At 71.4% G+C, this 57671-nt stretch carries 41 protein-coding genes (2 of these 41 only partly in view); 20 read left to right on the top strand and 21 right to left on the bottom strand.

Annotated features, from left to right (window positions below; all coding sequences use genetic code 11):
• On the bottom strand, positions 1-444 hold the 5' end (the start) of the coding sequence (locus WMF27_RS07420; RefSeq protein ID WP_437769617.1) for an alpha/beta fold hydrolase. It extends 462 nt beyond the left edge of the window; 444 of the gene's 906 nt are visible here — the first part of the coding sequence; its start codon is at positions 442-444; its stop codon lies off the left edge, out of view.
• A 159-nt stretch (positions 445-603) separates the two neighbouring features.
• On the opposite strand from WMF27_RS07420, the gene WMF27_RS07415 reads away from it, so the two are divergent.
• A complete protein-coding gene (locus WMF27_RS07415) occupies positions 604-1095 on the top strand; it encodes an LEA type 2 family protein (protein WP_437769618.1) in 492 nt (163 codons plus the stop codon).
• Between the two features lie 84 nt (positions 1096-1179).
• Here WMF27_RS07415 and WMF27_RS07410 read toward each other — a convergent pair whose 3' ends face one another.
• Positions 1180-1905, bottom strand: coding sequence for a Uma2 family endonuclease (locus WMF27_RS07410; protein ID WP_437769619.1), 726 nt, complete (start codon positions 1903-1905; stop codon positions 1180-1182).
• A 421-nt stretch (positions 1906-2326) separates the two neighbouring features.
• Here WMF27_RS07410 and WMF27_RS07405 point away from each other — a divergent pair, with 421 nt between their 5' ends.
• From WMF27_RS07405 to WMF27_RS07385, 5 genes are all read left to right on the top strand, one after another.
• Entirely contained in the window at positions 2327-3208 is an 882-nt protein-coding gene (locus tag WMF27_RS07405) for a galactose mutarotase (RefSeq protein ID WP_437769620.1), read from the top strand.
• A 114-nt stretch (positions 3209-3322) separates the two neighbouring features.
• Positions 3323-4489, top strand: coding sequence for a polysaccharide lyase (locus tag WMF27_RS07400; protein WP_437944029.1), 1167 nt, complete (start codon positions 3323-3325; stop codon positions 4487-4489).
• Between the two features lie 157 nt (positions 4490-4646).
• On the top strand, positions 4647-5012 hold the full coding sequence (locus WMF27_RS07395) for a DUF2089 domain-containing protein (RefSeq protein ID WP_272101125.1): 366 nt from the start codon (positions 4647-4649) through the stop codon (positions 5010-5012).
• A complete protein-coding gene (locus WMF27_RS07390; protein ID WP_437944028.1) occupies positions 5009-5662 on the top strand; it encodes a YIP1 family protein in 654 nt (217 codons plus the stop codon). The genes WMF27_RS07395 and WMF27_RS07390 overlap by 4 nt, the downstream gene beginning before the upstream one ends.
• A 127-nt stretch (positions 5663-5789) precedes the next feature.
• Positions 5790-6893 carry an alpha/beta hydrolase gene (locus WMF27_RS07385; protein WP_437944027.1) on the top strand — a complete coding sequence of 368 codons (1104 nt, stop codon included), beginning with the start codon at positions 5790-5792 and terminating at the stop codon, positions 6891-6893.
• A gap of 19 nt (positions 6894-6912) precedes the next feature.
• Here WMF27_RS07385 and WMF27_RS07380 read toward each other — a convergent pair whose 3' ends face one another.
• From WMF27_RS07380 to WMF27_RS07370, 3 genes are read right to left on the bottom strand one after another with little or no spacing between them, the layout of a single operon-like run.
• Entirely contained in the window at positions 6913-7380 is a 468-nt protein-coding gene (locus WMF27_RS07380) for a hypothetical protein (protein ID WP_437944026.1), read from the bottom strand.
• Positions 7381-7387: 7 nt separating this feature from the next.
• Positions 7388-8188 carry a hypothetical protein gene (locus WMF27_RS07375; RefSeq protein WP_437944025.1) on the bottom strand — a complete coding sequence of 267 codons (801 nt, stop codon included), beginning with the start codon at positions 8186-8188 and terminating at the stop codon, positions 7388-7390.
• Between the two features lie 10 nt (positions 8189-8198).
• Positions 8199-8945 carry a hypothetical protein gene (locus WMF27_RS07370; protein ID WP_437944024.1) on the bottom strand — a complete coding sequence of 249 codons (747 nt, stop codon included), beginning with the start codon at positions 8943-8945 and terminating at the stop codon, positions 8199-8201.
• Positions 8946-9465: 520 nt separating this feature from the next.
• On the opposite strand from WMF27_RS07370, the gene WMF27_RS07365 reads away from it, so the two are divergent.
• On the top strand, positions 9466-9993 hold the full coding sequence (locus WMF27_RS07365) for a hypothetical protein (RefSeq protein ID WP_437769627.1): 528 nt from the start codon (positions 9466-9468) through the stop codon (positions 9991-9993).
• Between the two features lie 3 nt (positions 9994-9996).
• On the opposite strand, the gene WMF27_RS07360 is transcribed toward WMF27_RS07365, so the two are convergent.
• The 8 genes from WMF27_RS07360 to WMF27_RS07325 form a co-directional block, all read right to left on the bottom strand.
• Positions 9997-11229, bottom strand: coding sequence for a styrene monooxygenase/indole monooxygenase family protein (locus WMF27_RS07360; RefSeq protein WP_437769628.1), 1233 nt, complete (start codon positions 11227-11229; stop codon positions 9997-9999).
• Between the two features lie 335 nt (positions 11230-11564).
• Positions 11565-11900 carry a P1 family peptidase gene (locus tag WMF27_RS07355; protein WP_437944523.1) on the bottom strand — a complete coding sequence of 112 codons (336 nt, stop codon included), beginning with the start codon at positions 11898-11900 and terminating at the stop codon, positions 11565-11567.
• A 97-nt stretch (positions 11901-11997) separates the two neighbouring features.
• Positions 11998-13683: a mechanosensitive ion channel family protein gene (locus WMF27_RS07350; protein ID WP_437769629.1), complete on the bottom strand. Its 1686-nt coding sequence runs from the start codon at positions 13681-13683 to the stop codon at positions 11998-12000.
• Positions 13684-13697: 14 nt separating this feature from the next.
• Positions 13698-15098 carry a family 2B encapsulin nanocompartment shell protein gene (locus WMF27_RS07345; protein WP_437769630.1) on the bottom strand — a complete coding sequence of 467 codons (1401 nt, stop codon included), beginning with the start codon at positions 15096-15098 and terminating at the stop codon, positions 13698-13700.
• Between the two features lie 95 nt (positions 15099-15193).
• The gene (locus WMF27_RS07340) at positions 15194-16600 is read right to left on the bottom strand and encodes a family 2B encapsulin nanocompartment shell protein (protein WP_437769631.1); all 1407 of its coding nucleotides are present in this window, start codon (positions 16598-16600) and stop codon (positions 15194-15196) included.
• Positions 16601-16621: 21 nt separating this feature from the next.
• Positions 16622-18937 carry a family 2 encapsulin nanocompartment cargo protein terpene cyclase gene (locus tag WMF27_RS07335; RefSeq protein WP_437769632.1) on the bottom strand — a complete coding sequence of 772 codons (2316 nt, stop codon included), beginning with the start codon at positions 18935-18937 and terminating at the stop codon, positions 16622-16624.
• 380 nt (positions 18938-19317) lie between these two features.
• Positions 19318-21090, bottom strand: a complete 1773-nt coding sequence (locus WMF27_RS07330; protein ID WP_437769633.1) for a recombinase family protein — start codon at positions 21088-21090, stop codon at positions 19318-19320.
• 517 nt (positions 21091-21607) lie between these two features.
• Positions 21608-22852: an MFS transporter gene (locus WMF27_RS07325; RefSeq protein WP_437769634.1), complete on the bottom strand. Its 1245-nt coding sequence runs from the start codon at positions 22850-22852 to the stop codon at positions 21608-21610.
• Positions 22853-23314: 462 nt separating this feature from the next.
• Between WMF27_RS07325 and nrfH the strand changes: the two genes are divergently transcribed.
• The 3 genes from nrfH to WMF27_RS07310 all read left to right on the top strand — a co-directional run bounded on the left by nrfH (position 23315) and on the right by WMF27_RS07310 (position 26809).
• Positions 23315-23833, top strand: coding sequence for a cytochrome c nitrite reductase small subunit (nrfH, locus tag WMF27_RS07320; protein ID WP_437769635.1), 519 nt, complete (start codon positions 23315-23317; stop codon positions 23831-23833).
• A 30-nt stretch (positions 23834-23863) separates the two neighbouring features.
• Positions 23864-25291, top strand: coding sequence for an ammonia-forming cytochrome c nitrite reductase subunit c552 (locus WMF27_RS07315; protein ID WP_437769636.1), 1428 nt, complete (start codon positions 23864-23866; stop codon positions 25289-25291).
• 183 nt (positions 25292-25474) lie between these two features.
• Positions 25475-26809, top strand: a complete 1335-nt coding sequence (locus WMF27_RS07310) for a M28 family metallopeptidase (RefSeq protein ID WP_437769637.1) — start codon at positions 25475-25477, stop codon at positions 26807-26809.
• 28 nt (positions 26810-26837) lie between these two features.
• On the opposite strand, the gene WMF27_RS07305 is transcribed toward WMF27_RS07310, so the two are convergent.
• The 3 genes from WMF27_RS07305 to WMF27_RS07295 all read right to left on the bottom strand — a co-directional run bounded on the left by WMF27_RS07305 (position 26838) and on the right by WMF27_RS07295 (position 30567).
• Positions 26838-28988 carry a substrate-binding domain-containing protein gene (locus tag WMF27_RS07305; protein WP_437944023.1) on the bottom strand — a complete coding sequence of 717 codons (2151 nt, stop codon included), beginning with the start codon at positions 28986-28988 and terminating at the stop codon, positions 26838-26840.
• A 229-nt stretch (positions 28989-29217) separates the two neighbouring features.
• Positions 29218-29769 (bottom strand): hypothetical protein, encoded by a 552-nt coding sequence (locus tag WMF27_RS07300; RefSeq protein WP_437769639.1) that lies wholly within the window; start codon positions 29767-29769, stop codon positions 29218-29220.
• 96 nt (positions 29770-29865) lie between these two features.
• Positions 29866-30567, bottom strand: coding sequence for a hypothetical protein (locus tag WMF27_RS07295; protein WP_437769640.1), 702 nt, complete (start codon positions 30565-30567; stop codon positions 29866-29868).
• A gap of 98 nt (positions 30568-30665) precedes the next feature.
• On the opposite strand from WMF27_RS07295, the gene WMF27_RS07290 reads away from it, so the two are divergent.
• A complete protein-coding gene (locus WMF27_RS07290) occupies positions 30666-35684 on the top strand; it encodes a sigma 54-interacting transcriptional regulator (RefSeq protein WP_437769641.1) in 5019 nt (1672 codons plus the stop codon).
• 59 nt (positions 35685-35743) lie between these two features.
• Here the strand turns inward: WMF27_RS07290 and WMF27_RS07285 are convergent, their stop codons facing one another.
• On the bottom strand, positions 35744-37441 hold the full coding sequence (locus WMF27_RS07285) for a hypothetical protein (protein ID WP_437769642.1): 1698 nt from the start codon (positions 37439-37441) through the stop codon (positions 35744-35746).
• Positions 37442-37499: 58 nt separating this feature from the next.
• Entirely contained in the window at positions 37500-38978 is a 1479-nt protein-coding gene (locus tag WMF27_RS07280; protein WP_437769643.1) for a hypothetical protein, read from the bottom strand.
• Between the two features lie 149 nt (positions 38979-39127).
• Here WMF27_RS07280 and WMF27_RS07275 point away from each other — a divergent pair, with 149 nt between their 5' ends.
• From WMF27_RS07275 to WMF27_RS07260, 4 genes are all read left to right on the top strand, one after another.
• Positions 39128-39718, top strand: a complete 591-nt coding sequence (locus WMF27_RS07275; protein WP_437769644.1) for a hypothetical protein — start codon at positions 39128-39130, stop codon at positions 39716-39718.
• Between the two features lie 315 nt (positions 39719-40033).
• Complete coding sequence (locus WMF27_RS07270; protein ID WP_437769645.1) at positions 40034-41101, top strand: hypothetical protein; 1068 nt, start codon at positions 40034-40036, stop codon at positions 41099-41101.
• Positions 41098-42420 carry a hypothetical protein gene (locus WMF27_RS07265; protein ID WP_437769646.1) on the top strand — a complete coding sequence of 441 codons (1323 nt, stop codon included), beginning with the start codon at positions 41098-41100 and terminating at the stop codon, positions 42418-42420. The genes WMF27_RS07270 and WMF27_RS07265 overlap by 4 nt, the downstream gene beginning before the upstream one ends.
• A gap of 305 nt (positions 42421-42725) precedes the next feature.
• Entirely contained in the window at positions 42726-44894 is a 2169-nt protein-coding gene (locus WMF27_RS07260; protein WP_437769647.1) for a substrate-binding domain-containing protein, read from the top strand.
• A gap of 30 nt (positions 44895-44924) precedes the next feature.
• On the opposite strand, the gene WMF27_RS07255 is transcribed toward WMF27_RS07260, so the two are convergent.
• Entirely contained in the window at positions 44925-45908 is a 984-nt protein-coding gene (locus WMF27_RS07255; RefSeq protein ID WP_437769648.1) for a LysR substrate-binding domain-containing protein, read from the bottom strand.
• A gap of 126 nt (positions 45909-46034) precedes the next feature.
• On the opposite strand from WMF27_RS07255, the gene WMF27_RS07250 reads away from it, so the two are divergent.
• The 3 genes from WMF27_RS07250 to WMF27_RS07240 all read left to right on the top strand — a co-directional run bounded on the left by WMF27_RS07250 (position 46035) and on the right by WMF27_RS07240 (position 52513).
• A complete protein-coding gene (locus tag WMF27_RS07250; protein ID WP_437769649.1) occupies positions 46035-49202 on the top strand; it encodes an efflux RND transporter permease subunit in 3168 nt (1055 codons plus the stop codon).
• Entirely contained in the window at positions 49199-50506 is a 1308-nt protein-coding gene (locus WMF27_RS07245; protein WP_437769650.1) for an efflux RND transporter periplasmic adaptor subunit, read from the top strand. Before WMF27_RS07250 ends, WMF27_RS07245 begins: the two co-directional genes overlap by 4 nt.
• Positions 50507-51091: 585 nt before the next feature.
• Complete coding sequence (locus WMF27_RS07240; RefSeq protein WP_437769651.1) at positions 51092-52513, top strand: serine hydrolase domain-containing protein; 1422 nt, start codon at positions 51092-51094, stop codon at positions 52511-52513.
• 190 nt (positions 52514-52703) lie between these two features.
• Here WMF27_RS07240 and WMF27_RS07235 read toward each other — a convergent pair whose 3' ends face one another.
• Both WMF27_RS07235 and WMF27_RS07230 read right to left on the bottom strand, forming a co-directional pair.
• Entirely contained in the window at positions 52704-54743 is a 2040-nt protein-coding gene (locus WMF27_RS07235) for a membrane dipeptidase (RefSeq protein ID WP_437769652.1), read from the bottom strand.
• Positions 54744-54882: 139 nt separating this feature from the next.
• The gene (locus WMF27_RS07230; protein WP_437769653.1) at positions 54883-56250 is read right to left on the bottom strand and encodes a sensor histidine kinase; all 1368 of its coding nucleotides are present in this window, start codon (positions 56248-56250) and stop codon (positions 54883-54885) included.
• A gap of 21 nt (positions 56251-56271) precedes the next feature.
• On the opposite strand from WMF27_RS07230, the gene WMF27_RS07225 reads away from it, so the two are divergent.
• Positions 56272-56820 (top strand): response regulator, encoded by a 549-nt coding sequence (locus WMF27_RS07225; protein ID WP_437769654.1) that lies wholly within the window; start codon positions 56272-56274, stop codon positions 56818-56820.
• Between the two features lie 615 nt (positions 56821-57435).
• Positions 57436-57671, top strand: the 5' portion of a protein-coding gene (locus WMF27_RS07220; RefSeq protein ID WP_437769655.1) for a hypothetical protein. It continues 223 nt past the right edge of the window; only the first 236 of its 459 coding nucleotides appear in the window; the start codon lies at positions 57436-57438; its stop codon lies off the right edge, out of view.

The raw sequence follows: 57671 nt of genomic DNA, 5'->3' as shown, positions 1-57671 counted from the left end.
CATGCCGGCGCCGGCCGGCGACGCGAGCACCAGCGCGCGCACGCGGCCCGGCGAGCTCAGCGCGTAGCTCACCGCGACCGCGCCGCCGAGGGAGTTGCCGACGACGATCGCCGGCTCGTCGAGCTCGCGGTCGAGCAGCTCGTGCATGGCGGTGGCGAGGCACTCCGGCGTGAACGCCGACGCCGGCGCCGCGCTCCACCCGTGCCCCGGCGACTCCGCGGCGATGACGCGGCGGGCGCGCCGCCGGAGTCGCTGCAGCACCGGCGCGTACGGGAGCGCCGAGGAGCCGATGCCGTGGAGCAGGACCACCGTCGGGAGCGGGCCCGTGCCCGGAGCATCGTAGAGGTGCAGCCGGCAGACCGACGTGTCGACCCAGCGGCTCTGCACCCCGGACCTGTTCAGCGCCTTCCTGGCGAGGCGTTCGGCGAGCGGGAGGATGCCCATGCGCCGGGCATAGCAGATCGAAAGGGTCCCCGCGGGGGCGGAGGCGCTGGGGCGCGCGGGGCTGTCGAGCGATCGGCGGGCCTCGGACGAGGCGCGGCGGCGCGGTGGCGCGCCCGATTTCCGTTGAGCTCCATGGAGATCCGCGCCAGATCTCCCGCCGTGCGATCGCCTCTCCTCGCCGCCGCCGTCACCCTGGTCGCGTGCTCGCGCCCCGAGCCGCCGACGCTCAAGCCCGAGCTCGCGACGGTGACCGCCGTCACCGCCCAGGGCATCGATCTGCGGGTCCAGATCCAGGCGTACAACCCGAACAGCATCGATCTCTCGACGCGCTCGATGAAGGCGAGCGTGCTGCTCGACGGCAAGTACGACGTCGGCACGGTCACCGCGCTCACGCCGCTCGAGCTGCCCGCGAAGAAGTGGACGCGGATCGAGGCGCCGATCTCGGTGAAGTGGCAGGACCTCACGAGCATCGCCGCGCTGGCGACGCAGAGCCGCGGTATCCCGTACCAGGTGAGCGGCACCGTCGCGATCGGCGGAGAGACGCTCAACGTGGATGTGCCGTTCCGCCTCGCGGGGACGATCACGCACGAGCAGCTCGTCACGGCGATCGGCAACTCGCTCCCGGCCCTGCCCCTCCCCGGCCTGCGCTGAGGAGGGCCGCCGTGGCCTGCCCTGAGCGAGGCCCCGCGTGAGCCCCGAAGCCGCCTGATCGGACCGACCTCGCGTGAGCGGGCCTCACGTGAGCGGTCCGAAGCGCTTCTCGTACGCCGCAAGCTTCTCCGCGAGCGCCTGGGACCGCTCCTCCGCCGCTCGGGCCTGCTCCTCCGCCGCTCGGGCCTGCTCCTCCGCCGTCGGAAGCACGCGTCCCTCGGCGTCGAGCCACCGGAGCCATCTCCCTCTGCTGGCCAGGTACAAGCCATCCCGCACACCGAGGCGCAGACCGAGCTGCTGACTTGCCAGCTCACCCTCCGCGTTCAAGGCCATCGGCTCGTAGGCGCGAGAGGCCATGTCGAGCAGATATCCTTCCAGGGTGTTCTTCATCGGATCGAACAGAAAGTACTCCGGCACGCGCAGCACCTTCGCGTAGATGCGCATCTTCTCGCCGCGGTCGATCGCCTCCGTGCTCTCCGAGAGGAGCTCGATCACCACATCCGGCGTCCTGCCGTTCTCTTGCCACACGACCCAGGACTTCCTGTCTCGGCGTACCGTGTCGAGCACCACGAAGACGTCCGGCCCGCGGAAGTCGTTCTTCATGGTCTGGAGCTCGCTGAAATAGATCGCCATGTTGCCGCTGACGTAAACGTCGTCGCGATCCTTCCAGAAGAGGTCCAGCGACTCGATCAACAGCAGCATTTGTTTGCGGTGGCGATCGCTCTCCATGGGCTCACCGTCGTCGTGGGGGAGTTCGTCCTCTCCGGGCGGCGGGATCGGGACGAGCGAGGTCTCGCTGGCGTACGGCATGGGCTTCCTCGGCGCAATCTTACCAGGTTCCTGGGAGGCCGCAGCCGTGAAGGCGGACAGCGCGCGCGCGCGGCGGGCCGCAGCAGAGGAGCGCGCTCGGCTCGCGCGGCTCGCTCGGTTTACGCGGGTTACGCGGGACGACGCGCCGCCGTGCCGGGATCGTGACGAGGGCCCGGCCCGCCCTGCGGTCTCCAGCGTTGTCTCGAGCCCACAAAGCTTGCAGAATCGCGGCGGAGAAGACGCCCGTGCCCGTCCACGAGGAGCCCCCCGTTCGCGCGCGCCTGCGGTCATCGACGCGGCCGCTCCCTCCGCCGCGGCTGGGCGGTGGTCCTCGGGTGGATCGCGCTGCCCATCGCGGCGCTCGCGCTGGTCGTCGGGCTGCTCGCGTGGCTGCAAGGCAACTGAGGAGACCGGAGGAGTCATGTTCAGCGTGAAGGAAGTCGAAGGCGCGATTCCCACCATCGAGCTCGCCGACAGCGACGCCGCGAGCCGCGCGGTGCTGGCCCCGGCCCGCGGCGGCATCCTGACCGAGCTGACCGTCGGCGGCCGCGCGCTGCTCTACCTCGATCGCGGCACGCTCGACGATCGCACCGCCAACGTGCGCGGCGGCAACCCGGTGCTCTTCCCCTCGCCCGGCAAGCTCGCCGGCGACGCCTGGTCCGCCGCCGGCGCGGCGGGCCAGATGCGCCAGCACGGCTTCGCCCGCACCCTGCCGTGGTCGCTCGACGACCATGGCGCCCTCGAGTCGGGCGGCGCGTACGCGCGCCTCGTCCTCCGGTCGAGCGAGGCGACGCGCGCGCAGTACCCCTGGGATTTCCGCGCCGAGCTCACCTACACGCTGCGCGGCAGGGCGCTCCGCATCGATCTGCGCGTCACCAGCGAGGCCGGCGACGGCGCGCCGCCGATGCCGTTCGGCGCCGGGTTTCACCCCTACTTCGCCGTCTCCCAGGCGGACAAGGCCCGCGCCTCGATCGAGACGCGGGCGACGCGCGCGTTCGACAACACCACGAAGCGGGAAGCGCCGTTCTCCGGCTTCGACCTGACCCGGCCCGAGGTCGACCTCCACCTGCTCGACCACGGCTCCACCGAGAGCGCGCTCTCGATCGAGGGCGCCCCGGGGGTGCGCATCGCCGTCCGCGGCTCGCCCGAGTTCACCCACTGGGTCGTGTGGACCTTGCAGGGCAAGGACTTCGTGTGCCTCGAGCCCTGGACCTGCCCCGGCAACGCCCTCAACACCGGAGAGCGCCTCATCCACCTCCGGCCGCGCGAGACTCGGGCGCTCTGGATCGAGCTCTCCGCCTGAAGCGACGACGGCCGCGCGCGCGACGCGCTGGAGAGCCCGAGGAGCCGCGCCGCGTCGGCGGCGACGCGCGGCTTCTCGGTTGACTGCCGGCCGGAAAACGCGTCGAATCCCGCCATGACTTCTACCGATCTCCTTACCGCACGTCGATCCCTGGTCGCCCCCGCCCGAGCGCTCCTCGCGCGGCGACCTCGCCGCTCGCTCTCCACCCTGGCCGCAGCCGCGCTGGCGACGACGCTCACCGCGGGCGCCTCCGCGGCGCCGGTCTGGACCGGAGACTTCGAGACGGGCAATCTGAACCAGTGGAACACGACCCTGAACGGCGAGCACATCTCCGTGGTGACGTCGCCTGTCCTCCAGGGCACGAGGGCCGGGAAGGTCCAGCTCACCAACGACGCGAGGTGGTCGAACGGCATCAAGCGCGTCGAGCTGAACCACAAGCCGGCCGCCGCGCGCACGGCCGAGGGCGCCCAGACCTACTTCGCCTGGAGCTTCTATCTCCCCGAGGCGCTCGCGGCCGACCCGCCGACGCAGATCGGATACTGGGAGTCCGAAAATAGCTATAGCCAGATGATGTCGTTCGAGGTCGTCGGACAGCACATCAGCTTCGCCACCCGCAAGCCCGACAACAAGGTGCACTGGGAGGCGGACGGCGCGGTGACGCCCGGCGTGTGGCACCGCATCGCGCTGCACATCCGGTGGTCGACGAACCCGAACCAGGGCTCCGTCGACGTGTGGTTCGACGGCGAGCAGGTCGTCACCGGCGGGAAGGCGCAGACGCTCGCCGACAACAACGCGCACTTCACGCAGATCGGCCTGCTGCGCAACCCGTCCGAGTTCACGGACAGCCCCGTCATCGTCCTCGATGACGCCGTGGAGGGGGACACCATCGAGGACGTCCGCCCCGCGCTGCCCTCCTCCGGGGAAGGCGGCGCCGGTGGCGCGGGCGGCTCCGGCGGCGCGGGCGGCGCCGGCGGCGCGGACGGCTCCGGCGGGAGCGGGAGCACCGGGACCGCCGGCGGCGGCGCCACAGGCGGCAGCGACGGCGCGGGCGGCGACGTGGCGCCCGGCCCCAGCGCCTCGAGCTCCTCCTCCGCCGCTTCCGGCGCCGGCTCCACCGGCGCGGGGACCGGCGGCACCGACGAGGTGGAGGTGGCCGAGGGCGACGACGGCGGCTGCAGCTGCCGCGCCGCCGGCTCGCCCGCGGCCCCCGCGCCCATGGCCCTCGCCGGCCTCGGCCTCATCGCGGCGCTCGCGTCCGCGCGGCGTCGCCAGCGGCGCTGAGCCGTCGCGAGCGGCGCGAGCCGCAGCGCCCCGGGCGGGCCGGAGCCGCGCCGAACACATGGCGAGCGCAGCTCTTAAACAAAATTGATTTTCGGATCAATTTTCATCACATCGACATTGACAATATTGACCTCGGTGAGGACAATCCACTCATCCCGTGGCAAGATTTGTCGTCCGATGCCCTAGCTGTGACGGGGAGCTGCGCGCGACGCGGCTCGGCTGCCAGAGCTGCGGAACCAACCTGGACGGTCAGTTCGAGATCCCCGCGCTGCTCCAGCTGTCGCCGGACGATCTCGCCTTCGTGACCGCGTTCGTGCGCTCTTCAGGCAGCCTGAAGGCGATGGCTCAGGTCCTTCAGATCAGCTACCCGACGGTGCGAAATCGCCTCGACGAGATCATTGGCCGGCTCGACGCGCTGGAGCAGGGCGTCGCGCGGCGCCGGCACGAGATCCTGGACGCGCTCGAGAAGGGGAGGCTCTCCGCGAAGGAGGCCGAGGAGGCTCTGCGCAAGGTGGGATTATGATGATGACCACGCCCGACGAGAGAGTGCGCGCGCTCGTGCGCGACAACGTCATCAAGCCCGCGGAAGGCGAGCGGCTGCTCGCCACGATGTCGCCGCGGCCTCCCGTGCGCGGATGGCGGCTCGCGCTGAATCCATTCGAGCGCTTCGGCGGGGGGCTCGCCGCCGCGGCGGGGCTCGCCGTCGCCGCGCTGAGCGTCGCCGTCACGAGGCTCGGCGTTCGCTTCGACGGCTTCCTCGACGTGCACGCGACGCCCGCCGTCATCCCGTACCGGACGGCGCTCCTCGAGCAGGTCGTCGCGTGGCCGTTGCCCGCCCTGCTCTTCTGGACGTATGCGCGGCTCCTGCGGCGCCGCGTGCGGCTCATCGACTTTCTCGGTGTGATCGGGCTGTCGCGCGCGCCGCTCGCGCTCGCCGCCGTCGCGCTCGGCCTGCTCGCCCCGCGGCTGCCGGTGGGCGCGCCCGCGTTCACCCCCGAGCTGGCCGTCATCGCCGTCCTCGGAACGGTGTGCCTCGTGTGGTCCTTGACGCTCCTCGTCCGGGGCTTCAGGAACGCCTCTGGCCTGCGGGGCGCGCCTCTGATCGCGGGGCTCATCGGCCTCTCGCTCCTGTCGGAGATCCTCTCGAAGGTCGCGCTCGCGCACCTCGGCTGAGCCATCGATCTCCCCGGCGCGCCGCCCGGCTCGCGCGGCGCGCTCTGCGGTGCTCGCGCGACCGCGAGGGCGCACCGGTGCGCCCTGGGCGGCGCTGCATCTCTCTCTCATGCTCGGAGGCCTCGTCATGTCATTGCGATCGGTTCTCGTGGTCCCGGCGCGCCGCGCCGCGCTCGCCGTCTCGTGTGCAGCCGCGCTCGCGTCGTCGCCCCTCTGCGCGGGCTGCGGCGCCGGAGAACGCGCGTCGTCCGCCGGCGGGAGCGGCGCGCCCCCTGACGACACGGACGTGCCTGACACGGAGACGCCGGCAACGCCGGACGTGCCGGAGTGTCCGGCGGCGTCCAGCGCCAGGACCACCGTCGAGAACGCGCGAGGCACGCTGGTTGGAACGCTGGTGGTGCCGGCCGGGTGCGGGCCGTTCCCTGCGGTCGTGATCATCCCCGGCTCGGGGCCGACCGACCGGGACGGCAATCAGGTCGCCGCGGGCGTCGAGCCGGACACGTACAGGCTCCTCGCGGAAGGGCTCCGGGACAGGGGCATCGCGTCGATTCGCTACGACAAGGCCGGCATCGGCGCGAGCGTCTCCGCGGCCCCCCGGACGGAGCAGGAGCTGCTCTTCGAGATGGGCGCCGACGACGCCGGCCTGTGGGTGAAGAAGCTCCGGGCGGACGGGCGCTTCGCGAAGATCACGGTGGTGGGGCACAGCGAGGGCTCGCTGCTCGGTATGCTGGTCGCCCGGGAGACCGAGATCGACGGGTTCGTCTCGATCGCCGGCGCGGGCCGGCCCATCGGCGATGTCCTGCGCGATCAGCTCGCAGGCCTCTCGGACGAGGATCGCGAGAGGGCAAACGCGATCCTCGACCAGCTCGAGGCCGGGGAGCTCGTCACGGACATCCCGCAAAGCCAGCTGTTCATGAGCCTGTTTCGGCCGGGCGTGCAGCCGTTCGTCATCTCCTGGATGAAGCACGACCCCGCGGCGGAGCTCGCGGCCGTGACGGCGCCGATCCTCCTCCTGCAGGGGACGACCGATCTCCAGACCAAGGTCGAGGACGCGGAGCGGCTCGCCGGCGCGCGGCCGGACGCGACGCTCGTCATCGTCGAGGGGATGAGCCACACGCTCAAGGAGGCGACGCTGTCGAACGCGTCGCAGGCCGACGCGTACACCGATCCGAGCCTGCCTGTCGTGCCGCGCGTGTTCGAGGCGATCGAGGCGCTGATCCGGGAGGAGTGACGCAGGCCCCGAGGCAGCGCTAGGGGACCGGCGCCGCTGCGGCGATGATCGCCTTGACCTCCCGCAGCATCTCGGTCGTCTCGGCGCGCTGCGCCCCCTCGGCGAAATACGCCGACAGCTTCTCCGAGCCCGCCCGGATCGCGTCGCTCTCCTCGCGCACCACGACGCGGAAGATCGGCCGCTCGGCGGCGCCCGCGAGGTCGACGCTGCCGTCGGTGGGCAGCGCGTCGCTCCGGTAGATCGCGAGCCGCTCGTCCCGGAACAGCTCTCGAAGACCCGAGATCTGCTCGGCGCTGAGCTTTCCGCGGAGCGCCGTCGTCCCCCGGTGCCCCTCGAACGTGCCGCTCAGCTCGATCCAGACGACGGTCTCCTCGCCTGCGCCGCGGTTCACCTCGAGCTGCGCCCAGGGCGCCGGCGGGATGTCCGAGCCGGGGTGCCCGGCGCACCCCGCGAGGCACAGCGCGCCCCACAGGAGGCCGCCGAGCACCGCCCTCCTAACACGTGATGATCTTGCTGCCATTGCTCGTGATGTTGAAGCAGGGGTTGACGTCGAACATCGTGTTCAGGATCCGGTTCGCCTCGTCCCTCGCGAAGGCCTTCATCGTCGACGAGCTGTGCTGGGCGTCGGCCTCGAAAGCGTACCACCACAGCCACAGGACCTGGTAGCCGGCCGCGCCCCGCCCGCTGGGCGACCCGATCCCGGAGCACCCGTCCAGGTACTTCTCGTCGCACGACGCGCTCTTCGCAGGGCACTTGTTGCTGCCGTCGTTGCCGCTGTGGCCGCACCAGTCCGCGTGCCGCGCCTCGTGGATCAGCGTCCCGGCGCGCTCCACGACGTTCTCGTTGTAGAAGAACGGGATGTAGAGCTCCGTATAGTCGTCGAACCCGCCCCAGGTCGTGTACGCCCGCTTCGACCCATCCCCGCATCGCGCGTCGAGCTCGTCGAACTCACGGATCGTGTAATTGCCGCCCCAGCGCAGGATGTTGCCGTTGAAGTCGTTCGTCTTGAGCGCCTCGTTCGGCGACGCATAGTTGAGGAGCTGGATCGCCTGGAACGTGCGCGCCAGCGGCCGCCTCCGGTCGCACGCGGCCTCCCAGCCGAAGCCGTCGTCCCAGTCCCCCTTGTCGAAGTCGTACGCATCCCAGTAGAAGTCGATCCACGGCTGCGTGCACCAGAAGCTCGTCATCACCCCGGGATCGGTCCCCCGCACGGTGTCGCAGGTGTCGGCGCGGGCCTCGGAGGCGACGCCGAGGAGCAAACAAGACGCAAGAACGGCGCTGATCGTGCTTTTCATGATCGATCCCTCAACGAGCGATGACAGGCGTGTCGGTCCGAGGAGCCACCTTGAACAACCGCGATCCGGGCTTCTCCGGCTGCGCCGGTCGACCGTTGTTCGGGTTGTAATCCTTGACGTCGGCGACGTCCTCCGCGAGCGCCTTGCGCGCGTCGATCAGCTGGATCCCGCCGACGTCGATCCCGAGGGCGTAGAGGCTCGCCGCCGCCGGGTTGCGCAGGAGGTCGCCTGCGGAGAAGATGGCCTTCAGCTCCGCCGCGGCGCCGAGCGCCTCGAGCCCGGCGATCGCGCGCAGGCGAACGCGGTATTCATCCGCGAAGAGCTGCTCGTCGGCCTCGGGGTCGGGGAGCTTCGTCGTGGCGATCTCGTTCAGCGGCTTGATGCCGTCGCGCGAGCCGAGCAGGCCGAGGAGGTGAGCCGCCCGCCAGCGCATCTCGCCAGGCCTCGCCGGTTCGGCCTTGTCCGGCGGGACGGAGACCGACCACGCCTTGTAGACCTCGGCGACCACGGGGACGGCCGCCGGGCCGATGGCCACGAGCTCCCGGAGCGCCCGCGTGAACTCCTCCTCGTTCCCGAACTCGCCCATCAGCGAGAGCTGCCTGTTCACCATCGCCAGGATGCACTCCTTGCTGCACTCGACGGCCTGCGACTCGACCGCCGTTTCCTCCGGCGCGTCCGTCTCGGCGGGCACGGCGCAGCCCGCGGCCGCGCCGATGAGAATGAAGATCATCGTTGTTTTGATGGAGACCGACGACATGGTTCACCTCGGGTTCGGTTCGTGTCGGGGCGCTCTCGCCCCCTCGACGGGTCGCGCGGCCGCAGCGCCTCCGCGCCGGCAGGCCCGCGCGCTCGTCTCACGCGAGCGGGATATCGATGCTGGGCAGGCGCTCTTCCCACCCCTCGACGTCATGGTGGGAATCGGCTGACCGACCGTGCGACCGACGGAACAACGGATTAACGTAATTGCAATCGTCAGGCCATGCGCTGAAGGCACGGCTGGGCGGCCCGGCGCGGCGCCGCCGGAGGCCGCGCGCTGGGCGGAATATCCCCGAGTTCGCAGCGCTCGTGCGTGGAGCGAGCGCCGGCTTCGCATGATTCCCGGGCGCCTGCTGGAAAGGTCCGGGCCCCGCTCGGAGGTCATGCGCTGGAGGCCGGGGCCTCCAGGTGTGGAGGCTGGCCCCTCCAGCGCGACGCGCCGGGGCCCTTCATGGCCGGCTCTGGCGCGGCCCCGCCATTTCGGTCCTCCCGTCGACGAGGCGTGCTAGAAGGCGACGACCATGAGCAGGCTCTCCGAACGTGCGTTTGCCGAGATGGTCGAGGCGGGGTGCCCCGCGTGCGGGGGACAGAAGCTCAACCTGCGTTCGTATGTCGACGGGCTCGTGCCGCTCATGGAGGGCGAGCCCGTCGGGCCGGTGAAGTGGGTCTACAAGGGCGAGATGTTCGTCGACGGGCTGTACGAGATCACGTGCGGCGCGTGCCAGCACCTCGTGTTCACGGACGACCGCTGCCCGCGGTGCCACGCTGAAGGCGGCCTCGCGCGCGGGCTCACGACGACCAACGCGTACGCGGTGCCGGAGCGGTGCTCGCGGTGCGAGCACATCGAGGTGCGTTATATCGCGTTCGTGCCGATGCGCGTGAAATACGAGGGAAAGCGCGCGGACAGGGCCCAGACGAGCGTCGAGCTGCACGACCCCGGCTTCCACGGCTATCGCGTCGACTGCAAGGATTGCGGCAAGATCGCCGAGCGCGCGGACGCGTGCCCGATCTGCGAGAGCCCGGCGCCGGTCCGGGCGCGCTTCAGCTGATCGTCAGGCGTGGCTCGCGATGAAGCTGGCGGTCGCCTCGGGCGATGAGAGGATCGCCCACTGGCGATCCGGGTACGAGAAGTTCGTGGTGAACGCGTCGGCCACCTTCTGGCTGCGCGCGGCCGCGACGAGGAGGGCCAGCGCGTGGTCCGGCGGCGGCAGGAGGAAGGCGTTCGTCCACTCCGTGGCCGCCCGGAGCCCGTTCCAGAGGCGATCCTCCAGGTCCGCGCAGAACGCCTCGTCGAACGCGGCGCCGGCGGCCGCCTGCCCGGCGATCTGCTCGGCGGCGAGCGACGCCGCGAGCGTGGCCATGTTCGCGCCCTGGCCCGTGATCGGATCGTGGGTGATGTGGAGATCGCCCAGCGCGAGCGCGAACCTCTCGCCGCCGAGGGGCACGTACGCGCGGCGCACCACCGGCGTCACGGCGCCCGTCAGGTAGTCGCGCGGGCCGGCCACGCCGAAGCTCGCCCGATCGACGCGCTCGGCCGTGAGCGGCGCGTGCGCGAGCACCGCGTCGAGCAGCGCCGCGTCGAACCGCGCCGGATCGTCCTCGTAGCGCATCCGCGTGATCGGCTCGAGCGCGCCGCCGGGGATCGCCTCGATGAGCAGCGAGGGCACGATCCCGCCGAGCGTGATGTACTGGTTCTCGAAGATCTCGCCGTGCCCCGGGGAGAGCTGGAACATGAACTCCATGGGCCCGGGCGGCATGCGGAGCCCGCGGACGATGCCCGCGAAGAGCCGCCGCATCGGCGCGGCGTGCGGGCTTCGCTCGGGGACCCTCGGGAAGAGGTCCGTGAGGCCCGCCCGGCCCGTGGCGACGACCACGAGGTCGTGCGCCGCGGCGAGGCCGCGGACGCCGGCCGCGTCGAGCGAGGCCCTCACCACGCGGCCGCCCCGCGCGACGAAGTCCTCGAGCAGCTGGGGCAGATAGACCCGCATGTCGATGAAGAGCGCTTGATCCGCGAGGCGGCCGACGAAGTCGATCGGCGGCGCGGCCGCCACGCGGATCCGGATGGTCCTCGTGGCATGCTCGGGCCCCTCCCAGTGCGCGACGCCGAGCGCCCGCTGGCGCTCCCGGGTCAGCAGGGAGAGCCCGACGGTGCTGGGCAGGCGCCCCGTCCGGATCTCGTCCGGCGTGCGCTCCTCGTAGAGGCTCACGTCGAGGCCCTCCTTCTGGAGGTGCAGCGCGAGATGCAGGCCGGCCACGCCGGCGCCGACGATCGCAATGGTGGGCATCCTTGTCCTCATCTCCTCTCAGCTGTGCGTGCGAGCTTCACGGCATGTGAGGTCCGCCGGGCTCTCGGCGCCCCCGACCACGGCGACGTCACGGGAGCGGATCGCGGCGGCGAAGGCCCCTCTCGCGGCAGCTCCGTCCGGCGGATCCATTGTCGCTACCGTCACCCCTCCGTGGCTCCGACCAGCGTAGTGGAAGAACGAGAACGAGTCGTGGCTTCCGTGGCGAAGTACGAGGGCGAGTCGCGGCTTCCGTGGCGGAAGTACGAGGAAGTACGAGGACGAATCGCGGCTTCGAACGAAGCACCGCGGCTGGCTTCAGCGCGCGTCGACAGGCTTCACCCCAGGTCCCCCGCCGCCGGCAGGTACGCAGCGCCCAGCGTCACGCCCTGCGCCGCGCGGATGGCGCGCACCACCGCCAGCGTGCAGACCTCGGCCGCCATGACGCACAGAGTCATCATGCCGAGCGTCGCGCCGGACGCGCCCGTACCCAGCGCGAAGAGGGCGTCGCCGTCGGAGAGCGTGTGCAGCGGGTTGATCTCGCGCGCCAGGCCGTCGTGCCCCACAGTGGCGAGGCGGCAGGCCCGGCTCTTGGTGAGCACGGCGTCCGTGGCGATCACGCCGATGGTGGTGTTGCTGCCCGCGAGCATGGGCCTCTGCGTGTCGCCCCGCAGCAGCGCGCGCCGCGTGTCCAGCAGGCCGAAGTCATCCTCGGGTCGTGATTCGCCCGCTGGCTGTGGGGTTGAGAACAGCCGCGAGACGAACCGCTCGTCAGTCGTCGTTCGCGGACGAGAAAGGCATGACGGGCGCGGATTCCTCGATCTCTCGCCTGGGCGGGCTCTTGACGGAAAGCTGGCTGTCGATGAGGACGGCTCGACGCGGGCGCGGCGCGCTGACCTGAGCTTTGCAAAGCTCCTCGACGACGCGGCCGCGCAGCGCATCGTTCACTTCCTTGTTCTTGCCGGGTGGCACGCGCGCGCTGATACGGAGGACGATCGATCCCTCGTTGAGCTCCTCCACGCCGACGTCCACCTGCCCCGGAGCGCCCGTCTGCAGCTCGACCTCCTTTTCGGCGACCCTCGCGAGGAGCTCACGCACCCGCTGCACGTCCTCCTCGTAAGGCACGTGCACGTCGACCACCGCGTTCACGTAGGATCGCGAATGGTTCGCGACCTTGCGCACCTCGCCGTTCGGGATCGAATGGAGCACGCCGATCTCGTCGCGGATCTTCGTGATACGAACGCCGATCTCCTCCACGCGCCCCTGGATGCCGCCGATCTCCACGAGATCCCCGACGAGGAGCAGGTTCTCGAAGAGGATGAAGAAGCCGGCCACGATATCCCCCACGAACGTCTGCGCGCCGAAGCCGATGGCCACGCCGATGACGCCGGCGCCGGCGAGCAGCGGCGTGGGATCGACGGACGCCTCGCGCAGGCCCAGCACGAGAGCCGAGAAGTAAATCGCGTACCGCACGAAGCCCATGGCCACGGGGACCAGGGTTCTTCGTTGCTGGAGCGTCTGGGGGTTCTCCTCCGCCACCTTCCCGAGGAAGAGGTCGTTGATGAGGAGCACGAAGATCTCGACGAGGACCCGGCTCGCATAGACGATCGCGATGATCCGGAGCCCGACCCGCCCCGCCTGCGAGAGCCACGTGTCGGGCGTGAGCGCGTCCGCGACCCACGTCGCCGCCGTGATGTACACGCAATAATCGACGACGCGCTTCGTGATCCCGAACAGGTGCGACAGGTTCCCGAGGTACCTGAGCGGGCTCTCGAGGCGGGCGAGCCTCGTGGAGTTGTCGAAGAGGACGTCGAGGAGGAGGTATCCGATCCCCGTCGCGAGGCGGCTCACGTAAAACGCGCCCAGCGTGTAGCTGGCGAGCAATACGGCGCGCTGGGTCCCCGGCGCGAGCGCGAGCTTCTCGGCGAGGAGGACCGCGGCGGCGCCGAGGACGACCACGCGGAGCGCCTTGCGCAGGCGTATCGTGACCTCTGTGACCGGCTCGCGCCGCTTCTCCAGCCCGTCCGAGCGCGCGACCGCCTTTCCCAGCGCGTCGGCGAGCCCCCGGGCGAGGGCGTCGACGAAGAGCGCGCCGACGGCGATGCCGAGCGCGGTGAGCCACCGCATCCTGGCGAGCGCGGGATCGTCTCCGGCGAGCCCGACGAGCGCGCTCTTCACCACGTCGAGGGCGCGAATTCCGCGGACCACGGCGAACGCCGCGCCGCCCATGAGCACGGCCCCGACGAGCGCGACCCAGACGAGCGCGCGGCGACGGACGCGACGCCGGAACGACCTGCGCTCGTCGGCCGTGACGTGCTCCAGCGTCGGCGAGCGCAGGACGAAGGCGTAGCCCCGATGGATCAGCCTGACCACGAGCTCCGAGAGGAGCAGGAGCACCACGATCGCGATGCACAGCGCGACGAGGTTGTGGAGGAGCAGGTCGAGATGCAGAGTCATCGAAGCCGTCGAGACTACCGCCCGATCTGGACGTTCTCAAGGACGCCGAGAGCGTCGGGCACCAGCACCGCGGCGGAGTAATAGGTGCTCACAAGGTACGAGGTAATGGCCTTCCCGTCGGTCTCCATCCTGCGGGCCGAGACACCGGGCTCGATCTCCTCGGGGAGGCCCGTGCGGTGGAGGCCGATGACGCCCTGATGCTCCTGCCCCGTGCGCATGACGAGGATGGAGCTCGTCTTGTCCTCGTTGATCGGGATCTTGTCGCAAGGGAGGATCGGGACGCCGCGCCACGCCGCGACCTGCGTGCCGGAGAGCTCGACGGTGGTCGGGTAGATGCCGCGGCGACTGCACTCCCGGTGGAAGGCGGCGATCGTGCGCGGGTGCGCCAGGAAAAACTGCGACTTGCGGCGCCGGGAGAGGATCTCGTCCATGTCGTCGGGCGTCGGGGGGCCGCTCCGGGAATGGAGGCGCTGCTTCAGGTCGGCGTTGTGCAGGAGGCCGAAATCACGGTTGTTGATGAGCTCGTGCTCCTGCCGCTCGCGCAGGGCCTGGACGGTCAGGCGGAGCTGCTCCTGGAGCTGATCCATCGGATCGTTGAAGAGATCCGAGACGCGCGTGTGGAGCCGGAGGACCGTCTGCGCGACGCTGAGCTCGTATTCACGCGGCGCGGTCTCATAATCGACGAACGTCCCCGGGAGCGCGCGCTCGCCCTTGTGACCGGCGGTGAGGGCGATCGCCGCCTGTCCGAGCTTGTCCTGCGGCCTCTTCCGCCGCTCCTTGAGCGACTCGACGTGCGCGTGGAGCGCCGGAGATCGCGAGATCAGCTCCTCGAAGACCCGCTGCGGGAGCTCGAGCACGATGCACGGCGTGACGGCCCTGACCGAGTAGGTCCATGCGTCGTTCGATTCGATGACGGACTGGTCCCCGAAATGGTCCCCATCCGCGAGGACGTCGAGGATCGTGTCGGCGCCGTACTTGCCGACGCCGAGCTTCTGGGCCTTTCCGTGCGCGAGCAGGAAAATCGTCTCCGCGGGCTTTCCGCGCTCGGCGATCAGCGCGCCGGGCTTGTACTCCCGCTGGACGAACCGGCTCGCCAGGGTGTCGAGCACGGCGTCGTCCGAGAAGCCTTGCAAGAGCGGCAATTCGCAGAGCTCCTGCGGGATCACCCCCACCTTCGCCCCGACGTTGCCGAAGCTGAGCCGCCCGTCGCCGACGGCATAACTCAGGCGGCGGTTCACGCGATACGTGCCGCCCGTGACCTCGATCCAGGGCAGGACCCGCAAGAGCCACCGGGACGTGATCCCCTGCATCTGCGGATGCGACTTGGTCGTCGTCGCGAGCTTTCGCGCCCCCAGCGTCCCGAGGCTCGAACGCTCCACATCGTTCCCGATCCCAGGTATTTCGGCGTTTGCCATGATGTACCTTTCCTTCTGCGCGCTTCGGAGAGCAGAGCGCTCCGCGTGTGCCCGCGTCTGCACGGGGCACACGCGGAGCGGCTACCGCTCGCGGTTCATTCGTGGGCGCGTCCGATCTCGACGCTCTCCAGGACGCCGAGCGCGTCGGGGACCAGCACGGCCGTCGAGTAATAGAGGCTGACGAGGTACGACATGATGGCCTTGTCGTTGATCCCCATGAAGCGCACGTTGAGGCTCGGCTCGACCTCGTCCGGAATGCCGGCGTGGTGCAGGCCGATGACGCCCTGGTTCTTCTCGCCCGCGCGCACGAGCAGGATCGAGGTCGTCCGCGTCTCCGAGACCGGGATCTTGTTGCACGGGAAGATCGGCACGCCGCGCCACGCCGGGACGCGATGGCCGTTCACCTCGATGCTCTGCGGGTAGATGCCGACGCGGCTGCACTCCTGGCCGAACGCCGCGATGGCCCGCGGGGGCGCGAGGAAGAACGACGGCTCCCTCCAGACCGTGGCGAGGAGCTCGTCCATGTCGTCCGGCGTCGGGGGGCCGCTGTGGGTGTGGATGCGCTGCTTCAGGTCGGCGTTGTGCAGGAGACCGAACTCGCGGTTGTTGATGAGCTCGTGCTCCTGGGTCTCCTTCAGGGCCTCGATGGTCAGGCGCAGCTGCTGCTCGGTCTGGTTCATCGGCTCGTTGAACAGATCCGCGACGCGCGTGTGGATCTGGAGCACGGTCTGCGCCACGCTGAGCTCGTACTCGCGGGGCGAGGTCTCGTAATCGACGAACGTGCCGGGGAGGACGGGCTCGCCGGAGTGGCCCGCCGCGATCTCGATCGCCGCCTCGCCCGTGTTGTCCTGCTTCTTCGCGGCGAGCGCCTTGAAGTTGTCGAGGTGCTTCTTCAGCGACGGGTGCTGGGCGACGAGCTCCTCGAAGACGTTCTGCTGGAGCGTCAGCACCGTGACCGCCGTGACGGCCTTGGCCGTGAACGTCCAGTAATCCTGCGTCTCCAGGAGCGCCTGGTAGCTGTAATGGTCGCCGTCCGCGAGAACCTCGAGCACCGTCTCATCGCCGTACTTGCCCGCGCCGATCTTGTTGACCTTGCCGTGGGCGATGAGGCAGATGTGATCGGCCTCCTTGCCGCGCTCGGTGATGACGTCGCCGGGCTTGTACTCACGCTGCACGAAGCGGTTCGCCAGCGCGGCGAGGACCTCGACGTCCTCGTAACCGCGGAGGAGCGGCAGCTCGCAGAGCTCCTGCGGGATGACCTGGATCTTCGCGCCGGTGTTCGTGAACGTCACCCGCCCGTCGCCCACCGCATAGCTCAGGCGGCGGTTCACGCGGTAGACACCGTTGACGTGCACCCACGGCAGGAGCTTCACCAGCCACCGCGACGAGATGCCCTGCATCTGCGGCGCCGACTTGGTCGTCGTCGCGAGCTGCCTCGCGGCCGCCGTCGCGAGGCTGGTCTGGTGCTGATCGATCGAACCCAGATTACCTGTGATAGACATGAGTCCCTCTTTCCCGGACGGCTAGGGCCGCCCGTGCTTCACCGGCACGGACCGCGCCGTACCCATCGAAAGATCCGCCTTCGCAGCAGGAGCCGCGGCGCCGGCTCTTCCGGCGCCGAAGAAGCTGCTGATACGCGCCGCAGAGGCGCCAAACCCACGCGCGCCCCCGATCGCCCGTTCGATCGGGTGGCGCTCGAGCTCCGCGTCCACGTACCGGCTCGTCACGACGTGCCAGTTGAGGACGCCAGCCATGTACAATCGCTGCTTCTCGACGTATCCGAGCACGGCCTCGCGTGCCGCCTCGCCGAGGTCGAACTCGTCGAGGATGCGAGGCAGCTCGGTCGCGACGATGTGCTCGAACTCCAGCACGCGCGCCGTGAGCAGGTCGTTGACGACCTCCTTGGCCCGCTGCGCGTCGCATTGGAGGAACCGCTCGACGACCAGCACGAGGTTGCTGAGCTCGCCCTCGAACTCGATCTCCTTGCGGTACGAATAGAGATCGTTGATCCACCCGCCCACGTCGGCGGTGGTGTTGTCGAGCCCTCGCATCGTCCGCGTGCGGAAGACCTCGGCCGGGACCACATCACCGAGCGTGAGCTTGGATAGGCTCATCGTGAGGTCGGCGCCGAACGTCTTGCGGCGCATCTCGACGTAATCGACCGGATCCGGGATCCGGTTCTGGGTCTGGTTCAGGAGCTCCCAGAGCCAGCTCCCGGTCATGGTCTCGACGCTGCGGCGGAGCGATTGCCGCGAGCTCATCGACATGGGGGAGGCTGTACGGATCCAGAGATCCAGCAGGCTGCTCTCCACCGGGTTCTCTGGCACCGGGGCGCCCGCGCAGTCGAGGGGCATGAACATCGAGAGCCGGGCAGAGAACCGCTTCGCGCCCGCGATGTCCCGCGTCGCGCCGAACAAGAGCGGGAAATAATCGTCGCCGTACGTCCCCCAAGTCAGCCAGCCCGAGCTCAGGTCGAGCTCGTGCGGGGACGCGTCCGGGTGAATGCCCGCAGCGCAGATGGGGAAATCGAAGCCGATGAACCTGCGCTCGTCCCAGATCCCGGACCCGAAGACGCCCGGCACCACGTCGAGCATCGCGAACTTGCGGGCCCACTCGAGGGTGTTCCGGCGCGCCGCGGCCAGATGCGGGCTCAGGCGGAGCTTGAACGGCATGGTGATCTTCGGGAGCGGCGTCCTGCCCACGGGCTGGAACGGGGCGTGGGTGAGGGTCTTGATCCGCTGCAAACCCAGGGCGCCGGGCGTGAGCCTGATCCGGAACGCCGAGGTGCCGAGCCCCGTCGGCGCCCCGAGGACATCGGGGACGCTCGCGGATTTGTCCGCGTTTTCGTTCATGTAGCGGCTCGACCGCATGTGCCATTCGTGGCCGCCGGACTGCCAATCCTGAAGCCCCTTCACGTACCTGGCGACGTCGAGGGCCTGCGCCGGCGTCAGCCCGTACTCCACGCAGAGCGCCGGCACCTCGACGAGCGCCGTGTTCTCGAATTGCTGGAGCCGCGACGTCAGGATCTCGTTCGTCAGATCGGCCGCCTTTTGCGTGGGGACGCCGAGGAAACGCTCGAGGACGAGCACGCAGTTGGCGTTCTCCCCTTCGACCTCGACCTCCCGCTGGTACGAGAACAGGTCATTGCGCAGGTGGACGCCGTCCGAGAACGTGTCGCGCAGGACCTCGAGGGGGCGCGTCGCGGCGACGGCGGCCGGGACCTCGGCGCCCACGGCGATCTCGACGAGGCCCGCGGACCAGGGCGCGCCGCCGACCTTGCGGCGCATCTCGATGTATTCGACCGGGTTCGCGACGCGGTTCTCCTGGATATTGGCGAGCTCCCACATGCATTCGAGCATCAGGTTCTTCGTCGCCTCGAGGAAGCGCTCGCGCCAGTGCACCGAGGTGAGCGGGACGGTCCGCGCCCAGAGGTCCGCGAGCGCGCGCTCGACCACGTTCGTCGGCTCCGGCGGCGTCCCCGTGGGCACGACGGGCATGAAGAGCGGCAGGCGGTCGAGGTACGCCTTGGCGCCGCGCATGTCCTTGGTGCGCTTGTAGATCTCGAGGAAATGGTCGTCGAAGAAGAACACCCAGACATACCAGTCCGTGATCAGATTGAGCTCGGGCGCGGGCGCGTCGGGGTGGGTGTACGCGCAGAGCAGCGCGTAATCGTGCGCGTCGAGGTCGCGCTCGGTCCAGATGGGTTTTTCCTGCGGGTTCTCCTCCAGGATACCCATCTCGTAGGACCAGGCTTTGGTATGCGCGCGCGCACCTTCGAGGTGCGGATTGATGCGCGCCGGATACGGCATGTAGAAGTCGGGCAGCGTGAAAGGTTGCATGTTCGCTGACTTCTCTCGCGCGACGTCGATATGGGCGACGCGGGCGACCTGAATGTCTTGGCGGTCTGTATTCCGGACGCACCTCGGCCGCTCGCGCGCAGACGTGCGACGACGCGTTGGTGGGGCTCTTCCGTACAGACCGTTCGGGATCGTTCGGACGGGGCGGATCTAGACCAGACCAGCGCTCCGACCAAATTAATGATGACGAGCTCCGGATCGCAGGAACTCGAAGACTGCTGCTTGGTGCGGAACCGCTCGGGCGCCGCGGCGACCGCTTGAGCCCCGCGGGCGGGCTCAGTCATGACACGCTCACCAGCGGGGCCGGCCCGGCGGCCTGTGAGCCTCCGACAGCAACCACGTTTCAGCGCGCTCGTTTGCCCTCACCGCCCGGTGGTGTGGTACCTACCCCGCCCTGCCAGAAGGCTGGAACCGCCAAGGCGCCACAAGACGCCAAGATTTTTGTGTTCTTCTTGGCGTTTTGTGGCGCCTTGACGCCACGGACTCAATCGACAACCCGGGGACCCGGCCGATGAGCTGGACGGCACGCTCGGATCCAGGTGGCCGCCACCCGGACGTCCGCCAGACGAGGGCAACCGGTACACGACCGTCGCCTGCTCCTCGTCGATCTCCACCCGTGCCACCAGGGTTCGGATCAACTGACGGCGCCCCTGCCAATCGAGGTGCTCCAGACCCTGCCCAACGCGCTCGGCGAAGTCTTGCAGCCGCGTGACCACGGCGCTCAGGACCGCGTTGTGGGAGAGCCTGTCCTCGGCTTCCTTGGCGGCCTGCTCTGCCCTTCGGATCTGTTCGCGCAGGCGCTCGGCGCGCGGCCGCAGCTCCTCCAAGCAAATCGCGCCTGCCTCGTAGGCATCCAGCAGCCGTTTGAGGCTGCGCTGGTGGTGGACGACCCATCGCTCGGCTTGAGCGCGCTCGAGCTGCGCATCAGTCGCGGCGCCGTCGTCGGCACTGCGGCGCAGCCACTCCTCTTCGAGTCGTTCGGGCTCTTGCAGCACCTGCCGCACCGAATCCCAGACCTGCGCGTCCAGCATCTCGGCGCGTACCGAGGGGTTGTTGCAAGCACGCGCAGCTCCGTCGCGCACCGCTTGCACACTGTTGCAGCAGTAGTAGCGGTAGATGACCGAGCTCGACGGCTTCGAGACCGATCGGCCGCAGAAGGCGTAACCACAGCGCGCGCAGACAACGAGGCCCTGCAGCAAGTAGCGTTGCCCTCGCGCGTGCCGCTGCGACAGCTGCCTGTTACGCATCATCTGCTCGCCCGCGGCGGCAAAGACCTCGGCCGACACGATCGGCGGCACCGGGATCGAGATCCACTGGTCGGCCGGTCTTCGCCGGAATGTCCTCGCACTACCGCGCGCTATCCGGAGCTTGCTCCGTCGAGGTCGAAGCGGCCGCGACTCAACCGACTCGCGCTTGCCGTAGGCGGCTTGTCCCATGTAGGCCGGGTTGCGGAGCAGCTCGTACACCCTTGCCCCTCTCCAACAGCCACCCCTGGGTGTCGGGATCTGCTGCGTGTTGAGCCGGCGCGCGATCGCCTGCAGAGGCATCTGCTGGTGCACGAAGGCGTCGAAGATGGCGCGCACGACGTTCGCCTCCGACCGCACGACCTCGTAGTGCGCCGACTCGGCATCCGAGCGACGCACGTAGCGGTAGCCATACGGAGCGGTCGACAGCGGGTTGACCATCCCTTGCCTGGCCCGGTGCAGCTTCCCGCGACGGCATCGCTCCGCGAGCCGCGCTCGCTCGTACTCGGCGAGCATCCCTTGGACCTGAACCAGCAGCTGGTCCTCGGCGTTCACCCCGGACGCGCCTTGCAGAAACACGACCGTGACGCCGCGTGCAGAGAACTCTTCGAGCAGCAGCACCTGGTAGGCGTAGCGTCGCGCAAGTCGGTCGGGGCTGTGGACGTACAGCAGATCGACCGCCCCCTCGGCGATGCGGTCGCGAAGCCGCTCCAGCGCCGGCCTGATCAGCGTTGCGCCGCTGCACCCATCGTCGACGTACACGTCTGCCGGCAAGACGTGATGGCCATCGGCCAAGGCTCGCTCCTTCAGCGCCGCCACCTGGCTGTCGACCGTGGCCTGCTTGGTCTGCCGATCCGACGAAACACGCGCGTACAGCGCGACCTTCTTCATGCAGCCTTCCCTCCCTTGCCACGCGCTCGAGGCACCTCAGTCGGCTGTCGCCGCGCCAGCGCGTCGACCTCCGAACGCACCTCGCGCCGGGTCGGCGGCACCACGATGGCGTAGGCCAGCTTCAGCTGCTCCGCCGACCGGTGCGTGGGCTCAAATGTGACCTCGATGCGTCTGCTGCGCCGCATGCCGCGCGGCCTAGCAGGCGCGCCACGGGCCTCAGCCAGGCGACGTGATGCGCCCCGACTCAGCCACCGCTCCCCCCGTCTCCGCCGCCAGGCTTCCGAGCTCGGCAGGCGCGTGGTGGCCTACAGGACGAGCGGGCGATCGAAGCCCGCCACTGGAATTTGTCGATTGAGTCCGTGCCGTCTTGGCGGTTCAAAAGACCCCACCTTCGGCCAGAGTACCCCCCCCACCACCCACCGCCGCGTCCAGCTGCTCGGAGCGCTGCGTCCGCTTCGCGGCCGCCCTCGTTTCGTGTCAGTGATCCCTGGCCGGATTTCTGACAGACGGAGCTGGGCTATACCCGCGCCGTCTCCTCGAGCTCCTTGCCGCGCGTCTCCGGGAGGAGCCACAGGATGAGCGCGAGCGCGACCAGCGGGAAGAGCGCCGTCGCGGACACCGCCGGTCCCCAGCCGATCTGCTCCGCGGCGAAGCCGACGGCGATCGGAGAGAGCATGTAGCCGATCCGGCCGAGCAGGTTGTTCGACCAGGCGATCGCGTCGCTCCGGAGGTGCGTGGGGAAGAGCTCGGTCATGTAGGCGTTCAGCACGGGGAGCACCCCGCTCGCGCCGAAGATGGCGAAGACCAGCGCGGCCGTGAGCCCGCCCCGCGAGCCCAGCGAGTAAGCGCCGAGCACGCCGGCCGCCGCCAGCACATAGATGACCACCGCGCCCTTGCGGCGGCCCACCACGTCGATCAGCTTGCCCGAGGCGAAGATGAGCGGCATCGAGACGAGCGCGGCGAACGTGATGCTGCCGCCCACCTCGCCGTCGCTGAGCCCGCGCTCCCTAAGCGCGAACGTCTTCCAGAACGTCACCGCGTTCTGGGTGCAAACGTACGTGAGCCCCCAGATCAAGGCGAGCTGCAGCATCCGCCCGCGGTACGGCGTGCGCAGGATGCGCGTGAACGACGGCGTCCCCTCCCCCGCCCGCTCGGCCGCGGCCTGCTCGAACCGCGCCGTCTCGCGCAGGCCGCGCCGCGCGACCGCGATGAGCACGAGCGGGATGCCGCCGACGAGGTACACGCTGCGCCACCCGTACGGCGTCGCGAGGAGCAGCGGCACGACGCCCGCGCACACGATGGATCCCAGGCTCGAGAACGCCTGGATGACGCCGATCACCATCCCGCGCCGATCGCTCGGGTACTCCTCGGCCGCGTACACCATGCTGACCGCCCACTCCCCGAGGAGGAAGATGCGCGCGAGGAGCTGCAAGACGGCAAAGACATAGACGTTCGGCGCGAACGCCGTCAGCACGGAGAAGATCGTGTACCCCGCGATGGTGACCGAGAGCACCCGCCGCCGCCCCCACTGGTCGGCCTTGCGCACGAGGAGATACGCGATCATCGTGCCCGAGTTGATGACCCCGACGAGGAGCCCCTCGTGGCGGGGCAAGAGGCCCATCTGCGCGCCGAAGTTGGGCAATATCTGCGTGAGCGCGAGGAAGTCGTAGCCCTCGAAGAACGAGGCCACGCTCAGGAACCAGAACAGCCGCCGCTGGTACGGCGTGAACGGCGTCTTCTGGTGCGGGGCAGCTGTCGTCATATCACCTGATCCTTCCGAGCGGGCGCTCATAGACGCGATAACGCCGGTAAGGCGCGCCCTCGGCCGACGCCGAGCTCGAAATCCGGCAGCCGGATACGGTGGTTCGCCGGAGGCAGGCCGGCGCTCGCGGGCGTGGCGGCGGCTGGGTGCGTGTCGCGCGGGGCGGTCACATGACGTCTCCTGGCCAGCTCCCTAGCGCAGACGGGCCGCCGCGGGAACAGCGGCCGCAGGGAGCGCCCGCGAGCGCGGAATCTGCGCCGATGCGCACGCCTTGCGGCCGAGCGCGCCGGCCCGCCGCGGCGTCCCGCGGTCGCCCTGCGCGCCGAGTCGGCTCGTCCCCGCCGCCGGGCCGTCGATCGCCGCTCCGGCCGAGACGTAGCGGCACCTGCCTTGCAAAGCGGCGGTCGATGTTCGAGGATCGATGAACCGGTCCGGCGATAGATGACCCACGAGCAAGATCCCATGACGGAAGGGCAACGGCGAGATGAACCGCCGGCGCCGCCGGCGCGCGAGCGAGCGCGCCGCGGGCGCGGCTCCACAGGAGCCTTGCTCCTCGCGCTCTGCGTCGCGCTCGGCGTGGCCGCCGGGCTCGGCGGGTACACCTTCGTTTATGCGAAGGGCGCCTCGTACCTGGGGAGCGATCCGGCGGCGTGCGCCAACTGCCACATCATGAACGAGCAGTTCGCCGGGTGGCAGCGCTCCAGCCACCGGGCCGTGGCAGGGTGCAACGACTGTCACGCGCCGCACACGTTCCTGGGGAAATATGCCACGAAGGCGTCGAACGGGTTCTGGCACTCCTTCGCCTTCACCTCGGGCCGCTTCCCGGACCCGATCCGGATCAAGCCCAGCAATCTACGCATCACGGAGGAGGCCTGTCGCGGGTGCCACGGCGACGTCGTGGGCGCGATCGACAGCGAGCACCACGGCGCCGCGAGGCTCTCGTGCGTGCGCTGCCATGAATCGGTGGGCCACCTGCACTGAGGGGCGCCCGCTGCACGAGGGATGGAATCGATGACGGAGCCGAAGGACGAAGGATCCACGCAGGAGAGCGCGCGCACCGGGAGGCCGCCGGCGCGCTGGCGCTACCTGCCGCTCGCGGCGCTCGCCGCGGCGGCGGCGACCGCCGGGATCGCCGCGCTGCTGGTGAACATCTTCGAGCACAAGCAGGAGGCGAAGAGCCCGTTCTATCGCGTCGTCGAGCTTGACGATACGATAGACGACCCGGCCGTCTGGGGGAGGAACTTCCCCCTCCAGTACGACGGCTACCGGCGCACGGTCGACCAGAAGCGCACGCGCTTCGGCGGGAGCGAGGCGGTGCCGCGCACGCCGACGGAGGCCGATCCGCGCAGCGTGGTCGCGCAATCGAAGCTCGAGGAGGACGGGCGGCTGAAGACGATGTGGGCCGGCTACGCCTTCGCGCGCGACTTCCGGGAGGAGCGCGGGCACGCCCACATGCTCGAGGATCAGGTGTACACCGAGCGGCAGATCGCGGCGAAGCAGCCGGGCACCTGCATTCACTGCCATGCGTCCGTGTACGTGCCGTACAAGAAGCTCGGCGGCGGCGACCTGATGCGCGGGTGGGAGGCGATGAACCAGATGCCCTTCCCCGAGGCGCGCAAGCTGGTGACGCACCCGGTCTCGTGCATCGATTGCCACGACCCCGAGTCGATGCAGCTCCGGGTGACGCGGCCCGGGTTCATCGAGGGGATCCGCGCGCTCAAGGCGTCGATGGGCCAGGCCGATTACGACGTCAACACGATGGCCACGCGCCAGGAGATGCGCTCGTACGTCTGCGGCCAGTGCCACGTGGAGTATTACTTCAAGGGCCCGGAGAAGCGCCTCGTGTACCCGTGGGCGAAGGGCCTCAAGGTCGACGAGATCTACGCCTACTACGAGGAGAACGGCCACGCGGACTGGACGCACGCGGAGTCGGGCGCGAAGGTGCTGAAGGCGCAGCACCCGGAGTTCGAGATGTGGAATCAGGGCATCCACGCCCGCTCCGGCGTGGCCTGCGCCGACTGCCACATGCCGTACCAGCGGGTCGGCGCGACGAAGATCAGCGATCACCACGTGCAGAGCCCGCTCCTCAACGTGAACCGCGCGTGCCAGACGTGCCACAAGTGGCCCGAGGACGAGCTCCGGCAGCGCGTGGAGACGATCCAGTCGCGCCATTTCGAGGCGCGTAACCGGGCGATGGACGCCGTGACCGCGCTCATCAGCGACATCCGCCGGGCGAAGGAGGCCGGGATGGCCGAGGAGGCGCTCGCGGGCCCGCGCGCGGCGCAGCGGAAATGTCAGTTCTTCGTCGACTTCGCCGAGGCGGAGAACTCGTCCGGCTTCCACGCGCCGCAGGAGGCGATGCGCATCCTCGCGTCCGCCATCGATATCTGCCGCCGAGGGCAGCTCTCGCTGCGCGACGGAACCCCGCCCGAAGAGTGACCGAACCAACGCGGACGTTCACGCGGACTGACGAGCTGGACCATGACTCCAGAGCTCCGGTGGAGCGTGAGTGTGTCCCTCATTGCATTTGACGCGATTCGGTCCAAAGCTCGACGCATCGCGAGATAGTGCTTGGATAATTCGTTTGAGATCCGTACGGTGTCGCCGAAAGGGGAAGACGCCATGACAGTTTGCCGCAATCGTTCGAGCGCCGTCGCCGCGCTGAGTGCCGCCTTTGCGCTCGTCTCGACGTCGTGCGCGTCCGGCGATCCGGGCCCGCCGGCGGCCGGAGTGATCCACGTTTCGCACGTGGGCAAGGATACGGTCAGCACGTTCCTGAACCGGCTCGCGACGGAGACTGGCCAGGTCGTCGTGACCCGCGCCAGCGTCGATGACGCCTGGCAGAGCGTCGCTCTGAAAGAAGAGCCCGGGGCCTCGCTCCACCTCGTGGAGGGGCCGCTGCCCAGCGCGGCGCTCCCGGGCGAGCGCGCGCGCGTCGGCGGGATCGCCGCCGTCGCCGTCCCGACGGGCCGCGACCCCCATGACTGGCTCGGCTCGCACCGCCTTCACGCGGAGCCGATCGGGGCGCACGAGGTGGTCCTGTCGCGCGCTCCGGGAGGGCTGGGGACCCGCGCTCCGGCCGGGGCGCGCGCGCGGCTCGACGGCGACGCCGCCGAGGTCCCCGAGCTCCCCGAGCTCCACATCGACGCCGCGTTCCTCGAGGCGCGGCTCAAGGAGCTCTCCGGCGCGGCGCCCGTGACCGTCGGCGGCCGCTCGGCGGTCATCCGCGAGCGCGGCTCCGAGGACGGACGCGCGCTCGCCCGCGCCTGGATGCGTCAGCAATACGAGGCGATCGGGTTCACCGTCGAGGAGCACGCTTATCAAAGCGGCTGGAGCCAGGGCGTCAACCTGACGGCGGACAAGCCCGGCGCCGATCGGTCGCGCGTCCTCATCCTCTCGGCGCACTACGACTCCATGAGCAACGCCGGCGCGGACGACGACGGCTCCGGCATCGTGTCGTCGCTCGCCATCGCCCACGCGCTGAAGGACGCGAAGCTGAGCATCGGGCTCCGCGTCGTCGCCTTCGATCAAGAGGAGGACGGCCTCCTGGGCTCAAAGGCCTACGCGAGCAAGCTCTACCGGAACGGGCAGATGGCTCAGGTGGTCGGCGTCCTGGATCTGGAGATGACGGGCTACGACTCCAACGACGACGGGCACTATCACGTCATCCACTGCAACGAGAACACGTCGTCCGATCTGGCCGCGCTGGTCGAGGAGGCCGCGTCGCACGGCGAGCTCGGCCTGACCCGGGTGGACGCCTGCACGAACCGCAGCGATCACGCGGCGTTCTGGCGCTACGGGGCGCCGGCCGTGGCCATATCGCAGGACTTCTTCGGCGATGACGGCAACCCCTGTTACCACCAGCGCTGCGACCGGGTCGATCGGCTCAACTGGGACTACATGCGGCGGCTGACCGAGGCCGCCGGGCGCGCGGCGGCCAAGCTCCTGATGAAGTAGCTCGAGCGATCCCGGCGCGCCTGCGGCGCTACTCTGCCCGCCTCGCCTTGGTCTTCTTTTCTGGCCTGGTCAGCTCGCTGATGGCGGCGGCCAGCGACTGGAAGATCGAGATGTCGTGCAGCTCGATCCCGAGGCCGACCATGCCCTGCGCCATCCTGGGCCCGACGCCGACGAGGCTCACGCGCGCGCCGAGCAGCCGGGTCGCCTGCGCCGTCTGCACCAGCGCCGCCGCGATCGCCTCGTCGACATACGGCACGCCGGTGACGTCGAGCAGCACCCACCGGGCCCCCTCTCGCGCGACGCCGGAGAGCGCGGCCTCCATGATCTGCTGCGCCCTCGCGGCGTCGATCGCGCCTATCAGCGAGATGAGCAGCACCCCGGGCAGCAGCGGGATGACGGGACAGCCGAGCTCCCGCACCGTGCTCGCCAGCGCGCGCTCGCGCTCGTAGGCGGCGGCCAGCATGTCGCGCTCCGCGTGCAGCGTGGCCTCCATGTCGTGGTGCTCGAACGCGGCGATCAGGAGCGACACCCACATGGCCAGCGGATGGAGGTTGTTTACGAAGCTCTCCAGGTGCAGCCCTCCCAGCACCAGAGTCCCCCAGTCGCGCGTCGCGCTCACGAGCGGGATCAGCAGGAGATAGCCGCCCGGCTCGTCCGGCAAGGCAGCCGCGCGCAGGGCGAGCGGCGGGAAGTCGCCGCCCGGATACCTGTGCCCCACGAGGGCGGTCAAGTCCGTATCGTACGGGTACACGGAGTGGACGAGGAACTCCGGCTCGGCCTTGTCCGACGCATCTGCCCAGAGCGCGATGCACCCGACGCCGACGGAGGTCTGCGCCAGCCACTCCAGGCGCTCCTGGGTCCATGCGTGCTTCGAGGCGAGGAGCCTGCTCATGTGCACCTTGGCCAGGACCAGCCGCTCGAGGCTCTTCACGTTCCGCCTGTCCCACGCAGCGAGGGCCCGCTGCTGCGCGAGCCGCACGCGGTCGAGGAACGTCTCCAGCCGGCGGGCGGCCTCCGGCTCCGGCGCGCCGGCGAGCCGCCGCGCGGCGGTCTGCTCGACGAGCTTCACCACCGCGAGCAGGACCTCGATCTTGTCGTTTTGCGCGACCCCGGCGGCGAAAGCGCGCTGGAGCGTCCCCACGTCCAGCGGCTCCTCGCCGGCGAGCGCCGCGCCGAGGCCCTGCGCGATCACCTCCGCCTCGGGCCAGTCGAGGGGCGCGTCGTCGGACGGCGAGCGCCCAGACCCGTCCAGGAGGAGGCTCATCTGCCGGGACAGCGCGCGCTGCCAGCCGTCCTCCGGCGCCTCGATCGCTGGCGCGACCGGCGCGGCGTTCCACGCGGCGCGGCCGCTCCCGCACGAGCGACGCACCACCAGCTTGGCCGGGCCGCGGGTCACGAGCTCACGAGGGGGGAGGCCGTCGAGCAAATCGATGAGCCGCTCGACGGCCGTGCTCCCGAGGAGCGCCGGGTCCTGCCGAACCGTGGTGAGCGGCGGATCGCAGTGCTGGGCGGCGTTGATGTCGTCGAACCCCACCACGGCGATGTCCTCGGGCACGCGGTGGCCGTGCGCCCGGATCGCGTTGATGGCGCCAATCGCCATCTCGTCGTTGCCCGCCACGAGCGCGGTACAGAACTTGCCATTGCGCGCGAGCAGCTCGTGGAAGCGCTGCTCGGTGTACAAGATCGTACACTCGTGAAACTCGGAGAGCAGGTTGAGGTCGGCCTCGAGCCCGCGCGCGCGCATCGCCTGTTCGAATGCCCGGCTCCGCTCGTGGAAATCGTCCGATCCCGTCATGCCGATGTAAGCGATCCGACGATGTCCGAGCTGGATGAGGTGATCGACGAGCACGTGAATCGAATCGTGGTTCTCCGCGCGGACGACCGGGAAGCGCGTCCCGAGCGAGGGCGCGCAGAAGATGACACCCGGCTTCCCATCAGAGAGCAGCTCCTCCAGGCCGTCGATGTTGTACATCGCGATCCAGCCGGCCACCTGGCGAAGCGCCACGCCGCGCTCGAAGACGTGCCGAGGCGTCGCGTAGATGAGGAGGAGCTCGTAGCCCCGGGCTCGCGCGGCGCGGTGCATGCCTCGAAAGGCCGTGGCGTTGAAGGCATTGTCGAGGAAGATCGACGCGACGCCGATCACCTTCGATGTGCGCTGATCGACAGGCCCCGTCTTCATCCCGGTCGCGCTCGCCCCCTGATCCCCAGACGAGCCTACCACCGTCCTCGATGAAACGACTCAAGAACTTCCGCGCGTCGACCGGCCGCCCCGCGATCCTGCGTGATGCGATGGGTGCGCGCATGTAAACAATCCTGAGCGGCCGCTTCCGCCGAGGTTCACGCGCGGCGCCGGCTGCGCAGGGCGGCCGCGCGAGCACCTTTCTCAGGGCGGCAGACCGCGGGCGCGGTCACTTGCCTTGAGTGCGCCCGACGGGGAGCGCCGGGCCGACGCAGCCGCAGCCGCACGCGTCGGAGAAGAGCTCCTCTCCCGGCGCGCAGATGAAGTCGACGAGGTGGCAGTACTCCGGATCGTGAGAGACGTAGCGGACGGCCGGATCCGCGGCGTCAGGGCAGGCCTCCGGCGCGGGGCCGACGCAGCCACAGCCGCACTCGCTGGAGAAGAGCTTCTCGGGCGGTGAGCAATCGAAGTCGATGAGGGCGCACTCGTTCGGATCGTGAGAGACGTAACGGACGCCTGGATCACCCGGGTCCGGGCACACGGGGGGAGGCGGCTCCTCGTCGATGCAGCCGCAGCCGCACCCGGGCTCGGTCATCAGCCGCTGTCCCTCCGCGCAGACGAAGTCGATGAGCGCGCACTCGTCCGGATCCTGAGAGACGTAGTGGACGCCCGGATCGCTCGGATCCGGGCACGCCCCGCCGCCGCCGCCCGTGGGAGGGTCACAGCCGAGCAGTCCGACGATCGAAGAGGCCGCAAGAAGCAACAAGGCACAGGCTCGCATGTTGGTCTCCGTATCTTTCTCGTGTGGGTTGGGAGATGCACCTCCCCCTCGAGGCCCGTCCCGAGCCTCCCGGAGGAGCAGAGAGCTGGAATCGACTCAGGGAGCGCCGGGCACGAAGAGCGTCACCGCCCGCCGGAAGACCTCCGGTGAAGACACCTCGATCAGCGCCACTTCCTCGCGCGCGGCGGCGCCGGTCGGCCGGTACACAACGCGGAGCTCTCCGGCGCTCCCCGCCTCGAGGACGACGGGAGCCGCCGTTCCCTCGAGGCTGTACTCGGGCGCCGGGGCGCGCAGCGCGATCCTGTCGATCGCGAGCGGCGCGCCGCAGGCGTGCGCGAGCGCGACGGCGCTGCTGGACGTCGCGCCGGCGGCCGCCTCGGGCAGGGCGAGCTCCCGTTCGACCTCGAAGCAGCCTGCGAGCGGGCGAGGCGACGGCGCGAGGGCGCCGGCGGCGGCGATGAGGTCCACCGGCTCGGAGCGCAGCGCGCCGCGCCGCGCCTGGAGGCGCAGCTCGTTCCCCCGGACGCCGTCGATGTCGAGCGCGAAGCTGCCGTCGCCCGCGACCGGCGCGACGACCGGGGGCGCGGTCCCATCGAGGTTCACCGCCCAGACCACGTCGGCGTCGGTCACGCTCCCGGGCGCGCCGGTGAGCTCCAGCGGGGCGCCGTCGCACTCGTCGCACACCGCGCCGACGACGTCGCCGGCGAGCGCCGGCGGCCGCTCGAAGGGCGGCTCCGGGATGGGGTTCACCCCGCACCCGGCGGCGCAAGCGACGAGAAGGACGGCAAGCCAGCGCATCACGCCGCCCCTCTGTTCAAGAGTCGCGCCAATGCGATCCGCGGTGTTCCGCGGAGATCGCGGCCCCATTTTGTACCATTCTGTACCATATTGTACCGATGGTACACCGCGGCATTGCGCCAGGGGCCGTGGTCGATGGCCGTTACGAGGTCGTGCGCGCGCTCGGGCGAGGCGGGCTCGCCTCGGTCTACGAGGCGCGCGACCGGCTCTTCGATCGCGACGTCGCGATGAAATCGCTGAGCTTCGGCTCCGCGGGCGCGCTCGAGGCGTTCCGGCGGGAGTTCTCGCTGCTCTCGGCCTGCGCTCACCCGCGCCTCCCGCGCGCGTACGACTTCGCCAGGACGACGTCCGGCGGAGCGCCGGGCCAGCCGCTCACGTACGCCACGACGGAGCTCATCCGGGGCCGGACGCTGGCCGAGCACGCGCGGGGGCGGGCCTTCCGCGCGGCCCTGCCCGTCCTGCTCGACGCGCTCGACGCGCTCGGGTGGCTCCACGGCGCCGGCATCGTCCACGGCGACTTCAAGCCCGAGAACGTCCTCGTGCGGGACGACGGCGCGGGCGTGCTCATCGACCTCAGCGCGGCGCGGCGGATGCGCGCGGGCGCGGGGGACCTCTCGGGGACGGCGCGGTTCTTCGCGCCGGAGCTCCTCCGGGGGGCCCCGCCGAGCGCGCGCTCCGATCTCTTCGCGGTGGGGCGGACGCTCGAGGCCCTGTTCCCGCTCCTCTCCGGGGCGCCGCCCGCCGCCGTTCGCCGCCTCGCCGAGCGGCTCACCGCCGAGGATCCGGCGAGCCGCCCCTCCGGGGTCGAGGAGGTCCTCGAGGCCCTCTCCGCCGGCGGCCTGCCGCGGCGCGCGCCCGCCGTCGTGAGCGAGCCGGGCGAGATCGTCGGCCGGGAGCGCGAGGTCGAGGCGTTCGGCGCGGCGCTCGAGGCGCTGCTCCGCGGCGAGCGCGGGCCGCGCGCGGTGATCGTCACGGGCGAGGAAGGCGCGGGCAAATCGCGGCTCTTCCGCGAGCTCAAGTGGCGCGCGCAGCTCCGCGCGCAGGTCGTCGAGGGCGCGCCCCGCGGCGACGATCCGCTGCGCGCGCTGCTGGTCCGGGCGCTCGGCGGCGCGCCGCTCCCGGCCGGCGTCGACGCGCTGCTCGGGGCCCGCGGCGAGCTCGCGGGGGCGCGCGGGCGCGAGGGCGAGGCGGGGCGCGCCCCGCGGGATCCGCGCGATCTGCGGGATTCGTACGCATCGCCCGCGCCGCGCCGGCCGCGCGTGCTCGCGATCGACGACGCCCACAGGCTGGGCGCGCACGACCGGGCGCTGCTCGAGGCGCTCGTGCGATCGACCGAGCCGACCGACGCCGTCCTCTGGCTGATCGCCTCCGCGGAGCGGCTCGACGTGGGCAGCGGCGCGGTCGTCGAGCTCCCGCTGGGCCCGCTCGGCGAGGACGCGGTCCGGGTCTGGACCGCGCCCCTCGCCACGGCGGCGCGCACGTCGGACCTCCTGCGCGCGAGCGGCGGCCGGCCGCGCGCGCTCAAGGAGCTCTGCGCCGCGCTGGCGCAGCGCAGCCTGAGCGAGGCGGAGCTCGACAGGTTCGTCCACACGACGGGCACCCCGGAGCTCTGGCGACGGCGCGTCGCGGCGCTCGACCGCGGCGAGGCGCGCGCCCTCGCGGCGCTCGCGGTCGCGGATCCGCTCGGGCCCGAGGCCGCCGCCGCGCTCGGCGTGGGGCGCGCGGCGCTCGACGCGCTCGAGGCCGCGGGGCTCGCGCGGCTCGACGGCGAGGGGTTCCGCCTCGGCCAGCCCGGGCAAGCCAGGGCGCTCCTGCCCTGGCTCGACGCGGGCGTCGTGCGCGAGGTCGCGGCCGCGATGGCGGCCCAGCTCGCCGGCGCCGACGAGGCGGCCCTCGCGCCGTCGGTCCGCAGCCAGCGCGCGGCGGACCGGGCGAGGGCGCTCGTGCTCGCGGGCGACCACGAGGCGGCGCGGCGGGCGCTCGCCGCGTCCGGGCCGATGCTCGAGTGGGCGCCGCGCGCCTGGGTGCGCGCGGCGGACGCCGCCTGCGAGGTCCTGCCGGCGCCGCGGACGCTCGTGGCCGCGGCGTCCGCGATCGAGGCGGCCGGCGACCCGCGGCGCGCGCTCTCGCTGCTCGCGCGGGCGAGGCGCGCGCGGCCGCCCACCGACGCCGGCGCGGAGCTCTCGTACCGGGCGGCGCGCTGCTACGAGAAGCTCGGCAAGGTCGAGCGGGCGCTCTGGCAGCTCGGGCGCGCGCGGGCCCTCTCGCCCGGGCCCTGGGGCGGGCGGCTCGCGGGCCTCTCCGCGCGCTGCCTGCTGCGCCTCGGCCGCTACGACGAGGCCCGGCGCGAGGCGGAGGGGGCGCTCGCGGCGCTCGGATCACACGAGGTCGAGGGCGCGCCCGCGCGCGGCGAGGCGCGCGAGGACGAGGGCGCGCCCGCGAGCGGCGAGGCGCGCGAGGACGAGGGCGCGCCCGCGAGCGGCGAGGCGCGCGAGGCCGCCGCGGAGCTCGCCGAGACGCTGGGCCTCGCGCTCGGGTACCTGAGCGACCAGGCCGGGGCGCTCCAGAGCCTGGCGCGCGCCGTCGCGCTGCGGCCGGCGTCGGGCTCGCCCCGCGCCCGCGCCCGCACGCTCAGCTACCACGCGCTCCACGCCTACCGCGCCGGCGACGCGGCCCTGGCGGCGCGCGGGTTCCAGGAGGCGCTCGACCTGGCCGAGGCCGAGGGCCTCGGCGATCTGCTCGCGACGGCCGCGCTCAACCTGGGGACGGCGAGGCACCAGCTCGGCGACTGGGGCGCGGCGCTGCGCTGCTACGAGCGCGGGCTCCGGGCGGCGGTCGCCTTCGCCAAGGAGCGGACCGAGGCGACCCTGCGCTTCAACCTCGCCAAGATCCACGCGGACGTCGGCCTGCTCGAGCGCGCCGAGCTCGCCGTCGCGCGGATGCGAGCGCCCGAGGGCCCGAGGGCCCCCGAGGAGATCGCCGTGGCGGCGCTCGGGCTCGCGGCGGAGATCGCCGCCGCGCGCGGCGCGCTCGGCGAGGCGGCGCGGCTGCTCGAGGAGGCCCGCGCCGGCCACGCGGCGCGCGGCTCGAAGCGCGAGGCGTGCGAGGCGGTGATCCACGCCGCGGAGGTCGCGCTCGCGGCGCGGGACAGGGCCGCGGCGGGCGCGCGGCTGGCCGAGGCCGCGGCGCTGCTCCGGGAGGCCGACGCGGCGGATCTCGCGCTGCGCCACGCGACGGCGGGCGCGGAGCTCGCGCTGGCCCGCGGCGACACGGGCGCGGCCCTCGCGGAGGTGCAGCGCGGCGCGGGCCTCGTGGCGAGGGTCTCGCAGCTCGAGCTCCACGCGAAGCACGAGGAGGTGTCCGCCGAGGTGCTCCGCCTCCGGTCGGCGACGGCGCTGGCGGAGCGGCACCGCACGGCCGCGCTCGAGTGCTGGGAGCGCATCGGGAGCACGCTCCCCGCCGAGCTCGCCGAGGTCTTCTGGCGGCACCCCCGGCGGGCCGCGCTCCGCGGCGGGCCCGCGCCGCCGGGGGCCCGGATGGAGCTCGTGCTGAAGCTGCTCGAGGTGAACCGGCGCCTGAGCTCGACGCTCGACGCGGAGGAGGTGCTCCGCCTCGCCATGGACGCGGCCATCGAGCTGACCGGCGCCGAGCGGGGGTTCGTGATTCTCGCATCGCCGTCGCCGTCGCCGGAACCGGGAGGCCACGCGAAGGGCAAGCTCGAGGTCGCGGTCGCGCGGAACCTCGATCGCGAGCGCGTCGGCAAGAGCCAGCTCAAGTTCAGCCACGGGATCGCGAAGCGGGTGGTCGAGCGCGGGGAGGCGGTGCTCACCGTCGACGCCCTGGCCGATGAGCGGTTCCACGGGAACGCGTCCGTGCACGGCCTGCGGCTCCGGTCGATCGTGTGCGTGCCGATCCGCGCGCACGGCGCGGTGCTCGGCGCCGTCTACCTCGACAACCGGTTCCAGCGCGGCAAGTTCGCGGAGGGCGACGCGGATCTGCTCGGCGCGTTCGCGGACCAGATCGCGGTCGCGCTGCACAACGGCCGGCTGATGGCCGAGCTCCGGGACCGCACGCGGGCGCTCGAGGAGGAGCAGCGGCGGGTCGCGGAGCTCATGCGCTCGCAGGCCGACGAGATCGAGCGGCTCTCGCACGCGCTCGAGCGGACCCGGGCGGACGCGCGCCGCGACTTCCCGGAGATCGCCGGGAGGAGCGCGCCGATGCGCGCGGTGCTCGCGCTCTGCGAGCGCGTCGCGGAGAGCGACGTGACCGTGACGGTGACCGGCGAGAGCGGCACGGGCAAGGAGCTCGTCGCGCGCGCGATCCACGCGGGCGGGCCCCGGCGGGACGGGCCGTTCGTGGCGGTCAACTGCGCCGCGCTGCCGGAGGCGCTGCTCGAGTCGGAGCTCTTCGGCCACGTGAAGGGCGCGTTCACCGGCGCGGTCCGCGATCACGGCGGGCTGTTCGTCTCGGCGCGGGGCGGGACGCTGTTCCTCGACGAGCTCGGGGAGGTGCCGCTCGGCGTGCAGGCGAAGCTGCTCCGCGCGCTGCAGGAGCGATCGATCCGGCCGGTGGGGTCGGACCGGAGCGTCTCGGTGGCCGACGTGCGGGTCGTCTGCGCGACGAACCGGGATCTGCGGGAGGAGGTCGCCCGGGGGCGCTTTCGCGAGGATCTCTACTACCGGGTCAGCGTCATCGAGATCCGCTTGCCGCCGCTGCGCGACCGGCCCGACGACATCCCGGCGATCGCGCAGGCGATCGTCGAGAAGCTCGCGGCGCGCCAGGGCCGCCCGGCGTTCCGGCTGTCCCGGGGCGCGCTCCGGCGGCTCTCGTCGTACGGCTGGCCCGGCAACGTGAGGCAGCTGGAGAACGTGCTCTCGCGCGCGTGCGTGCTCTCGCCGGGCCCGGAGATCGGAACGGCCGACATCCAGCTGCCGGCGGCGGCGCCCGCGCCGCGTGGCCGGTCGCGCGCCGAGCACCAGGGCGCCGAGGAGGACCGGATCCGCGCCGCGCTCGAGCTCTCCCGCTGGAACGTGAGCGAGGTGTCGAGGAGCCTCGGGATCCCGAGGATGACGCTCTACCGGAAGCTCGCCCGCTACGGGCTCTTGCGGAAGGAGTGAGGGTCAGGCCAGCGTGAGCAGGGCGCCCGTGACCAGCCGCCCCACGCCGAGCGAGGAGGCTAATCCCACACGCGCACCACCATGAGCCCCAGGCTCGACCGCTTCCCCGCCGCCACGATGCGGCCGTCGCGCTGGACGGCGATGGCGTAGAGGTAGTTCTGGTCCGGATGGTCGTCGAGCACGACGGCGCCCGCGGCGCCGAACCCGGCGTCCCTGGAGCCGTCCGGCAGGAGCCGGAGGATCGAGGCCGTGATGCCCGAGGCCACGGTGCCCCCCGCGACCGCGCCGAGGAGCTTGCCGTCGGCCTGGAGGGCGACACCGTAGCCCCGCACATAGGGCTTCTCTTCGCCGCTCGCGTTCACCATGCCAGTCCCGCCGAACGTCGTGTCCGCCGAGCCGTCCGCGTTGAAGCGCGCAAAGGCATAGTGGTTCACGCCGTCGAGCGCGTATCCGACGAGGATCGGCTTGCCGTCGCTCCCGAGGACGAGGTCGTTATCGTTGTAGGGCGTCTGCGAGAGATAGGCGATGCCGCCCGTTCCGAAGCCGGGATCGAGCGCCCCGTCGCGATCGAGCCGCACCGCAAGGAACGTGGGGCCCGCGTCCCGCTCGGTTCCTCCGGCGACGATCTGCCCGCCCTCTCCGAGCGCGACCGAGTGCAGCGGGCGGTTCTCGAACGAGACGACGCCCGAGCCGCCGAAGTCGCGATCGACATCGCCCATGGAAGAGAACCGCACGACGATGCCGCGGTTGCCCGGCTTCCCGACGCCGGCGGCGATGATCCAGCCGTCGCTCTGGACGGCGGCGTCGAAGCCCTCCGAGCCGCTGATCAGCGCAGGCTCGAGCCTCGCGACCCCGCTGGCGCCAAAGGCCTGATCGAGCCCGCCGCTCGCGTTGAACCGGACCACCGCGAGCTGGTCGTTCCGCGTCCCCACGGCCAGGATGCGCCCGTCCGGCTGGAGGGCCAGCGACTTGACCGTTCCCTCCTGGCCGACGACGAGGCCCGCTGTGCCGAACTCCGGATCGAGCACGCCGCTCGGCAGGAAGCGAGCAAGACCCCAGGTCGCTCCGTCGATGCCGGCGACGAGGATCTTGCCGTCTTCCTGGACGACGATGGCGCGCGCCTCGTGGGGCGTTCCGCTGGTCGCGATTCCATCGCCATCAAACGACTGATCGAGCGTCCCCGGCGGATCGGCGACGAGCAGCGAGACCGGCAGCACCCGATCCTCCAGCCCGGGCGCGCTGGCCACGAGCGAGGGTGCGGCGCCGCCGACCGCCGCGAGCGGCTCCGCGGTCAGCGTGAGCACGCCGGCGGCCTCGCCGCCCGGGACCACGACCGGGCTCGCCGTGACGCCGCTCGGCAGCCCCGACAGCGAGAGCTCGACGTCGCCCGCGAAGTCGTCCGAGCGGGTGACGGCGACGGTGAGCGACGTCGAGCCGCCGCGCACCACGCGCGCCGCCGCCGGGTCGAGCGCGATCGAGAAGCCCGCCTGCGGCGCCCCGCCGCCGCTGCCGTGTGCGGAAAGGTCGCCGCCGCCCCCTCCGCCTCCGCCCGACGCGGCGCCGCCGCCGACTCCAGCGCCGCCGTCACCGCCGGCCCCGTCGCGCGAGACGTCGTGAATGCCGAGGATGTTCTGGCAGCCGAGCGCGAGACAGGCCGCGGCCGCCCCGGCGAGGAAGGCCACGCGCGCGAGCCGGGCGCCGCGGGCTGGCCGGGGCAGCGCGCTCCTCTGCGCGAGCGGCGCGAGCGGGAGGATCATGCCGGCAGGCTACCACGTCGGCCCCCCGCCGGACGCAGCGCCACGACGGCGCCCGGGGTCACGCGCTCGGAGACGAGGCGCTCTCCACCTGCTGCGCGAGCTCATTCCACTCGGGGTACCCGAACCGGTATGGCTCGACAGAAAGGCCCTTCAGGAACCGGAGAACCGACCGCGCCACGACGTCCACCTCGTGACACGGCGCCATCGGGTGAGAGCGCCATGCATGGAACCGCTCGACCACCTCCCGAGGCTCGAACGGAAGACAGCGCGAGCTCGGGCTCGGATCGGGATCCGGATAGGAGGTCAGCACCTCGATCTCCTGCCGCAGGAGATCGAGCGCCCCGCGAGGATCGGCCTGCTGCAGGAGGCGCGCGTACTCCCGGTACGGCGTGTGGTGCGACGGGCTCAGCCGCAGGGCCTCCTCGTAGTAGAACCGCGCCCGATCCGGATTGCCCAGCCGATCGCGGTACAGGTTTCCGAGCTTGCCATACGCCTCGACCGTCCCCGGATAGAACCGCTTCACGTCGTAGTAATCCGGGTGGGAGGAATACGAGTTCCTCGGGGAGAAATCGGGCTCGAGCTCGGCGAAGCGCGCGTAGTGCCGCGCGGCCTGCTCATGAGCGCCCCGGCGCTCGTGGAGCTCTCCCAGGTAGAAATGATTGACCGTGTAAAGGCGCGGGTCGTGGTACGCCCGCGACACGTTGTCCAGATACCGCTCCTTCAGAGGCGCGCGCGGCATGACCTGAGCCGCTCCGCCCCGCCCCCTCGTCATGAGCGTCTCCGCCAGGTGGAAGGAGCGGAGGAGATGGCGCTCCGCCTCGTCCGACTCGTGATAATGCCACAGGAACTGGCTGCTGATGATGTAGGCCCCCAGCGGGTGGATGCTGTCCTCGTCCATGAACGGATCCGCGTGTCGATAGGGGGCCTCGGACTGGAACGACGGCGCGATCTCGTCCCACCAGCGCTCGAGCTGGCGAAGCGACGCGAGCGCGCGCTCCAGCGACATGTTCAGGCTCCGCTCGGAGTACCAAGGGTGGATATCGTACGGCATGCGCAGGAAGTCGACGGCCTGCTCGAGCGACGTGAGCTCCTCGCTGGACAGCGCTCGCCGCCTGGTCACGTCGTACTCGACGCGAGCGAGCCCCGGGTGCGCCCACCGGATCTGCTCCTCTTCCTCCTCCCGGAGCTCGGTCTGCAGAAGGTCGAGCACGGCATCGATGTTCTCCCGGTTCGGCTCGTCGTCCTCTGCCTCGCGGGCGGCCTGCAGGACGGGGATGAACCGGGCCCAGCAAGCTCTGGTGTCGTGGACGCACCAGGCCGCATGGAACCTGACCAGCGGAGACGGAGACCGCAGCGCGCGCTCGTAGAGCGACGCGATCCGGTCGTCGAGCGCGGCTTCACCGCGCGACGCCTCCGCGAGGAACACGAGCGGCTCCGCCGTGCGGGCCAGCTCGCGGTCAGCCAGGTCGATCAGCGCATCGCGGGTGTACTGCGAGAGCGCCTCCCTGCCGAGCGGCGTGACCGCATCCCGAGCCATGAACCAGGGATTCAATCACAATGGACACGGCAGACACAGGCGTTTCCTTGGTCCGCCATGCCCGGGCGTCCGCCAACCCCGGAGGGTCCACGCGCCACGAGCGCCAGGCACAACTGTACATCCGTTCAATGATCTGCTAGCCGATCGGCATGCGCTCCCGCAAGGCCGCCGCCGCCGTCGTCGAAGAGCTGCCGCCCGCCGAGGAACCCATCGACGCGATCCCGCCCGACGACACCGCGGCGGACGAGCCGAGCTCCGCCGTCCGGGAGCCGCTCGCGCTCGATCTCATCTGCATCGACTGCGGCAGCAGCGGCCGCGGTCATGACGGCTGCGCGCACCGCGAGCGCGCCCGCTTCCACGCGCCGCCGCGGGCAGCGCTGGAGCTCGTCGCGCGCCTGCGCCGTGCCGCCGCCGAGCACCGCGCCGCCGCCCGCGCCCTCCGCGCCCTGGTCACCGCCGAGCACGCGCGCGGTCGCGCCGAGATCGAGCGGGCGGATCCGGTCGAACCGCAGCCCGAGGCGGCGCCGGAACCCCCCTCGCCGCCCCGGCTCGAGATCGCGGCGCCGGAGCCGCCCGCGCCGCCCGCCGTCTGCCCGCGCTGCGCCGAGCAGACCGAGGGCGAGCCGGCGGAGTCCGGGGCGCCGCCGCGCCGGCCGAAGCGCAAGGGGCGCGTGGCCCTCGAGCAGCAGGCGTTTCTCTTTTCGAGCGATTCCGAGCAACGCTCGCCGCACGGGACCTGAGCCGCGACCCAATCGCTGCCGAAGGAATCGGAGACCCGGGATCGGCGTTAGGCTGCGCCGATGTCCCCGAGCCCATCCCGAGCTCCTCGCTTGCGCGCCGGAGGCGGCGCTCTGGCCGCCGCGCTGCTCTGGCAGCTCGCCTGCACGGCAGGATCTCCACCCGGAGCTCTGCCCGTGAGCGGAGCGCGCCGGTCACCCGCGCCGCCTCGGCAGGAAGACGCGACACCACCGCGCCCGCTGCCCGCGGAGGGCCAGAGGACGCCGGCGCCCCCGCCAGGGCCAGCCCCGGGCGAAGCGCCGCTTCCCCCCGATGTCGTGGCCACGATGCAGGCGCTCGCCGCGCTCGACACCAGCGCGGAAGGCATCGGGCTGAGCGCGCCCCCCGCGGGAGCTCCCGCGCTGCTCCGCGCCTTGAAGGCCGAGCTCCGAGGCGTCGTCGGGCGCGCGCTCGACGCAGCCGAGGGCGCGCCCGACGACGCACGCGCGCGCGCGATGGCGGAGCTCGGGCGGCTCGGCGTCCGCCCCGCCGGCGAGGAACGGCGGTGGGGCAGCCTCCTCGACCTCCGCGTCGAGCAGCCCGCGGCGCACCCCGAGCTCCGGGTCGCGCTCCTGACGCTCGCGGTCCCGTGCGGCGAGGACTCGTCTCTCTACGTCTTCGAGCGGGCCCAGGCGGGCTTTCGCCTCGCGCTCGCTCACGAGAGCGATCCGTCGGAGCGGACGTCGGAGGGAAACCGGCTGTCGTACGGCTTCCTCACGGGCCAACCGAAGGGGCGCTGGGCGCTGGCCGTCTCGAGCGCGGAGTCGTCCTGCGTCTCGCTCTGGAGGACGCTGACCACGAGGGTGCTGCTGGAGGGAACAGACCCGCTGCACCCGCGCGCGGCCTTCGCGAACAGCCTCCGATTTCACATGCCGGCCGGCTACACCCTCGCTGCGTCGGCCAGCGGCTTCACGCTGCGCTGGACAGGCGACCCGACCTTCCTCCCATGGTACCCGCGCTGGGACGCCCTCGCCGCGCGCTACACGGTGGAAGGCGACAGCGTGCGTCGAGCGCCGCCCCTCGCGCCTGACGCGGAGTCGTTCGTGTACGCCTGGCTCGGGCTCGAGTGGGCAGAGGCCGAACGCTGGCTCTGCCCAGCGGCATCGCCGCCCGCGGGCGAGCGCTGGCACCGGGAGCTGCGCGCAGCGCTGCCAGGGCTCGCGTCGACACCGCAGCTCGGCGCGTGCGAGGGCCCCGACGGGGAGGATCCCTCGAAGTGCGAGGACGTGGAGCTGCGGCTGACGCGCCCGGGCTCCGCCCGGTCCACCGCGACCACCCACGTCCTCCTGGCGAAGCAGGGCACGGACCGCTGCGTCGAGCGCGTGTTCTCGAGGGGGAAGCCATGAGAAATCCGGGCAGCGGCTCGGTCGAGAGCGGGATGCTCGCCGCGGCGATCGCGCGGCCGGCGTGGCGGCGCCTGCGCGGACTGGCCCTCTCTTGCGCGGCCTGCCTGTCGCTCGCGCTCACGGCGTGCGCGGCACCCGCGCCCGGGGCGAGAGGACCTCTGGCACCTCGGCCGGCAGCGCGGCCCGCGACGCACGGCGCTCCCACGGCCCCCGCCACAGCCCTCCCGGCGGACGACGCCACGGACCTCGCGAGAGAGGCGCTCGCCCCGTTCTTCGCCGCCCCGAGAGCGAGCGCGGCCGACGATCAGGACACGTGGCTGACGCCGCGGGTGAGCGTGGAGAAGCTGCCGGCGGAGTGCTGGGAGCTGGCGCCGGAGCAGGACGCAGCCGGGCTGGCGATGGTCGCGCTGCACCGGCGCGAGCGCGGCCCCGTCCAGTGCGCTCCGTTCAGCGCGCGCCTCGCGCCGTTCGCCACGTTCGCCGTCGACAGGCGCGCTGGCACCGTGCGCTGGTGGGACGAAGCTACGCCCCGGCCGATGCGCGAGTTCTTCGCCGCGCGCGAGGAGTTTCTGAGAGCAGCCGTCTCGGCGCTGGAGAAGCGCTTCATCGACGACGCCATCGCCTGGGGAGGCACGACCGCGCTGCGCGTCGAGGGCGAGACGGCCATGCACCTCCACGTGTCCGTGCTCTCGCCCGACGGCCGCAAGCGGCTCGCGCGCTTCCGCGTCGACAGGCGCACGCGCGAGCTCTCGTGGGACGACAACGGCGAGCTCCGCGGCTACGAGGCGTTCAAGGCGAGCTGGTACCGGGACCATCACCCGGCGGTCACCGCGCTCGGCCAGCTGCTCGAGTGGAAATGGTCCGGGGTCGATTCGCTCACGCTGGAGGCATCCCACGGCCACGCCTTCGATCTCGTCGCCCGGGCCGGGGGGACGTGCTCACCGGCGAGCCGCATCTGCGCCACGGAGCGATTCCGCGTCGATATGCGGCGCGGCGCGGTGATGTGGCACGACGGCAAGGCCTACGTGCCCATCGAGCGATTTCTCCAGGACCTGGAGCGGAAGGGGCAAAGGGCCGTCCTCCTGGCCAGGGCCTGGGCGCTGAAGCAACGAGGGCCCGCCGGCGCCTCCTGCATCGCGTTCCGGGCCGAGAGCGTCGACAGGGCGAGCGCGCACGTCCGGATGCACCTCGCCCCGCCGTGCAACACCTCCCCGATGCTGATGACGCTCGCGTGGTACTTCGTGGACCTGCGCACAGGCAAGGTGTGCTCTTCCGAGGACGACACGTGCGGTTCGAAGTCCGGGCAGGGGAGACCATGACATGGGCCAGCGGGGCGCGGGCCCCATGAGGTCGCCCGCCGCGGCGCGCGACAATCGGAGCTGACAAGCACCGCCGTCCATCCGATACTCGCGCCGCTTGCCGCACAGCACGGCCATCAGCAGGCGACCGGGCGCCGGACGTGGGGACGCGGGAACGCGGGAGCTCGAGACGACGAGCGCTCGCTCCCGCCGCGAGCGCGCCGCAGAGCGGCATGGCCACACAGGTGTCGCGTGCTACCAGGTTTCGTTTGTGCTCGCGTCACGACGGAACGCGGGCGCTGAGGACCACCGAGGATGCTGCCACCATGTCGCTCGATAGAGCCATCGGCATCATGTGCCCCGACATCTGGGGCAGCTATGTTTGCGAGCTTCTCGGCGGTATCCAGCCGGCCGCCGCGCGCGCCGGATATCGGGTGATCGCCATCAGGGCGTCCCCGCGAGACGTCCACAGGCTGCGGCTCGCGCGAGACCAGGTCGACGGGTGGATCGCGCTCATCGACGCGGCGGAACTCGAGCCCTTCCTCGACGACGGCCGGCCCGTCGTGACCCTCAGCGCGCGCGCAAACGACGACGCGCGCTGTCCCTACATCCTGCCCGACAACCACGGTGGCGCCCTCTCGGCCGTACGCCACCTGCTCGACCACGGCCACGAGCGGATCGTCTTCGCGGGCCACATGGCGCACGAGGACATCCGGCAGCGCTTCCAGGCCTACCGGGACGCGCTCGAGGAGCGCGGCATCTCGTTCGACCCCGAGCTCGTCTTCGATCTTCCGAACAACGAGCGGGCGAGCGGCCGGCTCGCCGTGCGGCGCCTGCTGGAGGAGGGCGTCACCTGCACCGCGATGTTCATGTCGGCCGACAAGGAGGCGCTCGGGGTCCTCGACGCGTTCGCCGAGGCAGGCATCCGCGTCCCCGAGGACATCGCGCTCGTCGGGTTCGACGACATCGAGGCGGCCCGGTACGCCTCGCCGCCGCTGACGACGGTCCGCCAGCGGTTCGACCGGCTCGGCGGGACAGCCGCCGAGCTGCTCATCGACCTCCTCGCCGGGCGGGAGCTCCCCTGCGCGGGGCACATCGCGCCGACGACCCTGGTCCTGCGCCGCTCCTGCGGCTGCTCACCCGCCCCGGCGCAGCGCGACGCGCCCCCGTCGTCCCGCAGCGCCGCGGCGAGCTCCCGCGTGCCCGCGTCGGCCCGCAGCGCCGCTGCGCAGGCCGGCGCGCTCGCGCGGGAGCTCGCGGCGCTCGCGAGCGCCGCGACGGCCCTCGATCCGAGCTCGCCGCCGGAAGAGGCCTGGCCCGGCGCGACGGAGGTGGTCCTCGGGCTCGAGGCGGCCGTCTGGGGCAGGCCCGGCCCCGCTGCCGCGGCGCTGGAGCGGGCCTGGCGAGAGGCCGCGGAGCAGATGCCCGACATCGACCAGCTCCTCGAGATGGTCGACCGGCTGGAGCGGGCCGGCCAGGCGATGCTCCGCGGCGCGGCGGACGCCGGTGCCGAGCGGCGCGTGGCGACGTACATCCGGGGGGCCCGGCGCGCCATGATGGAGGGCCGGGTCGCGATCGAGGCGGCCCGCGCCGACTACCTGAACGGCCTGCTCGACATCAACCTCGTCATCCGGGAGACGCTCCTCGCGGACGTGGGCAGCGGCGGGAGCAAGCTGAGCTGGCTCTCCGCGGTGCAGATGAGCTGGGGCTGCCTCGCCGTGTGGGAGGCGCCCGGGGACACGGGTCCCCTGCTGCGGGTCGTCGAGAGCTGCTCCCCCGGAGCGGCGGCCGCCATGCCGGAAGCGGGCGCGCGCGTCGCGGCCGAGGCGTTCCCGCGCGGCGACTGGCTGCCTGCCGCCGCCCAGCGGAGCGACCACGTCCTCCGGCTCATCCCGCTCCGCAGCGAGGGCGAGGATCGCGGCATCCTCGCCGTCTGCGCCCCGGTGAGCAGCCCGCTCGGGCTGGATCACCGGGACATGGAGATGTGGGTGGCGATGCTCACCGCGGCGCTCGAGCGCGCGTCGCTGATCGAGTCGCTGATCGAGCAGGAGCAGCAGGCGCGCGCCGCCTACGAGCGCGAGCGCGCCCTCGCGGACGACGTGCGCCGGCTCGGGTGCCCGGTCATCCCGCTCGACGAGGGCGTGCTGCTCGTGCCGCTCGTCGGCGCCATCGACCTGGAGCGCGCGCGCCACGTGCTCGAGGTGGTGCTCGCGGAGCTCAGCCAGAAGGAAGCCGAGGTGCTGCTGATGGATATCACCGGCGTGCCCTTCGCCGACATGCAGGTCGCGGCGTCGCTGATGAAGACGACCCGCGCCGCCCTCCTGCTCGGCGCCGAGGTCATCGTCGTGGGGATGCGGCCGCAGGTCGCGCAGGGGTTCATCCGCCTCGGCATCGACCTCCAGGGGATGACGCTCCACCAGACCCTCGGCAGCGCGCTCTCGGCGCTGCGCCGCAGGCGGCAGCCGCTCGACGCGCCGCCGGGCCCCCGGGCCTGAGCCCCCGGCGCGCGCCGCGCCTCGGCGCCGCTATTCCGCTGCGTCCGGCCTCGCCGCAGCGGCCCCGCGGGCACGGCGGCCGCGCTTGCCTTCCCCAGGTTCCCCCGGCGCGCCGCGCGCCGCGCGCGGCTTGCCCTTGCTGACGCCGACCCGCCGCACGAACGACAGGAACCGCCGGAGCGCGGGGGAGGCGTCGTCGGCGCGCCACGCGACGAGCAGATCGGTCGACGGCGCCCCCACGATCGGCCGCAGCGCGAGCCCCTTGCGACCGATATTCTTGATGGATTCCGGCAAGATAGAGACGCCGAAGCCCGCCGCCACCAGGCTCAGGATGTCGAGGTGCAGCGCCTCCTGCGCGATGCGCGGGGAGAAGCCCGCGGCGCGGCAGAGCCCCATCACCAGGTCGAAGAAGGCCGACCCGCGCTGGCGCGGGAACACGACGAACGGCTCGCGCGACAGGAGCTCGAGCGGGATGCGCTTCCGCGCGGCGAGCGGGTGATCGGCCGGCAGGGCGACCAGGAGCGGCTCGCGCCGGACGCACTCGGACGCGAGCCGGGCGTCGTGGAGCGGCGCCCTCACGAAGCCGACGTCGATGCGCCCGTCCTTGAGCGCCTCGATCTGCTCCTGCGGCGGCATCTCGCGGAGCGCGAGCTCCACCGCGGGCAGCTCCCCGCGAAAGGTGCGGACCAGCTCGGTGATGCCGCTGTAGGCGAGCGACGACAGGTACCCGACCACGAGGCGCCCGGTCTCGCCCACGCTCGCGCGCCGGGCCTCGTGCACCGCGAGCTCGAGCGCGTCGAAGACCCGCCGGACGTGGGCGAGGAGCACCGCGCCCGCGGGCGTCAGCTCGACGCGCCGCCGCGAGCGATCGAAGAGCGAGAACCCGAGCTCGGACTCGAGATCCTGGATCTGCCGGCTCAGCGGCGGCTGGGCGATGCCGAGCCGCTGCGCCGCGCGGCCGAAGTGCCGCTCCTCGGCGACGGCCGTGAAGTACCGGAGGTGGCGTAGATCCATACCTTGAAGGTATCGTGTGATACGAAAGAATAGATTGGACGAACGTCAAGGGCACCCTAAATGCGGAGCCTGCCCTCAGGCGCCACCCCCGGCCGGGGCGCTCCGGAGGGGGACGGGAATTGGCCCATGTGGCTCGTCCGGATCGCGCTTCAACGCACCTACACGTTCATCGTGATGTCGATGCTGATCGTCATCCTGGGCGTGTTCACCGTCGCCCGGATGCCGACGGACATCTTCCCGGACATCGACATCCCGGTCCTGTCCGTGATTTTCAACTACGGCGGCCTCCCCCCCGAGGAGATGGAGAAGCGCATCGTCAACAACTACGAGCGCTTCCTCACCACGACCGTCAACGACATCGATCATATCGAGAGCCAGTCGCTCACCGGCATCTCGATCATCAAGATCTTCCTCCAGCCCGGCGCCAGCATCGAGGCCGCGACGGCGCAGGTCACGGCGATCTCGCAGACCGCGATCCGCCAGATGCCGCCCGGGATCAGCCCGCCGCTCATCATCCGTTACAGCGCCTCGAACGTGCCGATCCTCCAGGCCGCGCTGGAGAGCGAGTCGCTGAGCGAGCAGCAGCTCTTCGACTACGCGGTCAACTTCATCCGCGCCGACATCGCGACGATCCGGGGCACGCAGATCCCGTACCCGTACGGCGGGAAGCAGCGCCAGATCATGGTCGACATCGACCCGCAGCGCCTCTTCGCCTGGGGGCTGTCGCCGCGCGACGTGAACGCGGCGCTCGGGCTGCAGAACATCACCCTGCCCTCCGGCACGGCGAAGATGGGGGAGAACGAGTACCCCGTCATCCTGAACAGCAGCCCCGCGGCCTTCGAGGAGCTCGGCAAGCTGCCGCTCAGGACGGTGAACGGCAGGACCATCACCCTCCGCGACGTCGCGAGCGTGCGCGACGGGAACGCGCCGCAGACGAACATGGTGCACGTGGAGGGCAAGCGCAGCGTGCTCCTGAGCGTCCTCAAGAACGGGAGCGCGAGCACGCTCGACGTCGCCTCGCGCATCCACGCGATGCTGCCGGCCACGCTGGAGAAGCTCCCGAAGGAGCTCAAGGTCTCGCTGCTCTTCGATCAGTCGGTGTTCGTCCGCGCCGCGGTCTCCGGGGTCGTGCACGAGGCGCTGATCGCCGCGGGGCTCACGGCGCTCATGATCGTGCTGTTCCTCGGGAGCTGGCGCAGCACGCTCATCGTCGTCATCAGCATCCCGCTCTCGATCCTCGTCTCGATCATCGCCCTCAACGCCCTCGGCCACACGCTCAACGTGATGACGCTCGGCGGGATGGCGCTCGCCGTCGGCATCCTGGTCGACGACGCGACCGTGGCCATCGAGAACATCCACAGGAACCTCGGGCAGCGGAAGCCGTTCCTGCGCGCCATCGTCGACGGGGCGCAGGAGATCGCCGTCCCGGCGCTCGTCTCCACGCTCTGCATCTGCATCGTCTTCGTGCCGGTCGCCTTCATCACCGGCGCCGCGCGGTCGCTCTTCGTGCCGATGGCCATGGCGGTCGTCTTCGCCATGCTCACGTCGTACTTCCTGTCGCGGACGCTCGTCCCGACGCTCGTGCGCCTCCTGCTCGAGCGCGAGGCGGCGGAGCACGCGCACGGCCACGCCGCGCCAGAGGGCCTCTTCGGGCGCGTCTTCGCCGCGTTCAACCGCGCCTTCGACCGGCTGCGGGCGGCGTACGGCGGGTGGCTCGCGTGGGCGCTCGCGCACCGCGCCCTGTTCGTCGGGGCGTTCCTTGCGCTCGTCGCCGCCTCGGTCGCGCTGATCCCGCTCCTCGGCCGCGACTTCTTCCCGACCGTCGACGCGGGGCTCATCAAGCTCCACGTGCGCGGCCCGCCGGGCACCCGCCTCGAGGAGAGCGAGCGGCGCTTCGCCCGGATCGAGGAGACCATCCGCGGGGCGCTCCCGCCGGGCGAGATCCGCACGATGCTCGACAGCATCGGGATCCCGGCGAGCGGCATCAACCTGTCGCTCAGCGAGGGCGCGCAGATCTCGTCGGCCGACGGGCAGATCTTCATCGCGCTCGCGGAGCACCACCGGCCCACCGCGGACCACGTCCGGACGCTCCGCGCGAGGCTCAACGCGGCGTACCCCGACACGACGTTCTTCTTCCTCGCCCCCGACATCTCGACGCAGGTGCTGAACTTCGGCCTCGCGGCGCCCATCAACGTCCAGGTGGTCGGCCCGATCGGCAAGGAGGACGAGACCTACGCCGTCGCGCGGAAGATCGCCGATCGCATGGAGAGGATCCCCGGCGCCGTCGACGTCCACCTCGCGCAGGTGCCGGCGCGGCCACAGCTCCGCATCGACGTCGACCGCACCATGGCCGACCAGCTGGGGCTCAGCCAGCGCGACGTGGCGAGCGACGTGCTCGTCTCGCTCTCGTCGAGCGGGCAGACGTCGCCGACCTACTGGCTGGACAAGCGCGGCGTGCAGTACCTCGTCGCCGTGCAGACGCCCCAGTACGCGATGGCGTCCATCGACGACGTGAACGCCACGCCGCTGTCGACCGGCGACGGCCGCCCCCAGCTCCTCTCCAACGTCGCGTCGATGTCGCGCGCGACCGGGCCGGCGAACATCACCCATTACAACATCGCGAGGACGTTCGACGTCCAGGCGAACGTCGACGGCACCGACCTCGGCTCGGTCGCGGGCGCCGTCGCGCGGGTTGTCGACGAGCTCAGGCCCGAGCTGCCGCGCGGGACGAGGGTGACCATCAAGGGGCAGGCGGAGAGCATGGACACCTCGTTCACGGGGCTCGGCTACGGGCTCCTCTTCGCGGTCGTGCTCGTCTACCTGCTGATGGTCGTGAACTTCCAGTCGTGGCTCGACCCGCTCATCATCCTGATGGCGCTCCCGGGCGCGGTGGCGGGCATCGCGTGGGTGCTCTTCGTGACGCACACGACGCTGAGCGTGCCCGCGCTCATGGGCTCGATCATGTGCGTCGGCGTCGCCACGGCGAACAGCATCCTCGTCGTGACGTTCGCGAACGACCAGCGCAAGCTGGGCCGCGACGCGGGCACCGCGGCCCTCGCCGCGGGCATGACGCGCCTCAGGCCGGTGCTCATGACGGCGCTCGCGATGATCTTCGGCATGCTGCCCATGTCGCTCGGCCTGGGCGAGGGCGGCGAGCAGAACGCCCCGCTGGGGCGCGCGGTCATCGGCGGCCTGCTCGTCGCGACGCTGAGCACGCTCTTCTTCGTGCCCGTGATGTACAGCCTCCTCCGGAACAAGGCCCCGGCCAGAGACCTGCTCGCAGAGGACCTATGAGCTCCCCCGCCCGCCGCGCCCCTGCCTCCCCGACGTCCGCTCCCCCGTCCCCGGGCAGCCCCGCCGACGACCTCGGGTTCGATCTGCCGCCGCCCGCCGCGCTGACGAGGACCCGCGGCCTCGCCCTCGGCGTGGGCCTCGTCGTCGTGCTCGGGGCGGCGTTCGCCGCGGCCTACCTGCCCCGCCGGAACGCCCGCGCCGCGCTCGAGCAGGGCGCCCGGGCCGCCGAGGGCGCGGCCCCGCGCGTGGGGGTCGTCGCGCCGCAGCCGGTGTCGAGCGACCGCGCGCTCGTCCTGCCCGGGAGCATCCAGCCCCTCGCGGAGACGGTCGTCTACCCGCGCGTGAGCGGCTACGTGCGGAGGTGGACCGCGGACATCGGCGACAAGGTCGAGGAGGGGCAGATCCTCGCCGAGATCGACACGCCCGAGCTCGATCAGGAGCTCGCGCAGGCCCGCGCGCAGCTCGTGCAGGCGAGCGCCGGCCTCGTGCAGGCCGAGGCCAACCGCGACCTGTCGAGGTCGAGCGTGAAGCGCTACGAGCAGCTCGTCCCCGCGGGCGTGGCGCCGCAGGAGGAGCTCGAGCAGCGGCAGGGGCAGGCGCACGTCGCCGAGGCGAGCGTCACCGTGGCGCGCGCGGCGATCACCGCGCAGCAGGCGAACGTCCAGCGCATCCTGGATCAGAAGAAGTTCGCGAAGGTCGTCGCGCCGTTCGCGGGGACGGTCACCTCGCGCACGACCGAGCGCGGGGCGCTGGTCACGGCGGGCAACGGGACGCCGCTCTTCACCATCGCGGCGACCGACCCCGTGCGCGTCTTCGTGGGCGTCCCGCAGGGCGTGGCGCCCAGCGTGCGGGTCGACGCGCCCGCGAAGGTCACGGTGCGCGAGTTCGCGGGCCAGCCGTTCCAGGGCACGATCGCGCGCACGGCCGGCGCGCTCGACCCGGCGACCCGGACGATGAACACGGAGGTGCGGGTGCCGAACCCCGACGGCCGGCTCCTCGCGGGCATGTACGCGGAGGTCGCGCTGACCTTGCCCACGCCGCACCGCGTGCTCGAGATCCCGGCGACGGCGCTCTACAACGACGCCAAGGGGCTCCGCGTGGCCGTCATCGACCCCGCGAGCAGGATCCGCTTCGCGCCGATCGTCGTCGAGCGCGACACGGGCGCGACGATCCAGGTGTCGACCGGGCTCGACGGGAGCGAGCGGGTCGTGAAGCTCGCGAGCGCGGAGCTGAGCGAGGGGATGGCGGTCGAGATCCTCCCCGAAGGGCCGCCGCCCCCGCCTCCGGGCGGGCCTAACCGCTGAAGCCAGCCTCGTTCGCGTCGAGCTCCTGCGTGAGCAGCGCCCTGGAGAACGCCGGGTGGTGGGGTACTTACCCAATCCTGCCGGAATGACGGGGCCGCCAAGACGCCATACGACGCCAAGATACTGATGTCACGCTGTGACAATGTCACGATGTCACGCCTGACGATGTCACGATGTCACGCCTCCGAGCGTGCCTTCGTGCGGCGCAGCAGCGCGCCGAGCCTCTCCCCTCCTCCTCGCGAGCGGCGCGGCGCCAGGCGGGGGCGGCGCCCGGCGCGGCGCTACCGGGGGGGGGTGTTATGAGCGCGCAAGTGGCTGATATGAAACGCATTTTCGCGAGCTCCAGGCGGCGTCACGACCGCCGCTGAGGGGCGCCCGGCCGTCGTCGCGGCCACCACGGCGCGCGCGCCGCGCGGGGTGCGCTGCTCGCCGGAGCGCCGTGCGGCCCGCTGGCACGAAGGGTGGATAAGCCCATGACGGGACGCGGGCGAAGAGGCGCTCCGAGACCGCAGCCGATGATCCCGACGGCCCTTCGCCCCGCCCCGCGCTGAGGCTGCAGCACCATTCAAAAAAGGAATCGCGAACATGAGAGCCAGTAGCTTGATCTTCTGTGGAGCCGCGGCCGCCGCCTTCGTCGGCATGGCGCCGTCGGCGCACGCCCAAGACACGTATCCTCAGCAGCCGGCGGTCTTCTACTCCGTCCGCACGGGCACACCGGAATCGGTGGGTCTGTCCAGCGCCCTCCTCGACCAGGCGGTCAACGAGCTGGAGGATGCGGTGGACGACGGGGATATCAATGGCGCGGTCCTCCTGGTCGCCCGCCGGGGCCGGGTCGTGCTCCACACCGCCGTGGGGACGAGAGACGGCCTGAACGAGGACGATCCGAGCATGCCCTCGGTGCCGATGCCGCTCGATGGGATCTTCGATCTCGAGTCCATGACCAAGCCGTTCACCGTCTTTCTCGCGATGAGAATGCAAGAGTCCGGGGATTACCCGGGGTTCAACATCAACAACACGGTCGCGACGTATTTCTCGGAGTTCGCCGTCTCCTCGGTCAACAACAAGAGCTCTGTCACGATCAGGGACCTGATGAGCTATATATCGGGGGAGGATGTCGACTACTTCGACGACACCAACCCGAACGGCCTCTTCGACGACGTCGACCCCTGGCACTCGATGCTCGACGCGCCGCTGGCCCACCCGCGGGGGACGAAGGTCGTCTACAGCGATCTCGGCTTTCGGCTCCTGGGCCACGTGCTGGAGACGGTCGGCGGCGACTCGCTCCAGAACCTGATGAAGACCTACATCTTCGACCCGCTGCAAATGAATGACACGGGCTTTCAGCCGTGGCTCAACATGCCGGAGAAGGAGGACCGCTTCGTCGGCACGGCGTGGTCCGCGGCGCGCGAGCGCTATCTCCGGGGCGAGGTGCAGGACGAGACCGACTACTTCCTCGAAGGGGACGGCCCGGACCCGGCCGAGCACCTCACCGGGTGCGACGGCCTGTTCTCGACCGCGAGCGATCTGGCGAAGTTCGCCCAGATGTTGTTGAACCGGGGCAAGCACGTCTACAGCTGCAACCAGTGGCCTCTCAACATCTGCGTACGCAACATGCTCCCCGCCCAGGCCGTGCTCGACATGACCACGACCCAGACAGGCTCGCTCCACCTCAACAGGTCGGCCTGGACGTACTCCGAGAACCTGCTCTACTCGCGCAAGGGGTACGGCTGGGAGATGTGGGACGCAGGCATGTGGCCCGGTGGGGAGTCGACATCGACCGTCGCCTACAGCAAGACAGGCGCCGCAGGGACGCTCATCGTGGTCGATCCCGAGCCGAGCCGCGAGATGTTCACGATCCTGCTCACGAACCACGGGCTGCCGGGCTTCGACCACTTCACCGTCGACCCGTCGACGGGCAAGATGTCCTGGGAGGACTTCGACTGGATGCTCGGTGACATCCGGGCCAACGAGGTCATGACCAAGGTCCACGGGTCCCTCGCCTGGTGACCCGGCCCGCGGAGACGACGCGCGGGCCGGACCATTGCCAGGTGGGGCAGGAACGTTTGCCCTCATCGCGTCTCTGACCGTGCGGTACCACCTCCATACCCGATCACGGTGCTCGTACGAGCTCCGCAACGCGACGGCCACCCCGCTGGAGCGACGGACACCGACCAACCCCGGGACGGACGTGCGCGGATCAGGGGACGGAGCGGCCGACCGTCTCGGCCTTCGCCCACATCTGCGCGAAGCCTTCGGCTCCGCCGTAGAGCCGGTCGATGAGCTGCTCTCCGCCCGGAAGCGCCTCGACGTGCTTGAGGAAATCCGGGAAGAGCCCGATGTGAACGACCCCCTCCTCGTTGTAATCCCACGAGCGGCTCCCCATCCGGGCCCTGGGGAAGCTGGAGTAATCGACGCACGCACTGGCCGCCGGATCGACGCATCGATACACGATCTCCATGGCCTGCGTACAGAACGCGCGCGTCGCGGCCTGGACACCGGCGCGGCGGTATTCGTCGGGAGTCGGCGCCTTGTAAGAGCAGGACGTCCTGTCGTTGCACGCGCGGCCGACGAGGCCCGTCAGGTTTCCGCTGGTCTGGATGTCGAGGCAGCCGATGCGCGCGGAGCGCACGTCGATCTCGGCCCCTGTGCACCGGAGCTGCGCGGGCGGGTGGCCCCAGGCGTCGCCTGGCACCGTCACCACCCGGTCCCGGGGCGCCTGGCACTCGGGAGAGCGCGGCATGACGACCATCCCGTTGATGTCCGAGCCGAGGGTGATCTGGAGCGCCTTGCCGCCGGACGTGATCGCCGCCACGGCGGCCGCGTTCCGCAGGAAGGTCCGTGCATCGGAGTCGCCGAAGCCGACGCCCGCGAGCCCGCCGCGCGCGGCGAGCTCCCTGTACTGGGCGTTGGTCCGGCCGTTCTCGTTGCCGCTCGAGCCGCGGAGCCCGTTGTGCCCCGAGACGAGCGGATACGCGCCGCCGGGCGTCGCTCGGGTGAGCGCGAGCACGTCGCTCACCATCCTCTGCGACATGTGATCGATGTCGATGACCATCCCGAGCCTCATCATCTCGTTGAGGGCGACTCGGCCCATGGGCAGGAGCCCCAGCCGGTTCTTGTGGCCTTCCCCCGGCTGGCAGCTCGGGAGCGGGATGTGACCGCCGGCGTCGCCGAGCTTCATCAGCTTGAAGAGGTCGTTCCCCGACTGGATCTGCTTCGTGATGCCCTCTCCGCGGGAGCACTCGAGGTCCCACCATTTCCCGGTCTGGAAGCGGTTGGCGCGCGCCACCTCGTCCTCGTAAGCGGCGGTGCCGCCGAAGAGGTTGTCGGTGAGGTGGACCGGGAACACGTAGCGCACGCCGAGGACGTGGAGGCGCTTGATCTCCGCGCGGATCTGGGCCTCCGTGGGCGACGCTTTGTTCCACACGAAGTTGCCGATGTCGTCCAGCTCGACACCGACGATCACCGCGAGCTTGTTCTTCTCCACGATGCGCCGGAGATCGGCGGATGAACGCGCGATCTCCATCCACGTGTCGTGCTTGCCGACGAAGCGGACGAGCTCTTCGATCTGGAGATTGCCCGACGCCCTGTCGTCGATGGGCGGGTTTGCCTCGATGCCGTGGGCGAGCGTGCGGCTGTTGACCGCCAGCGCGACCATCACCCGGAGGCCGCCCTCCTTCGCGCGGCGGATCCAGTCGACCCACATCTGCTGGTGCAGAATATCGTTGTGCGCCGGGAAGTGCGCGAACGTCGGATAGCCCACGGGGCGCTCGACCTCGAACGAGCGGATGCCGTGGGATTTCGCCATCTCCCCGAGCACGAGCTGGCGGACGTGATTCCCGCACTTGTTCGTTAGAAAATCGTGACCCCGGTGGGTGCTGTAGCTGGTCCCCAGCGCCTCCGCGATGCTGGCGGCGCGCCGCGCCGACGCATTGCACGTGGCGCCTGACACGCCTTGACCGCTGGGGTCGTAGATGGTCCCCGGCGCCATGAGCACGTCGACGTCGGGAGCGCCGTGGAGCGCGCGCCCGCCGAAGCCGAGGTGCGCCATCGGGTGGGTGTGGAGATCGGCGAACCCGCGCAGCGGCCGGCCGGGAGCGTTCAGCGCGGGATCGAAGATCGGCGAACGCCGCGCCTGCGCGCTCGCGGGGCCGGAGGCCGCGAACGTCACCGCGGCCGCGGCGATCGCAATCCAGGTTGGAGCCGACGCAGGGCCTGTCATTGGGCTGGTTTTCTTCATGCCGAGTCATCCTTCCGAGGTTTGCGAGCGACGGAGCCCGTGCGAGTGCCCACTTCGCCTCCGAGGCGTACCGCGCGGCCAGCGGCGCGATGAGGGCAAATTTTCTTGCCTCCTTGTCTGCGCGCCGCGCGCTCCGTCGTCACACAGGCGCTTCGAGCAGCTCGATGGTGACCTTGGCGCCGCCTTCCGGGAGGTTGGCGCGCAGGACGAGCCCACCGCTCGATTCCACCATGCCGGCCACGAAGCCGAGCCCCAGTCCGGACCCACCCGGCTTCGGGCTCGGCGTGTCGTGGAACCCGGGGCCGTCGTCCTTCACCTCGATGGCCACCCGCCCGCCGCCCAGCGGGCGCGCGTCCAGCGTCACGCTGGACGCCCCGCGCTCGCCCGTCCCCTCGCACGCGTTGACGAGGAGGTTGAGGAGCACTCGCTCCAGCACGTCGTGCCCCCCCGCGAACAGGACCGCGGTGCGCTCCGCGCGATCCGTGACGTCGACGTTCACCGCCTGGTAGCGCCGCCGGACGACCCGGAGCGCGCCGCGGGTCGCCTCGCCGATCTCGGCGGGGGCCGTCGCGCGCAGCGCGTCGAGCTCGCGCACCGTCCGATCGCGGATGTGCCCCATGGTCGAGGCGACATCCTCGATGCTCTCGCGGAGCTGCTCCAGCTTCCGCAACATGCGCTCGGCGCTCGCGGACTCGACCCGAAGGAGCTCGCGCCGGAGGAGATCGGTGTCGATGAGGGCGGCCGAGAGCGAGGTCTTCACGTCGTGGTGCTCGTGCAGCATGACGCTCAGGTTCCGCTGCGCGCGCTCGGCGCGCAGCGCGGAGCGCGCCCCGAGCTCGACGACGCGGACCGTGCGCGTCGTGGCGAGGAGCGCCGCGCTGGCGGCCGTCAGGAGCAGGAGGAAGAGCAGCGACGCCGGCGCCCAGAAGTCGTCGTGGTGGCCGCCGTTCAGCGCGCGGTCGAGCACGATGAGCACGAGCGCGGAGAGCGCGTTCGCCGCCGTCGCGAGGAGCACCGCCCGGCGGACGAGCCGGAACGCGCTCACGGACACCGTGATCAGGAGCGCGGCCATATCGAGCAAGTGCAAAATTCCAGGGTAGCCGTCCCAGGGCCAGAGCACGTTCGGCAGCAGCGCCAGAAAGCACAGGAGCGCGTCGAGGCCGACCGAGACGAGGATCAGGTGAGAAGGGGCATCGGCCCTCCGGCTCCGCCACCAGACGTACAGCGAGGCGACAACCGCGCCGAGGAGCAGCGGAACCTCGATGAGCGCGCGCGCGTGAGAGCCTGACGGCGCCAACCCCCCGACGGCGAGGAACCGCGCGAGGAGGGCCGCGCAGAAGACGCTCCGCGCGATCGAGGCGGTGCGCTCACCCCGCAGCGCCTCGCGCGTGATGAGGGCGTCGAGCTGCGCGCGACTCGACACGGCCGACACGGCCGACACGGCCGACACGGCCGACAGCGCCGGGACGCTGGCCAGCTCGGCCCTCTTGAGACTATGCGCCCCCATGAACCGGGAGCATGCTACCATATGATGTTACGCTGGCTGGTCGTGGAGGATGACGCGAGGCTCAGGCGCGCGCTGCGCGAGGCGCTCGAGGCGCGCGGCGCCGAGGTCGTCGCGTGCGCGTCGGTGGCCGAGGCGCATCGCGCGCTCGCAGACGGGGCGTTTCAAGGCATCATCGCCGACGTGATGCTCCCGGACGGGAACGCCGTCGACGTCGTGGAGCGGGCCATGACCTGCGCTGTCGCGCCGACGATCGTGGCCATCAGCGGCTCGGCGAGCCCGGCGGTCTCGTTCCGGCTCGCCCAGATGGGCGTGCGCTCGTTCCTGGCGAAGCCGCTGCGCCTCGAGGAGCTGGAGCGCACGATCGACGACGCGCTGGCCCGGCCGCCCGATCTCCGGCCTCAGGTGCGCGCGGCGGTGGGGCGGGCGTCGATCCAGGACGTCGAGGAGCAGGTGCGCACCGTCATGGTCGACGAGGCGCTCGCGCGCGCCGGAGGAAACCGCCGGAAGGCGGCGAAGCTCCTGAACGTCTCGCGCCAGCTGCTCCAGCACATCCTCCGGCGGCGATCGTAGGAGAGGCCGGCGCCGCCGCGCGCGGGCCGTGAACCACGGCCAGTTCCTCCTCTACCGCGAGCGGTGGCGAGCGAGACGCGCCGCGGCCGGCGCCGTCACTGCCCCTGTGTCGCCGCGAACGGGTTGAGCTCGTTCGTGAGATGGCTTATCGAGCTCTCGCATGGTGGTTGTCTCTCCTCGGCCGTTACTCGGCGGCCGCGGGCTCGGCGGGCGCGGGGCTCGCCGCCGCCGCCGCGCTGGACGTCCTGCGCGCCGCGGCGAGCCCCGCGCCGGCGAACGCCCGCGGTCAGCAACCCCCATGCCGCGCCGGACCGGGCCGGAACGCGGGGCCGAGAGCTTCCGGGCTGCTGCCGTGGCAGCAGCGGGTGGTGATCCGGTGCCCCGGCGCGAGCAGGCGCGCGCCCGAGCGACCACGCAACGCTGGACCGCCACGACGACGCGACGCGATCAACCGGCCAGCCGGCCAGCCGGCCAACCGACCAACCGACCAACCGACCAACCGACCAACCGACCAGGCGCGCGCGCGCGGGCGCGCCGCCGATAGCAGGTTTTGCGCGGAACCGCCCGCGCTTTGTTGTTGCCCTCGTCATTTCGAGGGTGGTACTGGTGCAAGGCATGAAATTCTCTGCGATTCATGCATTGATCGCCGCGTGTGCGCTCTGTTCCACGGCCGCGTGCTCGTGGCAGCCGTATGGCGAGGTCCGCGTCGTGAGGCGGACGAAGGTCGGCGGCGAGCTCGCGATCCTTGGCGATCGCGAGGTGGCCATGCAGAAGGCGAGCCAGACGATGGCCACGACCTGCGGCGGACCCGAGAGCTACGAGATCGTCGAAGAGGGCGAGACCGTGGTCGG

It is taken from the genome of Sorangium sp. So ce281 (assembly GCF_051527395.1).
Classification (GTDB): domain Bacteria; phylum Myxococcota_A; class Polyangia; order Polyangiales; family Polyangiaceae; genus Sorangium; species Sorangium cellulosum_B.
This window is presented reverse-complemented; position numbering and strand designations above follow the sequence as displayed.

Bases quoted from the DNA above. Each gene is read 5' to 3' on its own strand.
- WMF27_RS07410 (WP_437769619.1), bottom strand. From the start codon at position 1,905: ATGCCGTACGCCAGCGAGACCTCGCTCGTCCCGATCCCGCCGCCCGGA.
- WMF27_RS07405 (WP_437769620.1), top strand. From the start codon at position 2,327: ATGTTCAGCGTGAAGGAAGTCGAAGGCGCGATTCCCACCATCGAGCTC.
- WMF27_RS07400 (WP_437944029.1), top strand. From the start codon at position 3,323: ATGACTTCTACCGATCTCCTTACCGCACGTCGATCCCTGGTCGCCCCC.
- WMF27_RS07390 (WP_437944028.1), top strand. From the start codon at position 5,009: ATGATGATGACCACGCCCGACGAGAGAGTGCGCGCGCTCGTGCGCGAC.
- WMF27_RS07385 (WP_437944027.1), top strand. From the start codon at position 5,790: ATGTCATTGCGATCGGTTCTCGTGGTCCCGGCGCGCCGCGCCGCGCTC.
- WMF27_RS07375 (WP_437944025.1), bottom strand. From the start codon at position 8,188: ATGAAAAGCACGATCAGCGCCGTTCTTGCGTCTTGTTTGCTCCTCGGC.
- WMF27_RS07370 (WP_437944024.1), bottom strand. From the start codon at position 8,945: ATGTCGTCGGTCTCCATCAAAACAACGATGATCTTCATTCTCATCGGC.
- WMF27_RS07365 (WP_437769627.1), top strand. From the start codon at position 9,466: ATGAGCAGGCTCTCCGAACGTGCGTTTGCCGAGATGGTCGAGGCGGGG.
- WMF27_RS07360 (WP_437769628.1), bottom strand. From the start codon at position 11,229: ATGCCCACCATTGCGATCGTCGGCGCCGGCGTGGCCGGCCTGCATCTC.
- WMF27_RS07350 (WP_437769629.1), bottom strand. From the start codon at position 13,683: ATGACTCTGCATCTCGACCTGCTCCTCCACAACCTCGTCGCGCTGTGC.
- WMF27_RS07345 (WP_437769630.1), bottom strand. From the start codon at position 15,098: ATGGCAAACGCCGAAATACCTGGGATCGGGAACGATGTGGAGCGTTCG.
- WMF27_RS07340 (WP_437769631.1), bottom strand. From the start codon at position 16,600: ATGTCTATCACAGGTAATCTGGGTTCGATCGATCAGCACCAGACCAGC.
- WMF27_RS07335 (WP_437769632.1), bottom strand. From the start codon at position 18,937: ATGCAACCTTTCACGCTGCCCGACTTCTACATGCCGTATCCGGCGCGC.
- WMF27_RS07330 (WP_437769633.1), bottom strand. From the start codon at position 21,090: ATGAAGAAGGTCGCGCTGTACGCGCGTGTTTCGTCGGATCGGCAGACC.
- WMF27_RS07325 (WP_437769634.1), bottom strand. From the start codon at position 22,852: ATGACGACAGCTGCCCCGCACCAGAAGACGCCGTTCACGCCGTACCAG.
- nrfH (WP_437769635.1), top strand. From the start codon at position 23,315: ATGACGGAAGGGCAACGGCGAGATGAACCGCCGGCGCCGCCGGCGCGC.
- WMF27_RS07315 (WP_437769636.1), top strand. From the start codon at position 23,864: ATGACGGAGCCGAAGGACGAAGGATCCACGCAGGAGAGCGCGCGCACC.
- WMF27_RS07310 (WP_437769637.1), top strand. From the start codon at position 25,475: ATGACAGTTTGCCGCAATCGTTCGAGCGCCGTCGCCGCGCTGAGTGCC.
- WMF27_RS07305 (WP_437944023.1), bottom strand. From the start codon at position 28,988: ATGAAGACGGGGCCTGTCGATCAGCGCACATCGAAGGTGATCGGCGTC.
- WMF27_RS07300 (WP_437769639.1), bottom strand. From the start codon at position 29,769: ATGCGAGCCTGTGCCTTGTTGCTTCTTGCGGCCTCTTCGATCGTCGGA.
- WMF27_RS07295 (WP_437769640.1), bottom strand. From the start codon at position 30,567: ATGCGCTGGCTTGCCGTCCTTCTCGTCGCTTGCGCCGCCGGGTGCGGG.
- WMF27_RS07290 (WP_437769641.1), top strand. From the start codon at position 30,666: ATGGTACACCGCGGCATTGCGCCAGGGGCCGTGGTCGATGGCCGTTAC.
- WMF27_RS07285 (WP_437769642.1), bottom strand. From the start codon at position 37,441: ATGATCCTCCCGCTCGCGCCGCTCGCGCAGAGGAGCGCGCTGCCCCGG.
- WMF27_RS07280 (WP_437769643.1), bottom strand. From the start codon at position 38,978: ATGGCTCGGGATGCGGTCACGCCGCTCGGCAGGGAGGCGCTCTCGCAG.
- WMF27_RS07275 (WP_437769644.1), top strand. From the start codon at position 39,128: ATGCGCTCCCGCAAGGCCGCCGCCGCCGTCGTCGAAGAGCTGCCGCCC.
- WMF27_RS07265 (WP_437769646.1), top strand. From the start codon at position 41,098: ATGAGAAATCCGGGCAGCGGCTCGGTCGAGAGCGGGATGCTCGCCGCG.
- WMF27_RS07260 (WP_437769647.1), top strand. From the start codon at position 42,726: ATGTCGCTCGATAGAGCCATCGGCATCATGTGCCCCGACATCTGGGGC.
- WMF27_RS07255 (WP_437769648.1), bottom strand. From the start codon at position 45,908: ATGGATCTACGCCACCTCCGGTACTTCACGGCCGTCGCCGAGGAGCGG.
- WMF27_RS07250 (WP_437769649.1), top strand. From the start codon at position 46,035: ATGTGGCTCGTCCGGATCGCGCTTCAACGCACCTACACGTTCATCGTG.
- WMF27_RS07245 (WP_437769650.1), top strand. From the start codon at position 49,199: ATGAGCTCCCCCGCCCGCCGCGCCCCTGCCTCCCCGACGTCCGCTCCC.
- WMF27_RS07240 (WP_437769651.1), top strand. From the start codon at position 51,092: ATGAGAGCCAGTAGCTTGATCTTCTGTGGAGCCGCGGCCGCCGCCTTC.
- WMF27_RS07235 (WP_437769652.1), bottom strand. From the start codon at position 54,743: ATGAAGAAAACCAGCCCAATGACAGGCCCTGCGTCGGCTCCAACCTGG.
- WMF27_RS07230 (WP_437769653.1), bottom strand. From the start codon at position 56,250: ATGGGGGCGCATAGTCTCAAGAGGGCCGAGCTGGCCAGCGTCCCGGCG.
- WMF27_RS07225 (WP_437769654.1), top strand. From the start codon at position 56,272: ATGATGTTACGCTGGCTGGTCGTGGAGGATGACGCGAGGCTCAGGCGC.